The 57,671-nt window shown below is 37.9% G+C and carries 54 protein-coding genes and 1 tRNA gene (2 of these 55 cut by a window edge); 22 read left to right on the forward strand and 33 right to left on the reverse strand.

Going from position 1 to position 57,671, the window contains the following annotated elements:
* Nucleotides 1-776, forward strand: partial view of a hypothetical protein gene (locus tag ACIF8R_RS12805; protein ID WP_396481125.1) — the 3' portion only. 337 nt of this gene lie to the left of the window's left edge; 776 of the gene's 1,113 nt are visible here — the last part of the coding sequence; its start codon lies off the left edge, out of view; it ends in the stop codon at nt 774-776.
* A gap of 117 nt (nt 777-893) precedes the next feature.
* Here ACIF8R_RS12805 and ACIF8R_RS12810 read toward each other — a convergent pair whose 3' ends face one another.
* On the reverse strand, nt 894-1,910 hold the full coding sequence (locus ACIF8R_RS12810; RefSeq protein ID WP_396481127.1) for a molecular chaperone DnaJ: 1,017 nt from the start codon (nt 1,908-1,910) through the stop codon (nt 894-896).
* A gap of 125 nt (nt 1,911-2,035) precedes the next feature.
* Nucleotides 2,036-2,941 carry an AEC family transporter gene (locus ACIF8R_RS12815; protein ID WP_396481128.1) on the reverse strand — a complete coding sequence of 302 codons (906 nt, stop codon included), beginning with the start codon at nt 2,939-2,941 and terminating at the stop codon, nt 2,036-2,038.
* A gap of 116 nt (nt 2,942-3,057) precedes the next feature.
* Here ACIF8R_RS12815 and ACIF8R_RS12820 point away from each other — a divergent pair, with 116 nt between their 5' ends.
* The 3 genes from ACIF8R_RS12820 to ACIF8R_RS12830 all read left to right on the forward strand — a co-directional run bounded on the left by ACIF8R_RS12820 (nt 3,058) and on the right by ACIF8R_RS12830 (nt 6,385).
* Nucleotides 3,058-3,942, forward strand: coding sequence for a LysR family transcriptional regulator (locus tag ACIF8R_RS12820; protein WP_206261485.1), 885 nt, complete (start codon nt 3,058-3,060; stop codon nt 3,940-3,942).
* A gap of 301 nt (nt 3,943-4,243) precedes the next feature.
* The gene (locus tag ACIF8R_RS12825) at nt 4,244-5,431 is read left to right on the forward strand and encodes an ammonium transporter (RefSeq protein WP_396481131.1); all 1,188 of its coding nucleotides are present in this window, start codon (nt 4,244-4,246) and stop codon (nt 5,429-5,431) included.
* A gap of 258 nt (nt 5,432-5,689) precedes the next feature.
* On the forward strand, nt 5,690-6,385 hold the full coding sequence (locus ACIF8R_RS12830) for a phosphatase PAP2 family protein (protein ID WP_263614478.1): 696 nt from the start codon (nt 5,690-5,692) through the stop codon (nt 6,383-6,385).
* Here ACIF8R_RS12830 and ACIF8R_RS12835 read toward each other — a convergent pair.
* The 5 genes from ACIF8R_RS12835 to ACIF8R_RS12855 form a co-directional block, all read right to left on the reverse strand.
* On the reverse strand, nt 6,382-7,716 hold the full coding sequence (locus ACIF8R_RS12835; protein ID WP_396481199.1) for an ATP-binding protein: 1,335 nt from the start codon (nt 7,714-7,716) through the stop codon (nt 6,382-6,384). The genes ACIF8R_RS12830 and ACIF8R_RS12835 overlap by 4 nt on opposite strands.
* Nucleotides 7,717-7,741: 25 nt before the next feature.
* Complete coding sequence (locus tag ACIF8R_RS12840; RefSeq protein ID WP_396481133.1) at nt 7,742-8,416, reverse strand: response regulator transcription factor; 675 nt, start codon at nt 8,414-8,416, stop codon at nt 7,742-7,744.
* Between the two features lie 14 nt (nt 8,417-8,430).
* Entirely contained in the window at nt 8,431-10,080 is a 1,650-nt protein-coding gene (locus ACIF8R_RS12845; RefSeq protein ID WP_396481135.1) for a phosphoethanolamine transferase, read from the reverse strand.
* A gap of 190 nt (nt 10,081-10,270) precedes the next feature.
* On the reverse strand, nt 10,271-11,575 hold the full coding sequence (locus tag ACIF8R_RS12850; protein WP_396481137.1) for a DcaP family trimeric outer membrane transporter: 1,305 nt from the start codon (nt 11,573-11,575) through the stop codon (nt 10,271-10,273).
* A gap of 543 nt (nt 11,576-12,118) precedes the next feature.
* Nucleotides 12,119-13,366: an MFS transporter gene (locus ACIF8R_RS12855; protein ID WP_396481139.1), complete on the reverse strand. Its 1,248-nt coding sequence runs from the start codon at nt 13,364-13,366 to the stop codon at nt 12,119-12,121.
* Nucleotides 13,367-13,493: 127 nt separating this feature from the next.
* On the opposite strand from ACIF8R_RS12855, the gene ACIF8R_RS12860 reads away from it, so the two are divergent.
* From ACIF8R_RS12860 to ACIF8R_RS12875, 4 genes are all read left to right on the forward strand, one after another.
* Nucleotides 13,494-14,120: a lysophospholipid acyltransferase family protein gene (locus ACIF8R_RS12860; RefSeq protein WP_396481141.1), complete on the forward strand. Its 627-nt coding sequence runs from the start codon at nt 13,494-13,496 to the stop codon at nt 14,118-14,120.
* 67 nt (nt 14,121-14,187) lie between these two features.
* Nucleotides 14,188-15,105: a patatin-like phospholipase family protein gene (locus tag ACIF8R_RS12865; protein WP_396481143.1), complete on the forward strand. Its 918-nt coding sequence runs from the start codon at nt 14,188-14,190 to the stop codon at nt 15,103-15,105.
* 105 nt (nt 15,106-15,210) lie between these two features.
* Complete coding sequence (locus ACIF8R_RS12870; protein WP_004705839.1) at nt 15,211-15,672, forward strand: NfeD family protein; 462 nt, start codon at nt 15,211-15,213, stop codon at nt 15,670-15,672.
* A 28-nt stretch (nt 15,673-15,700) separates the two neighbouring features.
* A complete protein-coding gene (locus tag ACIF8R_RS12875) occupies nt 15,701-16,555 on the forward strand; it encodes an SPFH domain-containing protein (protein ID WP_002051299.1) in 855 nt (284 codons plus the stop codon).
* Between the two features lie 68 nt (nt 16,556-16,623).
* Here ACIF8R_RS12875 and ACIF8R_RS12880 read toward each other — a convergent pair whose 3' ends face one another.
* The 3 genes from ACIF8R_RS12880 to prpF form a co-directional block, all read right to left on the reverse strand.
* A complete protein-coding gene (locus tag ACIF8R_RS12880; protein WP_396481146.1) occupies nt 16,624-16,992 on the reverse strand; it encodes an MmcQ/YjbR family DNA-binding protein in 369 nt (122 codons plus the stop codon).
* 59 nt (nt 16,993-17,051) lie between these two features.
* Entirely contained in the window at nt 17,052-17,963 is a 912-nt protein-coding gene (locus ACIF8R_RS12885; RefSeq protein WP_000097114.1) for a polyprenyl synthetase family protein, read from the reverse strand.
* Nucleotides 17,964-18,123: 160 nt separating this feature from the next.
* Complete coding sequence (gene prpF / locus ACIF8R_RS12890) at nt 18,124-19,311, reverse strand: 2-methylaconitate cis-trans isomerase PrpF (protein ID WP_396481148.1); 1,188 nt, start codon at nt 19,309-19,311, stop codon at nt 18,124-18,126.
* Nucleotides 19,312-19,690: 379 nt separating this feature from the next.
* Between prpF and ACIF8R_RS12895 the strand changes: the two genes are divergently transcribed.
* Together ACIF8R_RS12895 and ACIF8R_RS12900 are read left to right on the forward strand one after the other, a co-directional pair.
* Nucleotides 19,691-21,046, forward strand: coding sequence for an amino acid permease (locus ACIF8R_RS12895; RefSeq protein WP_004885437.1), 1,356 nt, complete (start codon nt 19,691-19,693; stop codon nt 21,044-21,046).
* A gap of 75 nt (nt 21,047-21,121) precedes the next feature.
* Nucleotides 21,122-21,194: transfer RNA gene (locus ACIF8R_RS12900), tRNA-Arg, on the forward strand.
* Nucleotides 21,195-21,207: 13 nt separating this feature from the next.
* On the opposite strand, the gene hchA is transcribed toward ACIF8R_RS12900, so the two are convergent.
* The 4 genes from hchA to ACIF8R_RS12920 all read right to left on the reverse strand — a co-directional run bounded on the left by hchA (nt 21,208) and on the right by ACIF8R_RS12920 (nt 25,198).
* Nucleotides 21,208-22,083 carry a glyoxalase III HchA gene (hchA, locus tag ACIF8R_RS12905; RefSeq protein ID WP_396481150.1) on the reverse strand — a complete coding sequence of 292 codons (876 nt, stop codon included), beginning with the start codon at nt 22,081-22,083 and terminating at the stop codon, nt 21,208-21,210.
* Nucleotides 22,084-22,283: 200 nt separating this feature from the next.
* Nucleotides 22,284-23,282, reverse strand: a complete 999-nt coding sequence (locus ACIF8R_RS12910; protein ID WP_396481151.1) for an NAD(P)H-quinone oxidoreductase — start codon at nt 23,280-23,282, stop codon at nt 22,284-22,286.
* A gap of 46 nt (nt 23,283-23,328) precedes the next feature.
* A complete protein-coding gene (locus ACIF8R_RS12915; protein ID WP_396481153.1) occupies nt 23,329-24,222 on the reverse strand; it encodes an AraC family transcriptional regulator N-terminal domain-containing protein in 894 nt (297 codons plus the stop codon).
* A 157-nt stretch (nt 24,223-24,379) separates the two neighbouring features.
* Nucleotides 24,380-25,198, reverse strand: coding sequence for an undecaprenyl-diphosphate phosphatase (locus ACIF8R_RS12920; protein WP_017393864.1), 819 nt, complete (start codon nt 25,196-25,198; stop codon nt 24,380-24,382).
* Nucleotides 25,199-25,542: 344 nt separating this feature from the next.
* Between ACIF8R_RS12920 and ACIF8R_RS12925 the strand changes: the two genes are divergently transcribed.
* Both ACIF8R_RS12925 and ACIF8R_RS12930 read left to right on the forward strand, forming a co-directional pair.
* Nucleotides 25,543-26,343: a PaaX family transcriptional regulator gene (locus ACIF8R_RS12925; protein WP_396481155.1), complete on the forward strand. Its 801-nt coding sequence runs from the start codon at nt 25,543-25,545 to the stop codon at nt 26,341-26,343.
* A 106-nt stretch (nt 26,344-26,449) separates the two neighbouring features.
* On the forward strand, nt 26,450-27,442 hold the full coding sequence (locus tag ACIF8R_RS12930; RefSeq protein ID WP_396481157.1) for a fatty acid desaturase family protein: 993 nt from the start codon (nt 26,450-26,452) through the stop codon (nt 27,440-27,442).
* Nucleotides 27,443-27,485: 43 nt separating this feature from the next.
* Here the strand turns inward: ACIF8R_RS12930 and ACIF8R_RS12935 are convergent, their stop codons facing one another.
* The gene (locus ACIF8R_RS12935; protein ID WP_396481159.1) at nt 27,486-28,520 is read right to left on the reverse strand and encodes an AraC family transcriptional regulator ligand-binding domain-containing protein; all 1,035 of its coding nucleotides are present in this window, start codon (nt 28,518-28,520) and stop codon (nt 27,486-27,488) included.
* Nucleotides 28,521-28,677: 157 nt separating this feature from the next.
* Between ACIF8R_RS12935 and ACIF8R_RS12940 the strand changes: the two genes are divergently transcribed.
* Both ACIF8R_RS12940 and ACIF8R_RS12945 read left to right on the forward strand, forming a co-directional pair.
* Nucleotides 28,678-29,376, forward strand: coding sequence for an NAD(P)H-dependent oxidoreductase (locus tag ACIF8R_RS12940; RefSeq protein WP_396481161.1), 699 nt, complete (start codon nt 28,678-28,680; stop codon nt 29,374-29,376).
* 598 nt (nt 29,377-29,974) lie between these two features.
* On the forward strand, nt 29,975-31,474 hold the full coding sequence (locus ACIF8R_RS12945; protein ID WP_263614489.1) for an outer membrane protein transport protein: 1,500 nt from the start codon (nt 29,975-29,977) through the stop codon (nt 31,472-31,474).
* A gap of 57 nt (nt 31,475-31,531) precedes the next feature.
* Here ACIF8R_RS12945 and thrH read toward each other — a convergent pair whose 3' ends face one another.
* Nucleotides 31,532-32,149: a bifunctional phosphoserine phosphatase/homoserine phosphotransferase ThrH gene (thrH, locus tag ACIF8R_RS12950; RefSeq protein WP_002051289.1), complete on the reverse strand. Its 618-nt coding sequence runs from the start codon at nt 32,147-32,149 to the stop codon at nt 31,532-31,534.
* Nucleotides 32,150-32,333: 184 nt separating this feature from the next.
* On the opposite strand from thrH, the gene ACIF8R_RS12955 reads away from it, so the two are divergent.
* Nucleotides 32,334-33,068, forward strand: coding sequence for a phosphoadenylyl-sulfate reductase (locus ACIF8R_RS12955; RefSeq protein ID WP_213034573.1), 735 nt, complete (start codon nt 32,334-32,336; stop codon nt 33,066-33,068).
* Between the two features lie 172 nt (nt 33,069-33,240).
* The gene (locus ACIF8R_RS12960; RefSeq protein WP_396481164.1) at nt 33,241-34,626 is read left to right on the forward strand and encodes a wax ester/triacylglycerol synthase family O-acyltransferase; all 1,386 of its coding nucleotides are present in this window, start codon (nt 33,241-33,243) and stop codon (nt 34,624-34,626) included.
* A gap of 27 nt (nt 34,627-34,653) precedes the next feature.
* Here ACIF8R_RS12960 and ACIF8R_RS12965 read toward each other — a convergent pair whose 3' ends face one another.
* The 6 genes from ACIF8R_RS12965 to ACIF8R_RS12990 form a co-directional block, all read right to left on the reverse strand.
* Nucleotides 34,654-34,827, reverse strand: a complete 174-nt coding sequence (locus tag ACIF8R_RS12965) for a PA1571 family protein (protein WP_002116397.1) — start codon at nt 34,825-34,827, stop codon at nt 34,654-34,656.
* Between the two features lie 141 nt (nt 34,828-34,968).
* Entirely contained in the window at nt 34,969-36,423 is a 1,455-nt protein-coding gene (gene rng / locus ACIF8R_RS12970; protein ID WP_396481166.1) for a ribonuclease G, read from the reverse strand.
* Nucleotides 36,424-36,536: 113 nt separating this feature from the next.
* Nucleotides 36,537-37,097, reverse strand: a complete 561-nt coding sequence (locus ACIF8R_RS12975; RefSeq protein WP_396481168.1) for a Maf-like protein — start codon at nt 37,095-37,097, stop codon at nt 36,537-36,539.
* A complete protein-coding gene (gene mreD, locus ACIF8R_RS12980; RefSeq protein ID WP_002051447.1) occupies nt 37,085-37,576 on the reverse strand; it encodes a rod shape-determining protein MreD in 492 nt (163 codons plus the stop codon). Before mreD ends, ACIF8R_RS12975 begins: the two co-directional genes overlap by 13 nt.
* Nucleotides 37,563-38,420, reverse strand: a complete 858-nt coding sequence (gene mreC, locus ACIF8R_RS12985; RefSeq protein ID WP_002051136.1) for a rod shape-determining protein MreC — start codon at nt 38,418-38,420, stop codon at nt 37,563-37,565. The genes mreD and mreC overlap by 14 nt, the downstream gene beginning before the upstream one ends.
* 16 nt (nt 38,421-38,436) lie before the next feature.
* Nucleotides 38,437-39,477: a rod shape-determining protein gene (locus ACIF8R_RS12990; RefSeq protein ID WP_000601379.1), complete on the reverse strand. Its 1,041-nt coding sequence runs from the start codon at nt 39,475-39,477 to the stop codon at nt 38,437-38,439.
* Between the two features lie 133 nt (nt 39,478-39,610).
* Here ACIF8R_RS12990 and gatC point away from each other — a divergent pair, with 133 nt between their 5' ends.
* The 3 genes from gatC to gatB are packed head-to-tail and all read left to right on the forward strand — an operon-like array spanning nt 39,611 to nt 42,926.
* Nucleotides 39,611-39,925: an Asp-tRNA(Asn)/Glu-tRNA(Gln) amidotransferase subunit GatC gene (gene gatC / locus ACIF8R_RS12995; protein WP_000107699.1), complete on the forward strand. Its 315-nt coding sequence runs from the start codon at nt 39,611-39,613 to the stop codon at nt 39,923-39,925.
* Between the two features lie 53 nt (nt 39,926-39,978).
* Nucleotides 39,979-41,457 carry an Asp-tRNA(Asn)/Glu-tRNA(Gln) amidotransferase subunit GatA gene (gene gatA / locus ACIF8R_RS13000; RefSeq protein WP_396481171.1) on the forward strand — a complete coding sequence of 493 codons (1,479 nt, stop codon included), beginning with the start codon at nt 39,979-39,981 and terminating at the stop codon, nt 41,455-41,457.
* Entirely contained in the window at nt 41,457-42,926 is a 1,470-nt protein-coding gene (gatB, locus tag ACIF8R_RS13005; protein WP_000796643.1) for an Asp-tRNA(Asn)/Glu-tRNA(Gln) amidotransferase subunit GatB, read from the forward strand. The genes gatA and gatB overlap by 1 nt, the downstream gene beginning before the upstream one ends.
* A gap of 28 nt (nt 42,927-42,954) precedes the next feature.
* Here gatB and ACIF8R_RS13010 read toward each other — a convergent pair whose 3' ends face one another.
* Nucleotides 42,955-43,965, reverse strand: coding sequence for a hypothetical protein (locus ACIF8R_RS13010; RefSeq protein WP_065709411.1), 1,011 nt, complete (start codon nt 43,963-43,965; stop codon nt 42,955-42,957).
* Nucleotides 43,962-45,362, reverse strand: coding sequence for an AAA family ATPase (locus ACIF8R_RS13015; RefSeq protein WP_032059026.1), 1,401 nt, complete (start codon nt 45,360-45,362; stop codon nt 43,962-43,964). The genes ACIF8R_RS13010 and ACIF8R_RS13015 overlap by 4 nt, the downstream gene beginning before the upstream one ends.
* A 586-nt stretch (nt 45,363-45,948) precedes the next feature.
* On the opposite strand from ACIF8R_RS13015, the gene ACIF8R_RS13020 reads away from it, so the two are divergent.
* The gene (locus ACIF8R_RS13020; protein WP_396481174.1) at nt 45,949-46,527 is read left to right on the forward strand and encodes a DJ-1/PfpI family protein; all 579 of its coding nucleotides are present in this window, start codon (nt 45,949-45,951) and stop codon (nt 46,525-46,527) included.
* Between the two features lie 79 nt (nt 46,528-46,606).
* Here ACIF8R_RS13020 and ACIF8R_RS13025 read toward each other — a convergent pair whose 3' ends face one another.
* Both ACIF8R_RS13025 and ACIF8R_RS13030 read right to left on the reverse strand, forming a co-directional pair.
* Entirely contained in the window at nt 46,607-47,125 is a 519-nt protein-coding gene (locus tag ACIF8R_RS13025; protein WP_004705802.1) for a hypothetical protein, read from the reverse strand.
* A gap of 83 nt (nt 47,126-47,208) precedes the next feature.
* Nucleotides 47,209-48,276, reverse strand: coding sequence for a DUF1176 domain-containing protein (locus tag ACIF8R_RS13030; protein WP_263614496.1), 1,068 nt, complete (start codon nt 48,274-48,276; stop codon nt 47,209-47,211).
* A gap of 126 nt (nt 48,277-48,402) precedes the next feature.
* On the opposite strand from ACIF8R_RS13030, the gene ACIF8R_RS13035 reads away from it, so the two are divergent.
* On the forward strand, nt 48,403-49,152 hold the full coding sequence (locus ACIF8R_RS13035; RefSeq protein WP_396481176.1) for a DUF4850 domain-containing protein: 750 nt from the start codon (nt 48,403-48,405) through the stop codon (nt 49,150-49,152).
* Between the two features lie 42 nt (nt 49,153-49,194).
* On the opposite strand, the gene sbmA is transcribed toward ACIF8R_RS13035, so the two are convergent.
* The 6 genes from sbmA to ACIF8R_RS13065 form a co-directional block, all read right to left on the reverse strand.
* Entirely contained in the window at nt 49,195-50,391 is a 1,197-nt protein-coding gene (sbmA, locus tag ACIF8R_RS13040) for a peptide antibiotic transporter SbmA (protein ID WP_191107470.1), read from the reverse strand.
* 235 nt (nt 50,392-50,626) lie between these two features.
* Nucleotides 50,627-51,862 carry a threonine ammonia-lyase gene (locus tag ACIF8R_RS13045; protein ID WP_087606030.1) on the reverse strand — a complete coding sequence of 412 codons (1,236 nt, stop codon included), beginning with the start codon at nt 51,860-51,862 and terminating at the stop codon, nt 50,627-50,629.
* Nucleotides 51,863-52,057: 195 nt separating this feature from the next.
* Entirely contained in the window at nt 52,058-53,029 is a 972-nt protein-coding gene (locus tag ACIF8R_RS13050; RefSeq protein WP_311070031.1) for a patatin-like phospholipase family protein, read from the reverse strand.
* Nucleotides 53,030-53,195: 166 nt separating this feature from the next.
* A complete protein-coding gene (locus tag ACIF8R_RS13055) occupies nt 53,196-54,671 on the reverse strand; it encodes a sodium:alanine symporter family protein (protein WP_263614501.1) in 1,476 nt (491 codons plus the stop codon).
* Between the two features lie 99 nt (nt 54,672-54,770).
* Nucleotides 54,771-54,911 carry a hypothetical protein gene (locus tag ACIF8R_RS13060; protein WP_263614921.1) on the reverse strand — a complete coding sequence of 47 codons (141 nt, stop codon included), beginning with the start codon at nt 54,909-54,911 and terminating at the stop codon, nt 54,771-54,773.
* A gap of 184 nt (nt 54,912-55,095) precedes the next feature.
* Nucleotides 55,096-55,299: a hypothetical protein gene (locus tag ACIF8R_RS13065; RefSeq protein ID WP_263614502.1), complete on the reverse strand. Its 204-nt coding sequence runs from the start codon at nt 55,297-55,299 to the stop codon at nt 55,096-55,098.
* Nucleotides 55,300-55,809: 510 nt separating this feature from the next.
* Here ACIF8R_RS13065 and ACIF8R_RS13070 point away from each other — a divergent pair.
* Nucleotides 55,810-56,514 carry a nitroreductase gene (locus ACIF8R_RS13070; RefSeq protein WP_396481179.1) on the forward strand — a complete coding sequence of 235 codons (705 nt, stop codon included), beginning with the start codon at nt 55,810-55,812 and terminating at the stop codon, nt 56,512-56,514.
* Nucleotides 56,515-56,541: 27 nt separating this feature from the next.
* On the opposite strand, the gene ACIF8R_RS13075 is transcribed toward ACIF8R_RS13070, so the two are convergent.
* On the reverse strand, nt 56,542-57,671 hold the 3' portion of the coding sequence (locus ACIF8R_RS13075) for a multidrug effflux MFS transporter (RefSeq protein ID WP_396481181.1). 85 nt of this gene lie beyond the right edge of the window; only the last 1,130 of its 1,215 coding nucleotides appear in the window; its start codon lies off the right edge, out of view — the gene reads right to left on this strand; its stop codon occupies nt 56,542-56,544.

Genomic DNA, 57,671 nt, shown 5'->3' on the forward strand with positions numbered 1-57,671 from the left:
TTTCCCTCATTATTACAATAGAATATCAGGATATAAATAATAGAACGTTAGAGAAAGATTTTAAAATTAATTATCCTCAAATCAATCTCAGTAAAACCAATCTCGTACCTCATCAATTAATCGGGCAACAAGTTAAACTTTATTTATTACCGCATTCTTATACTTTACTGCTAATTGAAGTAATCAACTCCCAACCGCATAATGTACTGATTGAATTCAAACAAGCAAGAACTAATCCAAAAATCCCTGTTGGTTTATGTAATATGTATGGTTTAACAAACTCAAATTTTCTTTATTTCAATGCAGTTGAAAAAATAAAAATTTTACGTAATTCTGATAATCAGTTTCTCGAAATTCATTTTCAACAATTTGAATTTAATAATTTTATTTTATCTGAATCCATACAAAATTTTTATGTTGCAGAACAGAAATTTTTAGATTTCTTCGCTATTGATCAAAACTATTATCAGGAACTTAAAAATACAACTTTGGCTCATTCACATACAGTTTGGCAATCTCCTAGACCTATTTTAAACCAAGCACAGCGTAAATCTAAAATTAAACAAATAGAGAAAAAATATATTACTTTATTTCTTTATATTTTGATTAGTTTACTTGGGTGTAGTCTTATATTCTTTTTTATTTCAGAGTTTTTAGCTATTGTTATATTCTGCATTATAGTTATTCTGTTTGGTTTTATATTAAGAAAATGTATTAACTTAATACAATCACCTGATGTTGCCCTCTTTATAAAAACTCATGATTTATATGAATAAATATTTTAGTCTTTTTTATAGAATAAATATGTTTATCTAACCTATTGGAAGAGAGTATTTCGAATTTCATTTCTTATTCGATATATTCCCTCTTCCAAAGGAAGAGGCAAAAAAGCTTTAAAGCACTCCATTCTCCAATAATATCTCCACCCCACTCACCTTTTTCATATGTTTTAAACGTTCTTTCTCCCACTTCAACTGCTGCTTTAGCTCAGCACAGTCTGCATCTACAGCTTTATAAACATCGCTGATATGCACATGCTCCGCTTTCACATTCTTAGCTAACTGAAAAGAATCCAAAATCTCAGCAATTTGAATTTCAAGCTGCTGACTTTGTGTATCTAAAGCCAATTTATAAAACCTCAATTGCTCAGCAGATAGTTCTTTAGCACCTAACCCCTTATTCTGTTCAAGCTGTAACTGGAGTTTGAGTAAATAAAACAAATCCTGCTTTTCATAGGCTTGACTTGCCTGTTGAAACAACTCAGTTTTTTCTTCTTTTTTGGTTTCATCTTGCTCACGGTCTGGGTGAATCATCGCGGCAATTTTTAAATAGACTGTTTTGAGTGATTGAGTTGCCATTTGTTCAGCTTGTTCACGTTTTTGTTGCTGCCTTTCCTGTTTGGCTTGTTCACGCGCTTGTTGTTGCTCGGCAGCATACTGTTCAAAGTCTTCTTCAAATTCTGCACTTTGATCAGCACTTTCATCGTATTCAGATTTGATTGGACGAGCTTTTTTATTCTTTTTTACTAACTCTTGCGTATGTTGCTGATAAAAGGTATCGATCTGCCTCACTAACTCCAACTGTTCAGCAGATAGCATTTTGGAGCGCTTCAACATTTGTGCAAGCTGGGCATTTTTTTCATCTAGTTGTTGCATAATCTCTTTCGAAAACTCATGGCTATGCAACATATTCCAGAGTTGATCCAACTGCTGAAATAAGACTTCATGCAAATCGCTATACACAGGCATCAGTTTTTGCCGAATGTGCTGTTGAATCTCGGCTTGTGCATTTTGCCATGTGCTCAGGCTAACTTTTTGCTGTTCTATTTTATCAATCAGGCGAGTCAGTTTTTTCTGCTGTGCAGATGGTTCAGACCTTTGCTGCAAGCTTACTTTGAGATCGAAGGACATACTCATCCACCTGAAAAAGAAAAAAGTGTAGCAATAATCAGATGAGTAAGGTAGCCAAGCATTCTTTAAGTCAGAATCAGCCTATTCATTTTTAGAAAATAGAATGCGATTATCTAAGTTATAACCTAAAAGATCCACCAAATCACTAATGGTAAAGTCACCGCAGCACATAAGGTTTGAAAGCTAATTACAGCTGCCATAAGCTGACTATCGCCACCCAAAACTTTGGTTAAAATGTAGGAAGCGGAAGCAGTCGGTAGCGCAAAAAAAATGACTAAAATTTGTGTTTGTAAGCTTGGTAAACCAAACCACATGCACACAGCGTAAGCCAAGGCAGGTACTGCTAAAAGTCGCGCAAACGTGTCTGCTGCCAATACCACAATGTCCTTTTTAATTTGCATAAACTGCAAAGCTGCCCCCACACATAACAATCCTAGTGGCAAACTCGACACTGAAAAAAGCTTAATAAACTGACTAAAGCCTTCCCAAATTGGGATATGAAGTGCATTGACTGCTGCCCCAACCACACACGATGCAATTAAAGGGTTTTTAAGAAGTGCAATCAAAACAGGTTTAATTGCCATGTGTTCTTTAGAAGTTAAAGCAAGCACCGAAATAACGTTCACAAGTGGAATACAAAGCGCCAATAAAATTGCCAGAATTGCCATTCCTTCAGTTTTAAAAAGTGAAGTCACTAAAGCCAAACCAATATAGGTATTAAAGCGAACCATACTTTGTACATGCACACCAAAACGTGCAGGCGGTATGTGCCAAAACATTCGGAGTATGTATAAAAAGGCGGTTACTGCCAAAACCACAATCAACATCGCAATAATGGCTGTACTCAAACTTTTTAAGTCAATTTTTGCGGTTGATAGCGTACTAAAAAGCAAAGCAGGAAATAAAATATAGTAATTGAGCTTCTCTGCCCCAGCCCAGAACTCATCGCTAAAAAAACGATATTTTTTAAATAAGTATCCCGATGCAATTAATGCAACTAAGGGAAAAAGAGATAAAACAATGCTATTCATTTCTTTGCTCGAGTGTTGTTGAGGCTTGCTGTTTTGGCAATAACCTTGGCTTACTCATATATTAAAGATAATGAAAACTCATGATAAAATGAGTTTTTACTCATAACAAATACAACATGACATTTACCCAACTGGAGATTTTCGCCCTCATTGCTGAACTAAAAAGCTTTACGGCTACAGCAGAAAAGCTGGGAATTTCACAGTCGGCAGTTTCCCATGCACTTAAATCATTAGAACAACAATGGGGCATTAACCTCATTTCAAGAACTCAAAGCGATATTGAGCTCACCACGACAGGTCAGCAGCTACTTACTCATGTAAAAGAGCTATTGAGTATTTCCGATACATTAGAAAAAGAAGTGGCGGCCATCCACGGTTTAAACGAAGGCACATTACGTATTGGCTCTTTTGGGGCTTCATCATCTATTTATCTATTGCCTGAAATTTTAGAAACCTTTCGGCAACGCTACCCTAAAATCGAAATTTATATTGATGAAGGTGAAGATAAAGAAGTTGCTCAGTGGTTATTGGAACGGCGCATAGAGGTTGGTTTTTTGATTATGCCAGATGAGCGATTCGATACATTCCCTTTAATTGAAGATCGTTTTGTTGCCCTAATTCCTAGTCACTACCCGCTCGCACAACAACTCTATATTGATCCAGCACAACTAGAAAATTGCCCTTTTATTATGACAATGGCTGGGAGTCGATATCAGGTCGAATTAATTTTAAAAAATTTTAATGTGAAACCAGACATCAAATTTTATGTGTCACAAATTCTGAGTATCGTTAGCATGGTTCACAACCAATTAGGGGTGTCTATTGTGTCTGATATGGTTATCACCAAAGAGTTACTCTCACTTTATCCAAACGTAGTTAAACGCCCCTTTAAACCGAACCTTAAACGTTCGATTGGTCTCGCAGTCAAAAATAAAAAGCACATGAGTCCCGCTGTGAAAGCATTTATAGAAGTTGCTCAAGAGGTTTGGTCAAATCATTAAATGATTACGGATAATTTTAGGAATTTGATAACGAACTCTTTCAGGTCATTTTATCAGCGTATTAGATGACTTGTAACGTAAAAAGCGCCATAACTGCCCTATCTTAACCAAATCAACGCACCATTTATCGCCAAAAACTACATTTTCAATTCAAATTGGTGCACTTATTGCATATTCACTTTTATGCAATTGAGTTTGTTTCGACAAACTTAGGTTTTTAGATTCCTTAAATCTATTTTGGTGCAATTTACAGACCCAGATTTGTTCCAAAATGGAATTTAGCACTTTTTTCGAGCATGCTATGCAAAATGTAGATCTATTTTTCTTATTACTTGGTGCAGTTTTGGTTCTTGCCATGCACGCAGGTTTTGCATTCTTGGAACTTGGTACCGTTCGCCATAAAAATCAGGTGAACGCGCTTAGTAAAATTCTGACTGACTTTGCCCTTTCTGCAATCGCCTATTTCTTTGTTGGCTACTACATTTCGTATGGCCAGCATTTCTTCCATGATGGTACAGCTCTAGCAAGTGATCATGGCTACAACTTAATGCGTTGCTTCTTTTTACTTACTTTTGCTGCGGCAATTCCTGCGATTATTTCAGGCGGTATTGCTGAACGCGCCAAAATGCGTTCGCAAGCAATTGCAACACTCGCTTTAGTTGGTCTGGTTTATCCATTTTTCGAAGGTATGGTCTGGAATGGTAACTACGGTCTACAAAAGTGGTTAGAAACGACTTTTGGTGCAGCTTTTCACGACTTTGCAGGTTCAGTCGTAGTCCATGCTATGGGCGGTTGGATTGCACTTGCTGCCGTGATTTTATTGGGTGCACGTTCTGGTCGTTATAAGAAAGATGGTCGTGTAAGTGCTCACCCTCCTTCTTCTATTCCATTTTTGGCACTTGGTTCATGGATTTTGATTGTAGGTTGGTTTGGCTTTAACGTAATGAGTGCTCAACGTCTTGATGCCATTTCTGGCCTAGTTGCTATTAATTCACTTATGGCAATGGTTGGCGGAACCATTACAGCAAATGCAATTGGGAGAAATGACCCTGGTTTCTTACATAATGGTCCTCTTGCTGGTTTAGTGGCAATCTGTGCAGGGTCTGACATTGTTCACCCCATTAGTGCACTTGTGATTGGTGGTGCAGCTGGTGCCATGTTTGTGTACTTATTTACCTACACTCAAAATAAACTCAAAGTTGATGATGTACTAGGTGTGTGGCCTTTGCATGGTGTATGCGGTGCATTTGGTGGTATTGCAGTGGGTCTGTTTGGTCAAAAATGGTTGGGTGGTTTAGGCGGTGTATCTTTTGCCTCACAGCTCATCGGGACCGCTCTAGCGATTGCGATTGCACTTGCTGGTGGCTTTATTGTTTACGGCATACTTAAAGCAGCTATTGGTATTCGTTTATCTCAAGAAGATGAGTTTAGAGGTGCAGATTTATCTATTCATAAAATCTCTGCCAACTCTGAAGAAGGTATGTTTTAGTACAGCGATTATGAAGCAGGGTTTAAATATCCTGCTTCTGATTGTCTAATATAAATAAAATTTTTTGAATAAAAATAGTTATTCTTGATTAAAAAGCGTACTTTTAAGTCTTTATACAATCAGATTAAAATATTGAAAAATATATTAATTTAAATATTACTTTAAGATTTATAAACGAAATCTTGTTTAGTTTAAGAACAATTTAAGTTTTATTTTATGTAATGCCTCAATTCACGCTTAAATTGATGTTACAACACAATGAATCAACAAAAACATTTCTTTCAGCTTCAACTCATTTTCCTTGCTGTCAGTTTTTTTATACTTTTATTTGTATTTCCAGTGGGTGGAAAAATTGATATGTATCTCATCCAACCTTGGATTGATTCAACAGGTCAATTTTTTAATCGAGAAAATTGGTATCTCGAAAAGCTTAATCATCAAATCGTAAAAGATATTATTACTGCGGTTTATGTTATGTTTTTTGGTCTCTGGCTTGCTTCATTTAAAGTAGAAAAGCTAAAAATATATCGCTGGCAATACGGCTATATGTTTTTTGTCAGTATGATTGGTAGCGGTATTGTTGGTCTACTCAAGTCACAATCTGCTCATGCCTGCCCTTGGAATATGGTTCATCCTAACAGCTTAGGTGGCTATATTTGGGACTTTACTGCGAAACATGGTCATTGTTTTCCAGGTGGTCATGCCAGTGCTGGTTTTATCATAATGACTGGTTATTTTGTTTATCGTCTTGAACAACCTAAACGTGCTTACTTTTATTTATTCTCAGGCATTTTATTAGGATTTATGATGGGTTGGGCACAAATGATGCGAGGAGCACATTTCCTAAGTCATAATTTATGGACAGGTTGGGTTGTTTGGGCAGTCAATATTTTATTTTACGCGATTTGTATTCATCGCTTTGAATTTGAGAAAGAATTAAAACAAGAGCTTTAAGCTCTTGTTTCATGCAAATGTAAAACTTTAGGTAACTTCACTAAGACTGAAAGACCACCAAGTTCTAAACTCTTGTCGAGAGTTAAAGTTCCACCAAGTCTTTGAGTTGCACGGTCTACAATTGATAAACCTAAACCACTTCCTACTTCTAAATGGTGATGCACTCGATAAAAACGTTTAAGTACCTTATCGTAATTTTCAGGGTCTATACCTGCACCACTATCTTCGATTTGAATACAGGCATAGTTATCTGGGTCGGTATAAACTGAAATATTAATAACGCCCTGATGCGGTGTATATTTAATTGCATTATCAATTAAGTTAAAAATGATCGAATGTACGGTAGGTTCAATACTATGCATCTCGACAGGATCATTTCTAACAAAGCCTAAATCAATTTCTTTTTGCATGGCTAAATTAACCAACTGCTCAACGCAATTTAAAGCCACATCATTAAGCTGAAAATAGCCAGTAGGTTCAACCATACTTAGCGTTACATCTTGCTTTGCTAATGCCAAAAGCTGTGTAACTAGATGCTGAATACGTGCTAAACCCTTGCTTAAATTGTGCAACGACTCATGTTCAGGGAACTGACTTAGCAAAATCTTGGTTTGTAAGTTCAAAGCAGTAACAGGTGTTCGTAGTTCATGAGCAGCATCTGCAATAAATTGCTTCTGCTCATTCTGCGCTTTAGAAATACGGTCAAACAGACGATTCATCTCATCAATGGTAGGCAAAAGCTCCTGAGGATAATCATGCACCTCAATCGGTGTTAACTCTTCGGAATCTCGCTCCATTAACTCATTTTTAAAGTCATCTATTGGTTTTAAACCACGACTAATAATAGCGGCCAAGGCAAATATCGCAAAAGGTAAAATGATTAGATAAGGAATGAACATACTGCCCGCAAGCTCCCATGCGAAAGCTTCACGAACCCGCTCTTGTTGACTGACCTGAATTTGATAGTCTTTTAACGGTAAAACATATGTTCGGACTACACCTTCAGCGGTTTTATGTGAATAAAAACCAGCTTGTTGAACAGGAGGAACCAAGAAGTGAAGATGATGAGATAAATTCGATTGGTCTTTGTAAGCCCAAATATCTAAAAATAAATCTTCTTCGTGGTAAGTTCGATGTAAATCAAACTTACTACTTACTGTTTTTAAAGGATACTCTGCTGTTCTTTCCGCTAAATACTGCATTTGAGTATCTAAAATTTCATCAACTTCCTGAAGTGCAACTTTATAAGCACTAAAAATTAAGATACAACCCAAGACAACACTGAAAATTGAGGTGCCCCAGAGTAATCGCTTTTTTAATGAATAATGCACGTTCATAAAGTCCCGAAATCTCAAATTATGATTGCCCTAGACGGTAACCTAATCCTCGAATAGTTCGAATAAAGTCTTTACCTAGTTTGGCTCTCAAATGGTGAACATATACTTCAATCGTGTTGCTGGTCACATCACTATCAAAGTCATATAACTTATCTTCCAAATTAGCCTTAGAGAAAATTTTATTCGGATGACTCATAAGCGGAATCAAAATTGCCCACTCACGATTCGATAAATCAATACGCTGCCCTTTAAATGTTGCAATATGCTGTTCAACATTTAAAACCAGATCACCATTTTGCAATAGTTGATCTTGGCTCGCAAGTTGAGCCTCTACTCCACTACGGCGTAATAATGCATGAATGCGAGCAAGTAACTCATCAAACTCATATGGCTTAATTAAGTAATCATCTGCACCCAGATTCAAACCGTCAACACGGTTTTGCAATTGGTCACGCGCAGAGATAATTAAGACAGGCGTTGCTGCTCTTTGACGGATTTGCTTTAAAACCTGCATCCCATCCATCATTGGCAATCCCAAATCTAAAAGAATAAGATCAAACTTCTTCTGTGCCAATTGGGCCAAACCATCTAAACCGTTATTGACCCATTCCACCTCAAATTGATGATATTGCAGCAATGTAGTCGTTGACTCTGCAATCATAAAATCATCTTCAATCATCAAGATTTTTGTCATGTTCTAGGCTCGCTTTAGTTTATGTTGGCACAAGAGTGCAACATGTCCAGTTGAGGGTTGATGACCTTGGTTTTTACATTCAACAAACTTAATAAGCTTGGGAATAAATTATCCTGACTTAACTTTTGTTTAGTTTGTTGATTTAAACAATTTACTTGAGCAAGATTATGTTGTTTCCAGCCATCAGAGAACCACATAATCATTGGGATATGTGTTTGTTGGCTTGGAGCGATTGAGTAAGGTGAACCATGCAAATACATACCATGTTCGCCTGTTGACTCACCATGATCAGATAAATACCAGAAACCCGTTTGATAATTTGATACTTCTTTTAAAATATTAATCATTTGGCTTAATACATGGTCTGTGTACACGATTGTATTATCATAACTATTTATCAACTCAGCTGGTGAACAACCCTGTATCGCATTAGTATCACAAGTTGGTTTAAATGGTTGATATTTCTCAGGCGCGCGCTTGTAATATGCTGGTCCATGGCTACCCACCTGATGCAATACAACTAAACGTGGACGTTTATCATTTTTCGGAATAGAAGCCAAATACAGCTTTAAGCTATCAATCAGAATGTCATCAAGACATTCACCATCTTTACACCATTTTTGCTTTAAATCTTCTGGAATTTGATATTGTTCAACGCGATCACATGCGCCTTTACAACCCGAGTTATTATCAATCCAAGTGACTTGATAGCCTGCACGTTTTGCAATATCAAGCAATCCTTCACGATGACTCGCTAATTGCTCATCATAATCAGCACGTGGCATACCAGAGAACATACATGGCACAGAAACCGCTGTTGCAGTACCACATGAACTCACTTGAGAGAAGTTTAAAATATCTTGCTTAGAAAGCTCTCGGTTTGTATTTTTTGCATAGCCATTCAGTGAGAAACTTTCTGCACGTGCAGTTTCGCCCACTACAAGTACCATGAGTTTAGGTAAATCTTTTTGAGTTTGCTGGACTTGATGAGCATCTTCACCATACTTCACAAGAGGAAGATTTTTCTTAGGTGCTTTTTTACGATAATAAGACATGACCGAAGAAATGGTGTTCTGAGGGGAAATCATCCCTTTTAAGTCACGATGCTCCCTAAATATTGCTGCAAAATCAACATAGTAAGCAAACAACAATCCGCCCACAACGGCAAATGCAAGTGCGATTGAAAGGACTTTTTTAAGCAAAAGCGGAAGTATTTTTTCTGATTTGAGTTTTACCTGAGTAATCAAAAATATAGGTAAAACAACAAAGAAAATCGTCCAGAGCACAAAACGTAAAGAGAGTAAATCTGTGGCTTCTGCGACATCTGTTTGAGCAATATTTTGAATCTGGTCAGGTGAAATAATGACACCTAAAGTATTTACAAAATACGAGCTAAACCCACCAATGAATACCAACAAAATGGCAAAAATTTTGGCTGTCCATTTCCAGTTTAAAATTTGTAAAGCTGCATAATAGGTAGCAACAACAATCACTACAGTAGCTGCTAAGAATAAGGTTGCTTTTATACCTAAATATGGTGTTAACAGGTGAACTTTCTTATAAAAACCAATATTTAGAATTGCACCTAACCAAATGGCTATAATGACGTTGAACACAAACAGGGAAATCTGCTTATTTCTTAATTTAGAAAAAAAACTCAGCATCTCTGGTTACTACGACCTTTTTTTATGATCTTCTAATGTAAAAATCGAAACTTAAAAATGACTTAAATAATAGAATGATCGGTATAAACCATTTTGAATGGCTTTATGCTAGTTATCTATTCCAATTAAAAAATAAAAAAGTCGAGATTCACTTGAACCTCGACTTTTTCAGATGGAAAGCTTTGTGAAATTAGAAGCTATATTTAGCCATTAAACCAATACGGTTATCTTTGTAAGAGTTACCAGCAAAAGTATCACGTTTACCGTTTACATACTCAAGACCTAAATCAATTGGTTTAACAGGCGAATAAATAAAGTTAATCCATGCTTGTTGAACTTTTTCATTACCAGCTGTATATGCTTTTGCATAATCAGTGCCATCATCAGCAAATTCTGCACCGTACGCTAAAGTAGTACGTAAGTTAGGTAAGATTTTATAAGTACCACCTACTTGTACAGCGACAAATTTATTTTGCTCGATATTGTTATTTACTAAAGTATAGGCAGCGTTACTACCGTATAAATAGCTGCTATCACCAACTACATATGAAACATCAGCAAAAAGCTTTAAAGGATCAGAAACTTTGAAGTCTGTACCTGCAGCAATACCCCAGCCAGTTTTATTATCATCACCAAGTGACGATTTATAGTTTTCAACTAAAGCACGAGCTGACGCAGAACCTTTACCGTTTGCATAACCTTGAGTAATTTTAGCAGTTAATGCAGGTAAGCTATATTTAATGCTGTCACCTGTTGCCGCAGAAGTGCTATCGCCTTTTTCAGCAGAAACAAACAATTGTGTAGCTGGGCCTAACTTGTAGCCATAACGTACTTGTGGCACACGCTTAGTACCACCACCAACGTTTGTCGAGAAATCGATCATTTCTGGTGCATGGTTAGACAAGAAGTTAGATGTCGTTTGACCGAATAACCAATCATTATACGTCACATAAGCATGACGAATACGTAATGAGCCATTTGAGTCTGTTGTTGAACCAGCAAAATCAACTTCGAGCTTACCGCCTACTTTAGCATCACCAACAGGGGTATTAAAATCTAAACCAAGACGTGTAGTTTTAGCTGTCGCACGTAATTTATCGTGTGTTTTCCCATCAGTCTTACTAACGTCAGCAAAGTCGTTATCCGCACCTTCGATGATATAGTTAGCGTCACCACGAACAAAACCATAAAGGTTCACATCAGCACCAGCTTTAGATTTAAAACCTGCTAATGGAGAAGCTGGCGCAGCAACAGGCTGAGGCTGTGCTTTAACTTCCGCTAATTGTACCTGCTGTTGTTGCTGTACTTGTTGCTGCTGCTGTTGTACTTGGCGCTGTTCTTTAACTAATGCTTTTAATGCTTCAACTTCTTGACGAAGTTTTTGAATTTCCTCTTTTTCAGAGGTTGCCGCATTTGCCCCACTCATCATTAAAGCTGTTACTGTAATAGCTAAACTTTTAACAACAAACGATTTACGATTAAGGAATAGATCCATCAAAAACTCCTAAAAATATATTTTATGTTGCTTATCCATGCCAAGTTGATTCGTGTGACCATTGAGCACAAAAAAACCAACTATCCTCCAAATTTGATTGCATTAATTTTATTACCGCAATCAAAACCAATTTTAACGCTGGGTAAGATAAAAAGTTCCAAATTAAAAGAATCAAAACAGACTTTTGTTTACAGAACCTTTACCTTGACTTCATGTTGTAACGAATCCTACACAACTCTCTTATCTTATAGAATGATTAAATCATTATTTCATTATTCTTTTTTAGACTTTAGGCTAATATACCGTCTAATTGAATATTCTTTTACCCATGTTAATTGATTCACATGATTTTTCTTGTTATTCGCATCCCTTTTTCTCCTTCTAGCTTCCATTTGCTACCCAAACAAGATGGCACAATTAATAGGCCATTTGAATAGCTAAAAATATACATTTTCAAAAGAATGACTAAAGGCACAAGTACAATTTTTCAGCATGGCTTAACCTGATTTAAGTCTCTTTATTTCATCAACTTAATGTCATTTTTTATACAGTCTTTGTACCTTTCCATATGTACATGGGAATTAAAAAGAGTACTCCGACACTGACAATACATATCAAATAATGGTAATAACCAAGCGCATCCCCAATGACACCACTCAAGGTATAAAGACCACCACTTACTGTCGCCATGACCGAAACTTGGAAAGTAAAATCAGTGCCTGCATAGTTCTTTCGGCTGTAATGCATGACTAAGGTTAACATTACAACCAGTAGCATGGCGGCAAAGGCATCTTCTAAAGCATTTATAGTATAGATAAGCCATGCATTTATTTTTATCTTTTGCCCATAAGCATAGGCCAAATAAACATACGCACCTAAACTCATGATTTTTAATATTGAAAAACTAATTAATGTAGTTGGCCTAGAAAAATACTTTAATACCCATCCTGCAATAAATGCTCCCACTAAAGCGGCTACAGCGCCTAGCATAGTGATGTAAACACCAATTTGGGTAAAACTTAATCCCATATCAACCATTAAGGGTTTGAGTAACGGCCCAGCTAAGCCATCTGCCACTTTAAAAGTGATGAGTACCATTAACCAAGAACGAAGTTCTTTATTTTGAGAAAAATAACTCAAATAAGCCTTAATTTTTGTGACTAAATTTGGCTGGCTAGGTTCATTAGTAGAATGAGAACTATGAAGAGGTTCTTTAAATAGTAAAACTGGTAGAGTATTGATAAAGACTAAAGCAGCTAATAATAAAAATGTCGGCTGCCATGATAACCAGTCTAGACACCACAGCACAGCTCCCCCACCCACGATAAAACCAAGCCGAGAACCTACCACTTGAAAAGTATTTCCCCAGTGCTGCTGATCGTGTTGCAATAAATTGACAGCTAAAGCATCGGTAGCAATATCTTGCGTTGCGCCTGTTAAGTTCATAAATAACAGTGCAATAAAAAACGTAAATAGATAAATAGGCTGATCTAAAGCCTGAATCGGGAAAAAAGATAAAATACAAAGTACACCCACCGTGAGAAACTGGGTAGGTAAAATCCAGCTACGATAATGCCCTAAGCGTGAAATCGCATGTCGATCTACCCACGGTGCCCAAAATATTTTGATTGACCAAGGCAACATGAGCAGCCCAAAACCACCAATATGGGCAAGTGATACACCTTGAGCTCTTAATATTACGGGCAAAGCATGGGTCATAAACCCCACAGGTAAGCCTTGTGCCCAATATAAGGAAAATAGCAAAAGATAAAGATTTTGCTGTCGGAACATATATACCTACTTTTATTTCTTTATGCGGTAATAACATGAAATACCATGCGTGGTCTTACATTTTGCCAATGAAGCACAGATTTCAAAAGATTAAGATAAAGCAAAGGATGATTTAAAACTTAAAAATATGGAACAACATTTTCCCAATCTACCGTCTCAGGTTCCTCAACGTGGTAATGCTTTAAGTCGAGCATTATTTAAGAAACTCTTTTTGGCACAAGGCTGGACCATAGAAGGTGACGTTCCCAACTTTCCTAAAGCAGTAGCTATTATTTCTCCCCATACATCTAATATTGATGGTTGGTATGGTTTCTTGGCTATTTTTGGACTCGGTATTCAAATTACGGTGTTGGGTAAAGATAGTTTATTTAAGCCACCGTTTAAACGCGCTCTAGATTGGGCAGGTGTTATTCCTGTAAAACGTGACTCTGCTAATGGTCTGACTGAACAAGTGGTTGCCACTATTCAGCACTATGACAAAATCTGGATTGGCATGGCGCCTGAAGGCACACGTAAGAAAGCAAAAAAAATGAAGAGTGGCTTTTACCATATTGCTGCAAAAGCCAATATTCCGATTGTAATGTTTTCTTTTGATTATGATCGCAAGACTATTCATTGCTTAGGCTATTTAATACCTAGTGGAAACTATGAGGAAGATCTCGCCAAGATTTTTGAGCGCTATAAAGGAAAAATATCACCCAAAAATCGTAATTGGCTTGCGGAACCTTTACAAAATCTTGTGAAAAAAACCTAGCAAAAATTAAACGAATCTGGTCTGATGGGCCATCTTAATTTATCTTGCCATAGATTGTTTTTCAAAGATGAAAATTGCTCAATTTGCCAGTATCGGATTTATCTCTTTAGCCCTATTCGGCTGTGATAAGTTCAGCAAAACACCAACATCGACCACTTCAGTTAAAGCACGCGAACCAGTGATCGCACTTGCCTTAGGAGGCGGTGGAGCAAAAGGATTTTCACATATTGGTGTTATCAAGGTCTTAGAATCACATGGTATTAAACCTAAAATTGTTACAGGTACAAGTGCCGGCAGTTTTGTAGGAAGTATCTATGCCAGCGGACAAACACCTTATCAGCTCCAAAATCTTGCACTTAAATTGCAAGAATCTGATATTCGTGATTTAACGCTTAATCGCCAAGGTATTATTCTTGGGCAAAAGCTACAGGACTACGTGAACCGTAACGTGGGTAACAAACCTATTGAGAAATTCCCAATTCGTTTTGCAGCAGTAGCAACCCGTCTTGATAATGGTCAAAAAGCTGACTTTATTAAAGGTAATGCAGGTCAAGCCGTACGCGCGTCTTGTAGTATTCCAAACGTATTTGTTCCTGCCACTATTGGTAATCAAAAATACGTAGATGGTGGTTTAGTTAGCCCAATTCCTGTAAAAACAGCACGTGATATGGGTGCCGATATTGTGATTGCGGTTGATATTTCAGCGCGTCCAGCAGGTAATCGCCCAGCCAATATGTGGGGTTTACTTGATCAAACCATTAATATTATGGGGCAACAAAGTATTAATGAAGAGTTAAAGCAAGCCAATGTAGTGATCCAGCCTAAAGTTGGGCACTTAGGTACACTCGATTTGAAATCAAGCAATGAAGCTATTTTAGAAGGTGAAAAAGCTGCTCAAGCACAAATACGTCAAGTTGAAACTGCAATTGCGAATTTCAAAAAATCTCCAGCCGCATTTAAGCCAGCACCACGTCCTAAATTTTAATTGAGGTGGTTTTTTTCTATCCACACCTACCATCATCTGCTACAGTGGTAAAAGTGATATGAGATCACTTTTACCCATCATAAAGATATATAAAAGAGCAGATCTATGGAGTTTGTTGTAGAACCTTGGCACTGGTTTGTATTGGGTATCTTACTTATTCTTTCTGAGCTGATTATCCCTGCTTTTGCCGCTCTCTGGTTTGGTATTGCAGCCATTATGGTTTGCTTTCTCTATTGGCTATTTCCAGATATTAGCCTGACAACACAAATTGTATTGTGGATTATTTTATCGGTGCTATGCACTATTCTTTGGTTCAAATTTATTAAACCTTTGTCGATTGATAAAACTAAAGCGGGTTTACCTCGTGAAGCCACCATTGGGCAAATTGGTATGGTGATTCAAACCGAACTCGCTCATGACCAAATTATTGTTCGTTTCCCTATGCCTATTTTAGGGGCCGATGAATGGAACTGTCGAAGCACCACCCCTGTGAAAGTTGGTGATCGGGTTCGAGTCATTGATATTTCGGGTAATGACTTAATTGTTCAGCCCCACAGTACTTCATAAACATTAAAGATAAAGAGAGGTTATTTTCATGCCAGTTGGTACCATTATTGTTTTAGCCTTTTTGGCTTTTGTCGCAGTTACCATTTTTAAAGGGGTGCGTATTGTTCCTCAAGGTTACAAATGGATTGTTCAGCGTTTAGGCAAATATCATTCCACGCTTAATCCGGGGCTTAACTTCGTTATTCCTTATATTGATGACGTAGCTTATAAAGTCACTACTAAAGATATTGTGCTTGATATTCCGTCTCAAGAAGTGATTACCCGTGATAATGCTGTATTACTTATGAATGCTGTAGCCTATATCAACTTGACTACTCCAGAAAAAGCAGTGTATGGCATTGAAAACTATACTTGGGCAATTCAAAACCTTGTACAGACTTCACTTCGTTCAATTGTCGGTGAAATGGATCTAGATGATGCTTTATCATCTCGAGATCACATTAAAGCGAAGCTCAAAGCTGCGATTTCTGATGATATTTCCGATTGGGGTATCACGTTAAAAACTGTAGAAATTCAAGATATTCAGCCATCTTCAACCATGCAAGCTGCTATGGAAGCGCAAGCTGCTGCTGAACGTCAACGTCGTGCCACAGTAACCAGAGCTGATGGTGAAAAACAAGCTGCAATTTTAGAGGCTGATGGTCGTTTAGAAGCATCCCGCCGTGATGCAGAAGCACAAGTTGTCTTAGCAGAAGCATCTCAAAAAGCGATTGAAATGGTAACAAGCGCAGTGGGAGATAAAGAAACACCTGTTGCTTACCTACTAGGTGAACAGTACGTTAAAGCAATGCAAGACATGGCGAAATCAAGCAATGCCAAAACTGTTGTGTTACCTGCCGATGTTTTAAATACAATTCGTGGCATTATGGGAAAGCATAATTAATTTAATTGCTTTAAATAAGTCATTGAAATAAAAACGGCGACAGTAAGTCGCCGTTTTTATATTAAGTATTATTGGTTATTTAATCTTTTCTGATCTTTCAAAGGGAGCTTTTTTACAACCAAGTCATAAGAATCGCGAATCAAGTCTTGAAGTAAATCCCGAGTTAAGTTTTTATGGGGAGTAATGGAAATCCAGTGTTTTTTATTCATGTGGTAACCTGGGATAATAAATGAATAAAGTTCCTGATATTCCTGACTTTTGTAAGGGTCACATTTGACATTAATCATTTTTACGCCAGACACTTCCACTGTCAGCATAAACATTTTTTCTAAAATTTTAAAAACTTCATACTCTGGACCAAATGGATGAGTTTGCTCACTAAAAGGAAGATTACACGCAATCTCTATCGCGACTTGGTGGAGCTGATCACCATTCATTCTTATCTCCTTTATTCATTAAATATGAATATAAGCAGGATTATTAATTTAGTTTTTTATTAGTTAGTCCGGGCTAAAAGGAATTGTGAAATCTCAACTAATTCTTTTGCATTTTCACCAAAATGCGCTAAAGCTTCAAAAGCTTGGTCATGCAACTCTTTTGCATAAACCTGTGCTTGCTCAAGTCCCATTAAAGCAGGATAAGTCGACTTTTGTACTTGTTCATCCTTACCCGCAGTTTTACCTAAAGTTTCAGTGCTTGAGGTAATGTCCAAAATATCATCTTGCACCTGAAAAGCCAGTCCAATTGCTTGTCCATATTGGCGTAATTTCGGAATTGCCTGATCTGTTCCAGAGAAAATTGTCACTGCACCCATCATAATGGCAGCCTGAATAAGCGCTCCCGTTTTATTGCGGTGGATATTTTCTAGTTCATCTTGAGAAATTTGTTTAGCTTCAGCTTGTAGGTCTAAAACCTGCCCACAAACCATTTTAGAGCTGGCTGTTGCTAAAATTTGAATTTGCTTTAATACAATTGCAGCATCAGTTCCCTGCCCTTGTTCATCAAACAAACGGCTACCTAAAACCTCAAAAGCCATCGACTGTAAAATATCGCCTGCAAGTAAAGCGGTATCTTCACCAAATGCTACATGGCAAGTTGGCTGACCACGACGAAGTAAATCATTGTCCATACAAGGCAAATCATCATGCGCTAGCGAATAACAATGAATAAGTTCAACCGCAACCGCCGCACGGCGAGCAGCCGCAAAATTTGGATTGTCTTGTAAAGAAGCTGTGGCGTAACACAAAGCTGGGCGCACACGTTTTCCACCAAGCATAACTGCATGGTGTACTGCGCTTTTTAAAGGTTCAGGAATTGAAAATGCAGCGAGTGTCGTCAATAAATCTTGTTGAATACGTTGTTGAGCTTGTTTTAAAACATCCGCATTAACTTGAGAGAGTGATGACACAGTCGCCTCGTAAAATCAGTAGAGAAATTTTATTAAATGTTATGAAACATTCATGTACTACATCATACACGATTCGTTGTGAAAAGTGCGTGATGAGTTATGGATGTCACATGCAAAAGAGCCTCTCTATAGTAGAGAGGCTCTTTCATTTAAATAACTTTTAGAAACTGTCGCCCGGAACGCGTACCCAACCTTCCATTAAGACACGTGCACTACGGCTCATAATGGCTTTTTTCACAACCCATTGGCCATTCGTAAGTTCGGCTTGAGCACCAACACGTAATGTTCCAGAAGGATGTCCAAAACGCACTGCTTCACGCTCTCCACCACCAGCTGCTAAATTTACCAATGTGCCCGGAATAGCAGCTGCCGTACCAATTGCTACAGCTGCTGTACCCATCATGGCATGGTGTAATTTACCCATCGACAAAGCACGAACCAGTAAGTCGACATCATTTTCTGAAACATTCTTACCACTAGATGCCGTATAGTTTTTCGGTTTAGAGACAAAAGCAATTTTTGGTGTGTGCTGACGCGCAGCTGCTTCTGAAATATCTTTAATTAAACCCATCTGAACTGCACCATACGCACGAATTTTTTCAAAACGTGCCAGCGCAGTTGCATCACTATTGATATGATCTTGCAACTCTGTACCTTGGTATCCTAAATCTTCTGCATTTAAGAAAATGGTTGGAATACCTGCATTAATAAATGTCGCTTGGAAACGACCAATATCAGGAACATCTAGTTGGTCAACAACATTCCCTGTTGGGAACATATCGCCGCCTTCTTCACCATCATCGGCAGGATCTAAGAACTCAATTTGAACTTCAGCGGCAGGGAAAGTCACCCCATCCAGTTCAAACTCACCAGTTTCTTGAACTTGACCATTGGTAATAGGCACATGTGCAATAATGGTTTTCTGAATATTTTTTTGCCAGATTCGAACCGTGCATAGGCCATTTTCTGGAATACGATCTGCATCAACCAAACCATTTGAAATCGCAAATGAGCCAACCGCAGCAGTTAAATTACCGCAGTTACCGCTCCAGTCCACAAAAGGCTGATCAATTGAAACCTGCCCAAACAAATAGTCGACATCATGATCTGGCTGTGTGCTTTTAGCCAGAATAACGGTTTTGCTTGTACTCGAGGTCGCTCCACCCATTCCATCAATTTGTTTTCCATAAGGATCTGGGCTACCGATGACACGTAGTAAGAGGTGATCTCTTGCTTGACCTGCCACCTGAGCTCTTTCCGGCAAATCATCAAGTTTAAAAAAGACACCTTTACTAGTTCCACCACGCATATAGGTTGCTGGAATTTTAATTTGCGGTACTGAGCTCATATCAACTGTTATCCTTACTATTGTGTTTTTATATCTCGAAACAAACAGACTTGTTTAGTCATCCGCTTCATCTTAAATCGTTTTGTGATCTAGAGATAGCGTTATGCTTTTATACATCAATCGTATTGACGCAAACTTATTTTGAGAATTTAGATTCATGCTCACAATGACCGAATTAAGCAAAATCATGAAAAAAAGAGTCTATCAAAAAATATATTTTTAGAATATTTTTCAATCATTTTTGAATTATTAAAAGCAAGTTAATGATTTTAAATATTTTTTAGTGTTACTTTTCAGTCACCGCTTGTTAATTTGTAGTCTAGGCTAAAATAAATCCATCTATTAGAATAATTTACTTATTCATAGTGAGTGAAGACCTTTGACCAACGAATCTTCTACACTGCAACGAGGACTAAAAAATCGACATATCCAATTAATTGCTATGGGTGGAGCAATTGGTACCGGATTATTTTTAGGCTCGGCGCAAGTGATTCAATCTGCGGGACCATCCATTATTTTAGGATATGCCATTGGTGGCTTAATTGCTTTTTTAATTATGCGCCACCTGGGAGAAATGATTGTTGAAGAACCTGTTGCAGGATCGTTCAGCCATTTTGCTTATAAATATTGGGGTAAATTTCCCGGATTTTTAGCTGGATGGAATTATTGGATACTCTACGTTCTGGTCGCAATGAGCGAACTTACTGCGGTAGCCAAATATATTAATTATTGGTGGCCTCATATTCCAGCGTGGACGTCTGTCTTATTTTTCTTTGTCGTGATTACGGCAATTAACCTAACAAACGTCAAATTTTATGGTGAGTCCGAATTCTGGCTCGCTATTATTAAAGTTGTTGCGGTTATCTCAATGATTGTTTTTGGACTGTATTTGCTATTTACAGCGGATGTAGGTTCAAGCATTTCATTTAGCAACCTTTGGACACATGGCGGATTTTTTCCAAATGGCTTTAGTGGCCTGTTCTACATGTTGGCTTTCTTGATGTTCGCCTTTGGTGGTATTGAACTGATTGGTATGGCTGCGGCAGAAGCAAAAGATCCGAAAAAAACCATTCCAAAAGCAATTAACCAAGTTGTTTTCCGTATCTTGATTTTCTATATCGGTTCATTGGCAATTTTACTTTCTTTAGTGCCATGGAACCAATTAGACCTTGGCGGTCTCGATAAAAGTCCATTTGTTATGATTTTTAGTCAAATGGGTATTGGTTGGGCTGCACACTTACTTAACTTTATTATTTTAACCGCTGCCCTTTCTGTTTATAACAGTGGGATGTTTGCCAATAGCCGTATGCTTTACGGTTTAGCTCAACAAGGTAATGCGCCAAAAATTTTCAAGAAAGTAAATAAACAAGGTGTACCTGTACCAGCAGTTTTATTATCTGCATTACTCATTTTTGGCTGTGTTCTTTTAAATTACTTTGTACCTGAAAACGCCCTAAGCCACTTAATGTACATTGTAGTTGGAGCATTGGTATTAAACTGGGCGATGATCAGTATGACTCACCTTAAGTTTAAATCAGCAATGAAAAAACTCGGTCAAAAAACTCACTTTCCTGCACTTTGGGCACCATTTAGTAACTATTTGGTTTTAGGTTTCATTGCTGTTGTACTCTACATCATGTGGAGCCAAGGCTTTAAAGAATCAGTGATGATGATTCCGATCTGGATTGTTCTTATGTTTATTTTGTTTAAAGTACTGAATGCTAAAGAACAATAATCTGAACGCTTGTACTTAAAACATAAAAAGCCATTGTCTAGACAATGGCTTTTTTGTTTATAATCAGAAAATTATGCGCCCTTAGCTTAACTGGATAGAGCAGTTGCCTCCTAAGCGACCGACGTGGGTTCGAGTCCCGCAGGGCGCACACATTTAATCACTTAATCCTTCACTTCAGCCAACAATGTTTCGGCTGCAAGTTTGCCTAAATTATTAGAAGCAAGCGGACTATCTCCTGTGAGTAATTTACGATCTCTATAGCATTGCCCTGTAATACCAGTGTTCAAAATCTTCACACCAAGTTTTTCAAGGTTCTCACCGACTAACCACGGTAAGGCCCCGGGCATATAACCAATATCAATATTTGCACCCTTATCTAGTGAGTCAGGGAATACACAAATTTGATAATCTTTAAAAATATAATTCTCAGGCTGTTCATCTACCGCCGCAGCAAGTAACGAAGCTGGTCCATGACATAAAGTAATAATAAATTTGTTTTGTTCAACTGCCCATTTAAGAACTTTTTTTACATCTAAGCTATATGGAATCTTAGCTAAAACACCATGCCCACCCGGAATAAATACAGCTGCGTATGGTGAGTTTTCCCCCACTGCATTTTCTAAAATATCGGCAAGTTTTAGTGGATTTTTTAATTTATCTGCATATTTCTGGAAAGTATCTAATACCACTTGTTCTTGCTTTGGCATTGCCCACATTTCAAGTTTGGCTGGATTACCGGAAAGTGTCGCAACGTCAATTTCAAAACCAGCATTATCTAAATGGAACATTGGCAAAAGCATTTCTACTGGATGATTTCCTGTAGAAAAAAACTTACCGTTTTGCATCTGGATATAACGCTCATCAGTTGCAATCATTAAGACCTTTTTATTGCCCGTATACGGCGTTGGGTAGGTGGTACCATCGTAATCTGTTTTAGGTGAAGTATATTGGCTCAGTGAGTATGGTGATGGGAAGAATGCATTATCTTCTGCCAAATCTGGAGTTGGATTTTTATCATTTGATGCTGGGGTATTCATTGTTACCATCCTTTAGAATTGAAGAACGAAATAACAGCTTTAAGCCACTTATTATTTCTTAGTACATGTATATTCAGATCAAGAAACTGGTGCAACGCGCCAATAGAATTTGGCAATTTTTATATAGAAATAGGCACAACAAACAATTAGAACTTAAGTTTAGGCAAACCTGTTGTTCACCTAAACTGCCACAGATTAAATTAGGTATTGATTTCTAAAACGATCTTTCCAATATGGTCGCCTTGCTCCATACATGCATGGGCACTTTGTACATCTGAAAAATCATAGGTTTTATAGATTTGTGGTAAACACTTGCCTTGCGCCAATAATGGCCACACATGTTCATGTAAGGACTGAGCAATCTGGGCTTTTTCTTGGCTATTACGTGCTCGCATGGTTGAGCCAGTAATGGTTGCACGTTTTAAAATCAGTTTTTGTAAATCAAATTCTTTTGCAATTCGACCGCCCATAAAACCAATAATGACCAGTCGACCATCACGTTTTAATAGATTTAAGTTTTTCGAGAAATACGAACCACCCACAATATCCAAAATCACATCAACACCTTGGTCTTGGGTGTGTTTCAAAATTTCTTGCTCAAAATCTTGGGTTTTATAGTTAATTGCAGTCGTTAAGTTAGAGAGTGCTGCAACTTTATCTTCACTTCCAACTGTAGCAAAAGTTTTAATCCCTAAAGCATTGCAAATCGCTAAAGCTGTGGTCCCAATACCACTTGCACCACCATGAATCAGTGCTGTTTGGTTTTCTTTTAAACGGCCAATATCAAACAGATTTGCCCAAACTGTAAAGAATGTTTCCGGAATCGCAGCAGCTTGAGTAAATGTTAGATTCTCAGGTATTGGCAATACTTGAGTTGCAGTTACCGCACAGTATTCTGCATACCCGCCACCATTGGTTAAAGCGCAAACCTTGTCTCCAACTTTGAACTGTTGCACCTGTTCACCTACAGCAACTACCACCCCAGCGACTTCCAGTCCCGGAATTTGCGTAACACCTTTTGGCATTGGGTATAAACCCATACGCTGCAATACGTCTGGACGATTAATTCCAGCAGCTTTTACCTCAATTAACACTTCATCTACTTGAGGAACTGGAACATCTGAATCTTGAAGTTTTAAGACCTCAGGTCCGCCGGGAACCGTAATTTCAACAATTTTCATAGTTGTTGGAAGACTCATTGATATGCTCCATGTTTGGTTTATATTTTAAATGTATTGATTTACTTTAATTCATTGAAGATTTAGGTGGAACTCCAAACAGCCGTTTGAACTCTCGACTAAACTGTGAGGCACTTACATACCCTACCTGATAGGCAGCTTCCGCAACACCCATTTGATTATTTAGGATTAAATCACGTGCCTTATGTAATCGAGTAATTTTGATGTACTGTAATGGAGAATAGTTCGTGACTTTCTTAAACGCTTGATGAAAAAGAGAGACACTCATTCCTGCTTGTTTAGCAAGTTCCTGAACTGTTAAATTGTAATAATAATCTCTTTGAATAATTTCACAAATTGTATAAATCACACTATTTCGACTTATCATAGCCGAAAGATTTTCGATTAAATCACGACTACCTGCCTGCAAAACCCGATAAATAAGCTCTCGTTTTATCTGCTCTCCCAATATCGCAGTATCTTGTTTAGAACGAAGTAAATTCAATAAGCGTAAAGCAACCTCAGATATTACCGTGTTCATGTCTATAATATTTAAACCACAACTGAGCTTTACATCTCTGTTTTCAAGCTCATCTATAGATGACTGCTGCTCTTTATTCATTTTAGTGGCTAAATCAGCCATCATTTGCGCTTCAAACTTAATCGCAATTGCCAGCATCGGTTCATTTTCAACCCATGTATCGCAGTCAAAAGGTATAGCAATCGAGATGAGTAAACACTGGCCTTGTTGAAACTGAAAAGTTTCTTTTCCGATATATCCACGCTTTACGCCCTGTATGACTAAAACAATTGAAGGCTCTTGTAATACAGCGACAGGCTGTGTGGAATGATCAACCCTCATAAGGGTGATATTTGAAATATAAGTGGGGTATAGCCCTTCTTGAGGAGCTAAATATAAAAAAGCCTCTACCAAACTTTTCATCAAATCATTCTGTTGCATCGCTTTATTTTTACGGGCTATTTAAGATTTACTATATCAATCAAACTAAAAGGGAAAAGTATTTCTTGGTAGTACTTTGTATAAATAAGCATATTAAAGCTATTTTTAGGCATAAAAAAACCTAGAAGACTCTAGGTTTTTATATTCAATCTAATGATTAAGCAGATAAGTTAAAGAACATTGCTGCAATCAAAATAATGACACCGAGCACAATACGGTACCAAGCAAATACACGTAGAGTGTGACGTTCAACAAAAAGTACCAGTGCCTTGACTACAAATAAAGCTGCAATAAATGCTGCAACGAAACCAACACCAATATTAATCATATTGTCTGAGGTCAACACATCAGCATTTTTAATTAAGTCAAATGTAGCAGCACCTAACATGGTCGGCATTGCAAGGAAGAACGAAAACTCTGTTGCAGCTTTACGTGATAAACCTGCAAACATCCCGCCTACAATTGTCGCACCTGAACGAGAAGTTCCTGGAATCATCGCAACACATTGAGCAAGGCCGACTAAAAGTGCCTGCTTAAACGTGATTTTTGTCGCATCTAATGTTTTATGCTCAAACTGTTTAGATTCAACCCAGAAAATAATGAGTGCACCGACAATGAGGGCAATCGCAACCACAATTGGGCTAAACAAAACGCTTTTAATAAAATCGACGGCTAAAACACCAATAATCACTGCTGGGAAAAAAGCAATTAATACACTAAAAGCGAAATGACGCGACTCTACATCGCCACTAAAGAAGCCTTTAATCAAGTTAATAATTTTTTGTCGATATAACCAGCACACTGCCAAAATAGCACCTAACTGGATCACTACTTCGAATACACGACCACCATCTGAATGGAAATCGATAATATGACCAAATAAAATCAAATGGCCAGTACTGGAAATTGGTAAAAATTCAGTTAAACCTTCAACAAACCCTAGAAATAGTGCTTTTATAACTTCAAAATTTTCCATCACTTGCTCAAAAAGTTAATCACTAGAAAGGTCTAAAAATTTGTTTTATATCATGGATAAGCCAACCCTTTGGCCTAACTCATGTTCAATATCAGATCATTTCTAGCATTTTGGTTATTGCCTTTAATTAAAGGCCGATTATTTAAAGTGCAATAATGTATCACATCATTATGACAAACTTAGGTTAACTATCGTAAAAAGATAAAATCTAATCAATAACAAATCGTCTTCTAGTTATAAATAAAAGCTCTCACGCTCAAGCAATCCAACAAACCATCTAAAAACATCAAATAAACATGATATTATTTCAAGCATATGTCATTTATATTTAAAATTTAAACAGAATGAAAAATACTAAAATCAACGCACGTCATTTGATTATCGATCTCTTTCTTTCCTCTGCGTACCCTCAGCTTACGATTAAACAAATTTTGGTGGCTGCCAAACTGTTTAACTTAAGTGAAAACGGTATTCGAGTTGCGACAACCCGTTTATTAAATGAAGGTATGATCGAAAGCGTAGAACGGGGAATCTATCAACTTTCACCTTCTACGAAAGATTGGGCAAAAGTAATTCTCAATCGTAAAACTGGTATTAAACAAACTAAAGAATGGCAGCAACATTATCTTACTGTGTTTACAGGCACACTGGGTCGTATAGACCGAACTGCTCTTAAAAAACGTGAACGTGTACTGCGTCAATTTGGTTTTAAAGAATTAGAAACAGGTATTTACATCCGCCCAGACAATTTAGCTTATAGTTTTGAAAAAACCTGTGAGGAGCTTGTTTTAGCTGGACTAGAGAAAGAAGCAAAAATTTGTATTATTCAGCATTTCGAGCCATCAACGCTTAAGCAAATTTTTTCTTTATGGGATACCAAACAACTCGAAAAAAATTATGAAATGTATAGTCGAGATATCACACACTGGCTTGAAAACTATACTCATCTCTCCTTAAATGATGCTGCAGTTAAAGCCCTTCTTTTAGGTAGGGAAACGATTGCTTTACTCATGAATGATCCCCTATTACCAGCACCATTTGTAAATGAGTCTGCGCGTAATCAATTTGCTCGAGATGTACAACAGTTAGACGCGATCGGTCAAAAACTTTGGAAAAAAATATATGAACAAGAATTAAATCTATAGTCATCTGATTTATTTTTTTACAAACAAATATTTCATTTTTTAAATTTTTATGACTATAGTTGTAATATAAAATATAGATACCGAACTCTAATTTGGGAGAATAAAAATGAATACACAGGTGAGTGTTACGGACCTATTTAGTAGAGAAGAAATACAAGAGCTTACAGAACCTTCAGATATCTATGGTGCTTGGGCTGTTGCTAGCACATGGGCTGTTATTGGCGGAACATTCGCTAGCTTAATCATGATGTGGGATTACTTACCGAGTTGGGGTAAATTATTAGCATGTATGCTTGCCTTAGCAATCTTGGCAGGCCGTCAGTTATGTCTCGCAATTTTAATGCACGACGCGTCTCACAAAAGTCTATTCAAAAATAAGAAAATAAATGATTTCGTAGGTGAATGGCTATGCGCCCGCCCCATCTGGAATGATCTTCAAAAATATCGTGTACACCATGTTCGTCACCATGCAAAAACATCTACTCCAGATGACCCAGATCTTTCTTTAGTTGCTGGCTTTCCTGTTAGTAAAAAGTCTCTGACTCGTAAATTCTTACGCGACTTAACAGGTATGACTGGCTTAAAGTTTAGCTTAGGTCGAGTTTTAATGGATCTGGATGTCATGAAATGGACTGTTGCTAATGATCAAATCTGGTTAGACCGCAGTCATAAAAATTTTGCTGACTATGCAAAGAGTATTGCAAAAAACAGTACAGGCGCTATTGCAACCAATCTGGCACTTTATGGTGTTCTAAAAGTATTTGGTCAGCAACGTTTTTATTGGTTATGGCCTCTGGCTTATTTAACCCCATTCCCACTTTTTTTACGTATTCGCTCTATGGCAGAACATGCTGGAATGCAAACCAGCAATACTGCTTTAACCAATACTCGAACAACACGAGCTGGGTGGATCGCGAGAAGTTTTGTTGCACCAATCCACGTAAACTACCATATGGAACATCATTTAATGGCTTCTGTGCCATATTTTAAATTACCGCGTATGCACAAAGTACTAAGAGAACGTGGTCATGTTCCAGTCCCGCCTAGCTATTTTGAAGTGATTCATTCACTTTCATCAAAACAAGAATCATCAACTTAATGCATATTTTAGAAGACCACTTTCAAATTTGTGGTCTTCTAGATTATTCAAGTATCTCTAAATTTTTTAGTTTTAACTGAGTTTGATAATACTTCGGTGTCACTCCCATCCAGCGTTTAAAAGCGCGGGTGAAATGAGATGTATCTGCATAACCTAAACTTAAGGCCACAGTTTCAATTGATGTTGAACTATTTTCTAAAAGATTATGCGCATGTTCTTTTCGAGTTAAATCAACTAATGCTGAAAAACTTGTATTCTCAGTTGCCAAATAACGCTGTAGGCTCCGTTCTGACATATTCATCATATGAGCGACTTGCTTAACTTTTAACATTTCCCCCTGACTATTCATCAATAATTTTTTAATTACGTGGCTAATTTCTGCTTTCCATCCGCTGCGTAACTTCAATTTATCTATATCTTTTTTACACTGTGCTTTCAGTAAAGGTGCAAGCATCGGGTCGGCCGTTAGGATAGGCTGCGATAAATATTCTTTTGGAAAAATCCAGGCATTATGTTTTTCATTAAATGAACAATTTACACCCAATTCGTCTTTTAGTTTTGTAAAACTGACGGGTTCAGACATATTTAACTTAACGGTACCTAAAGAAGATAATCCTGTTAGATGCTTCGCGATTTGAACAAAACCTAATAACAAAAAAATAGTAGCATCTGGACTCAACTGAAAAGCTTTCAATGGCTGGCGTATAGACCAGTAAATATAATCTTGTTCTTGTTTTAACTCTGGCTTAAATGCATCACAACGTGATCCAATAAATTGTTCAAGTGTTTTTAGGGCTTCTTCTAAATTGGCACAGACCATGGCCGCCATACCCACCGAACCATAACAAGATGCTTTCATTTCCAAAGCCAAATAACCCGCTAATGCTGGCTCATGAGTGAGTTCAATAGCGCGTTCAAGAAGTTTGTTTAAAGCATTAAATTCAACATACCAATAGGGTTTGGTTAATTGTTCTAATGTTATACTACTTCCATTTAGAAGCTGATCACCAGAGATATTCCAGCGCTTAACCATATCGACTAATAAATTAATATAAGTTCCAGGTAATTCTGGATTCATGCGTGGTCCATTAGCAATCATAATTGTGGCGTCAAATGGTAAAAACTGTCAGTTCATGAACTATGCCACGTTTTTAAATTGATGCATAGTTGTTCAAAATAGAATCCAGTGAATCGCACTAGACAACACAATTTCTGAAAAGAATACAGGTCACCTTATGAATATCCTGATTGTTCATGCTCATCCAGAGTCACAGTCTTTTACAGCTTCATTAAAAACAACAGCTCAGCAAACCTTTAAAAAGTTGGGTCATCATGTAGAAGTTTCTGACTTGTATGCAATGCAGTTCAACCCTGTAGCTTCTAAAGAGGATTTTTTAGAACTCAATCAGCCCGACTATTTCAACTACGCATTAGAACAACGTAATGCCATCAAGCAAAACCTTTTAGCATCTGATATTCAAGCGGAAATTGAAAAGGTAAAACGAGCAGATTTGATCATTTTAAACTTTCCTCTTTACTGGACCTCTGTCCCAGCCATTTTAAAAGGATGGATTGATCGCGTATTCGTTTCAGGACTTTTTTATGGCGGAAAGCGCTTTTATAACCATGGCGGTATGGCGGGTAAAAAAGCGATGCTCTGTTTAACACTGGGCGGTAGAATGCATATGTTTGGCGAGAACTCTATTCACGGACCAATAGAACATTATCTATCACCTATTCAACGCGGTACCTTAGCTTATACTGGCTTTGAAGTTCTTCCACCATTCATTGCCTATCATGTACCTTATATTAGCCAAGAAGCACGAGAAACCATTCTTGAGGACTATATAACGTACCTTACTCACCTCGACCAGCTCGAACCTTTAAAGTTTCCCAAACTTGAAGAATTTGATGAAAAGTTATATCCCCTTTAATGCTATGTTTTAGCTCTAAAAGTAGAATAACCAGACCTATTTTTCATTTTTGGTTATTCTTTTAAGTTATAGAGAATTAGAAGTAGTCATTAAACCGCCCTAAAAATTGATCAAATGGTCAAAAAATTTGCTCAATTTTCACTTGTTATTTAGGAATATAAAACTTAATCAATAATATACACATGTAAAAAAACTAGACTTATCCAGTAAAGATGATAACTAATACTCAATTCATAACCAATCAATTCATATTTTTACAAAAAAATCTTTGACCATTTTTTTCGAATTTATGACAAAAATGTCATAAAAACAAAGCTTATTACTAATAGATAAAAAATATAAATATCAGTTATTTAAATTGGTTTATTAATGTAAATATTCCTTCATAATTCATCCTTTATTGACTTTTTTTGTATAAAAAGTGAGTACTCTTCAGTTCATATAACAGATTTACTCTTAGTGTAATTATGCTATTTTTGTTACATGGAGTTATCAAAGCTTTGAAACTTGTAATTAAAAGCTTTGAAGGCAACACAGTTTAAACGGTTTAACTCTGTTACTTTTAAAAAAATGTCTTGAAGTTCAAGGAAAGATTAAAATGAAATTAAAACATCTGAGCACTGCAATGATTTTAGCAACGCTGCCTGCAACTGGGGTTTTTGCGGCAGCTTTGGATCGCTCTGGACAATCGATGTCCGCATTTTTACAACCGAATAACTACTTCGAAGCAGGTATCACTATTTTAGATCCAACTGTAGAGGGTAAAGAAGCTGGGGTAAGTGCAACACGTCGTAATATTGACGATATGGGTAATGATTATTATTTCCCAAATGCCGCACTAAAATTACAACTCAACGATAAGTTTTCTTTTGGTTTACTTTACGACCAACCATTTGGAGCGGATGCTGAGTACAGTGGTCAGAATGTCTTTGTTTCTGACCCGTCTAATACTATTTTAGCTCCAGCAGCATTAGATACTATCCGTACAAATACTATTAATACAACTTTTAATAATTTAACAGCAAATCAACGTGTTGGCGCAGCTCTTCAAGCACAAGGGGTTAATTTATCTACTCCAGCAGGTCAAGCACAATTTGCAGCAACGCTAAATGCCTACAATAACGACCCAACGACTAAAGCAGTTATTGATGCTGGTGTAAAACAAGGCGTTGCAGCACAAGTAGATGCAGGTTTAAAGCGAGTCAACGGTTTGCTTGGAACTGGTAATACAAAAGTTAAAGTTGATACTCAAAACTTATCTTTTGTGTTTGGTTTCCAACCAACTCAAAACTGGAATATCTACGCGGGTGGTGTTTATCAAACGATCAAAGGAAATGTAAGTTTACGCGGGCAAGCTTATAGTATTTATAACGGTTATGATGCCGACATTAAAGAAACAGGTGGAGCGGGTTGGTTAGCTGGTGTTGCATATCAAATTCCTGAAATTGCACTTAAAGCTTCTTTAACTTATCGTTCTGAAATTGATCATGACGTAAATATTCGCGAAAAAATCCCTACTCTTCCAGCTTTATCACTTTTAGGACAAGATGCAGCTGCTGCTGCAATTGCGAATAGTTCAGCTGATACAACAATCACGACACCTCAATCAGTAAACTTTGATTTCCAAACAGGTATCATGGCAAATACTGTTGCATTTGCTAACGTACGTTGGGTGAACTGGAAAGATTTCGCGATTCAACCATACAAATTTGGCCAACTTTCACAAGTTGTTGGTCCTCTCGTTGGTCGTCCAAATGGTTTTAACTTAGTTGAATATTCAGACGATCAATGGACAGTGAATGCTGGTGTAGGCCGTAAACTTAACGATAAATGGGCAGGTAATGTCTCTGTAGGTTGGGATTCTGGCGCAGGTAACCCTGTAACTACATTAGGCCCAACAGAAGGTTACTGGAACGTAGGTGTAGGTGTTCAATATAGCCCTACTCCACAAACATTTATTGCTGGTGGTGTGAAATACTTCTGGTTAGGTGATGCTAAAGCACAAACTGGTGCCCAAGCTGGTAGCGATCAATATGTTGCAGAGTTCTCTGACAACAACGCGATCGCGTATGGTTTAAAACTTGGCTATAAATTCTAAGTTTCAAACTCATTCATATAAAAAAGGCGCTTAAAGCGCCTTTTTTATTGTCTATTCTTAAGCGGGAATATTACGCTGCGAAACTGAACGGATTGCTTCTTTCAACGCATCATAGCCATTAATTGCTGGGAACTGTGGAAACTCAGCTATGACATTTGCAGGTGCATCAAACAAGAAGCCATGGTCGGCTTCACCAAGCATCGTTGTATCGTTATAAGAGTCACCAGCAGCAATTACACGGAAATTTAAGCCATGAAGCGCTTTAACTGACTCACGCTTTTGATCTGGTTGGCGTAGTTTATAGGCCGTAATCATGCCATTTTCGTCAGTCTCTAATTTATGACAGAAAATTGTTGGCCAACCTAATTGCTTCATCAAAGGATGAGCAAACTCATAGAAAGTATCGGACAAAATCACCAGTTGGAAATGATTGCTCACCCATTCAACAAACTCTTTGGCGCCTGGTAGCGGTCCCATCTCGGCAATGACTTCTTGAATGTCGTTTAGGCCTAAACCGTGTTGTTTTAAAATATTCAGACGCTGAGTCATTAAAACATCATAATCTGGAATATCACGAGTTGTTGCTTCTAGTTCTTTAATCCCTGTTTTTTTTGCGAAATTGATCCAGATTTCAGGAACTAAAACCCCTTCAAGATCTAGGCATACGATTTCCATGAATGCTTCCAACGTTGGTTAAAAATTGCTGTATCATACCATTAAGATTTTCAGATTTGCGCTGTTATTGATCAAATCAATTTTATTCATAAGGATCGAAATTAAAGTGCTAAGCAATTTATTCGCTATCCTTTAGAATATTTTTCATAACTCAATGCGCCCAAGCCTTTTGCCAGGAACACCCATGACCGTTATTCCGACTATTGATATCGTTGATGCTCTCGCAGCTGAATATGCAGCTAAAAGCCCACGTGAGATTTTAGAACTTGCATTAAGCCAACAAGGTGAAATCGCAATTTCTTTCTCTGGAGCAGAAGATGTAGTCTTAATTGATATGGCTTCACGTTTGGGTAAGCCGTTCCGTGTCTTTAGTCTCGACACTGGTCGACTACATGCCGAAACTTATCAATTTATTGAAACTGTGCGTAAGCATTACAATATTAATATCGAGATTTGCTTTCCTGAATCTGAAGCTGTGCAAAGCATGGTGAATGAAAAAGGCTTATTTAGTTTCTTTAAAGATGGTCATCAAGAATGTTGTGGTATTCGAAAAGTTCAACCTTTACGTAAGAAACTTGCAACTTTAGATGGCTGGATTACAGGTCAACGTAAAGACCAAAGTCCTGGTACCCGTACGGAAATTCCTGTAGTACAAGCTGATGCTGGTTTCTCAGGCCCAGGCAAGCAACTCATTAAATATAACCCACTTGCGAACTGGTCTAGCGCCGATGTGTGGAGTTACATCCGTATGATGGAAATTCCATACAACCCTCTACACGAGCGTGGTTTTGTTTCTATTGGCTGTGAACCATGTACACGTCCAGTACTTCCGAACCAACATGAACGTGAAGGACGCTGGTGGTGGGAAGAAGCAACGCAAAAAGAATGTGGCTTACATGCAGGCAACTTAAAAAAATAGTCTGGTATAAAAAAACCACTGATGAATCAGTGGTTTTTTTTACAGTTATATCTCGTACACAAAGTCATATTTAATCTGTAATAAACGCTATATACTAAATTTTACGGTTCTATAATTCTAATAAGAGCTCAGTTAAGGGCTTCTTAGAAAAAAGCATGAGGCACAACGAGTTATGCGTCCATTACACCCTATTGATTTTATTTTTCTATCACTAGAAAAACGACAACAACCGATGCATGTTGGCGGATTGTTTTTATTTGAAATTCCTGAAAATGCCCCTGAAACTTTTGTTCGTGATTTAGTAGAAGAAATTCGCCAATCAAAAAGTATTCCTGTCCCGCCCTTTAATAACCGCTTGAATGGCTTATTTTGGGATGAAGATGAAGAGTTCGATATCGATCACCATTTCCGTCATATTGCCCTGCCTCACCCTGGTCGCATCCGTGAATTACTGGTGTATATTTCGCAGCAACACAGCTCTTTAATTGACCGAGCAAAACCGCTTTGGACGTGCGACATTATTGAAGGAATCGAAGGTAATCGTTTCGCGATGTACTTTAAGATTCATCATGCCATGGTAGATGGCGTTGCGGGTATGCGTTTAATTGAAAAGTCTCTATCTAAGACCCCACAAGAAAAACATGTAGTTCCCCTTTGGTGTGTAGAAAGTAAAAGAACAAAACGCTTAAAAGTACCAAAGCCGAGTACCAGTAAAATCAAAAGTATTTTAGGAGGCATCAAGTCACAGCTTGAAGTTACTCCGAAAGTCATGCATGAGTTAGCACAAACCATTTTTAAAGAAATGGGGAAAAATCCTGACTACGTTTCGACTTTTCAAGCTCCAGTTTCAATTTTAAATCAGCGTGTAAGCGCTTCACGTCGTTTTGCAGCCCAATCTTTCGAGTTAAGTCGCCTTAGAAAGATTTCTAAAGCGCTTGGTGTGACTATCAATGACGTCGTACTTGCTGTGTGTTCAGGTGCCCTACGTGAATACCTGATTAGCCATAACAGCTTGCCTAAAAAGCCTCTTATTGCGATGGTGCCCGCTTCACTACGCACAGATGATTCTGACATGAGTAACCGCATTACGATGATTCTAGCGAATTTGGGGACCCATAAAGACCAACCTCTAGAACGACTCGAAATTATTCGTCGTAGTATGCAAAATTCAAAGCAACGCTTTAGCCGCATGACTGCAAACGAGATTTTAAACTATAGCGCTGTGGTTTACGGTCCAGCAGGTCTAAACATCATGTCTGGGATGCTTCCTAAGCGTCAGGCATTCAATTTGGTCATTTCCAATGTACCAGGCCCACGTGAGCCACTTTATTGGAATGGTGCGAAATTAGATGCGCTCTACCCTGCTTCTATTGTCATGGATGGACAAGCACTCAATATTACGATGACGAGCTATTTAGATAAGCTTGAGGTAGGTTTAACAGCATGTCGAAATGCTTTACCTAAAATGCAAAACCTTTTAACTCATCTTGAAGATGAGATTCAACGTTTTGAAGAAATTATTGAAGAGAAACATCTGAAACATCATTCAGCGAGTTAAAAAATTAAGGGGCTTTGAATTGGCCCCTTATTTTTTGATTGTGCGGCACTGGTTAAGCAACTGATGACATACTGAGCGAATCATTGCAGTTGTGATCGGTACTTCTTTACCTTGGTCATTCAACATATAGCAGCTATTTACTGGCGTGCTTTCTAAAACATGTTTAAGACCGTTGCTAATTAAGTTTTCACTTACATTCATGGGTTATACCTCTTATTGTTTGCTAAGACGTTTTAAATGGGGAGAACGTCTAGGGCTACTGTACGTAAGTAGTATTTAAAATTCATGAATGAAAGTAAAATTTCAGTTGTAACAAGGATTAAGCGATATCTTGTTACAACTTTAACTTAAAATGATATCGTATTGCTCTTGCGTATATAAATTTTCGACCTGAAATTTAATAACTCTGTTGATAAAGTGCTCTAAATCAGCCACTGCAGGGGCTTCTGCAGTTAATAATCGGTCAATCACAGAAGGATGTGCAACAACAGTAAAGCCACTCGTTGACTCAAATGCACGCGTATATCGTAATATCTCTCGAAATATTTCGTAACACACTGTCTCCGCTGTTTTGACAAAACCACGCCCCTGACACGTTGGGCACGACTCACATAACAAGTGTTCTAACGATTCACGTGTACGTTTACGTGTCATTTCGACTAAGCCAAGTTCAGACACTTGTGTGATTTTGGTTTTGGCATGATCACGTTCAAGCATTTTTTCAAATTGGCGCATCACCTCTTCACGGTGAATCACTTCTTGCATGTCAATAAAATCAATAATGATAATACCACCTAGATTTCGCAATCTAAGCTGACGTGCAATGACTTGAGTCGCTTCCATATTGGTCTTAAAAACAGTGTCTTCAAGACTACGACCACCGACATAAGAGCCTGTATTGACATCAATCGTAGTCATAGCCTCAGTCTGGTCAATCATTAAATAACCACCAGACTTTAAAGCAACACGTGTTTGTAGCGCTTTTTGAATATCTTCTTCGACGTTGTAGAGATCAAATAACGGGCGCTCACCTGGGTAATGAATCAGGCGACTTTGCATATTCGGAACAAATTCATCTACAAACTCACGTAGTTTGCCGTGAATCTCTCTCGAATCGACATAAATCTTTGCAGTTTCTTCACTGGCCAAATCACGAATAATTCGTTGTGGGAGTGGTAATTCTTCAAAAATTAAAGAAGGAACTGCGACATCAACTTGTTTACGCTGAATATATTCCCATAGCTTACTGAGATAACACATATCTTGAGCAATCTCAGCATCATCTACACCTTCTGCAGCAGTACGAACAATCACACTACCAGGTAGATTATGCTCTGCCTGAATACCTTCTATGATATTACGTAAGCGCTCACGCTCTTCTTCAGATTCGATACGCTGTGAAACACCAATATGGTTACCATATGGCATAAGAACTAAATAGCGAGAAGGAATTGAAAGATCTGTACTCAGGCGAGCGCCTTTCGTACCAAGCATATCTTTCATAACCTGAACGGTTAAAATTTGCCCCGGATGAAGTAATTCAAAAACATTAGGTGTTGGCTGTGAACGAGGCCAAACCATATCATTAATATGCAAAAAGGCTGTTCTAGATAAGCCGATATCAACAAAAGCTGCTTGCATGCCTGGAAGCACACGGACAACTTTACCTTTGTAGATATTGCCGACAAGTCCTCGTTTCACTGTACGTTCAACATACAGCTCATTAACAGTTCCATTTTCGATTAATGCCACCCGACACTCCATAGGTGTGACATTAATAAGTAGTTCTTCTGACATACATAAACTCAAAGCATTATAAAATTTTTATTAAAGAGTCAGAGGGACTGTTAATGTAGCTTTGTCCACTATTCATCGACAATGCAATTCAATCAAGAATTATCAACAACCCCTTATGTCTTCACTCTTTTGAATAACTGTGAAAATTCGTACAAAGGAAGCCCTACCACATTACTATAACTTCCTTGAATTTTGGGAATATATTGCGAAGCAATTCCTTGAATTGCATATGCACCGGCCTTCCCTACAGGTTCTCCTGTGGCCCAATAGTCTTCCATATCTTGCGTAGTCATTGATGCAAACTCAACTTGTGTTTGCACCACTTCACTCAAGATTTGCTGCTGTGTCGCAATACAAATTCCGGAAAACACATCATGCCAACGGCCAGATAATAGTTTCCAAATTTCAAAAGCATGCTGTTTTGAGTCAGGTTTACCAATAATCTGACCATCAAGCCCAAGACTTGTATCGGCAGCAATAACAATTGAATCTGGAAAAATATTTAATACGGCTTGAGCTTTTTCTTTTGCCAAACGCTCAACATATTGATGAACCAGCTCACCGTCATGAACAGATTCATCAATATCAGGGCTATAAACTTCAAAATTTAAGCCCAGCTGTTGTAAAAGCTCTCTGCGACGCGGAGAACTGGAAGCTAAAATTAAATGCGCCATTTTGCTAAACAATAGTAAACAACAGGCCAAGTTAAGATGCTTGTTATTAACGGTTGCCAATGACGAGCAATCGAGAAATGAATGCCCCCCATCGTTTGGGTTACCCACATAAATGCCAAGTGCGCAATAATCACTAAAATGGCAATCGTCCATAAATTAACGAAAGTTAAAATCCGACGTTCACGTATTAAAAAGCGGGTAACAAAGGTAACAATAACAAAACTTAAGGCATTTAAGCCCAAAGGTGCATCGAGCAAAAGGTCTGTAAAAATTCCCATGCCAAATGCAAACCACACCCCACACCATGTTGGTTGGCAAACGACCCAAAACAACATGATCATAAGCATGAACAATGGACGCCAGCCAGAAATATCGTAGGAAAGCGGGTAAACCATGAGCACAGAACCCACGATAACGGAAAGAATAATTCCCCATAGTGGATCTTTACGCTTCTCACGTTTCAATTTAGCGATCGGCATAGGGTTGCTCCTTCGCTAATGAGTCAGAGAAAAGCACAACCACGTGATGTCCTGTTGCAAGTTGAGCAGCTGGAGTAATATCAATTTCAGCAAATTCACCTGAATTATGGCGACGGATTTTAGCAACCGTACCCACTGCATAGCCTGCTGGGAAATGCTCACCTAAGCCTGAACTTAATACTTTATCACCGACCTGAATATTTGCACTGGTTGGAACATATTCCATTTTCAAACGACCTAAATCGCCAGTTCCCGAAACAATCGCACGCATACCTGTACGCTCTAAACGAACAGAGAGTGAATGCTCTTTGTCAGAAAGTAACATCACACGTGAACTATGAGGATATACATTAATGATTTGCCCCATAATCCCTTTATCATCCAGAACCGTTTGACCAACCTTAAGGTGATCCATTGAACCACGGTTAATAATGATAATGTGACGTAGCGGATCGGCATCTGTTCCAATTACTTCAGCAATTTCCATACGACCATCAATAATTAATGGTGTATCAAGTAAGCCGCGTAATCGGGTATTTTCAGCAGACAGTTCTGACAGCTTCTGCAAACGAACCTGAGCCTGCAACAGCTCGGCCTGCATTGCAGTGTTTTCACGGCGCAGTTGTGTTTCAGATTTAGTTTGTTGATTCAGCCATTCTCTCGACAGTACCGGATAGCTTGCAAGCGCATAAATTGGATTATATGCAGCGTACAAGACATCCCTTGCTGGCTGAATTACATAAGGCATGCGCCAATCAAAGAACAGCACAACCAAGCATGTAATGACCGCAATAATGAACGAGCGGAAAGATGGCGGCTGTCTTGAAAAAATATTCGGTTGCACCGCCTAATCCTTAAACTTAACCGACGAAAAGCATGTCATGGTTCGGGTTGTCGAAGAATTCTAATACTTTACCACCACCACGGGTCACACAAGTAAGAGGATCTTCAGCAACAACAACTGGTAAACCAGTTTCTTGCGCTAATAATTTGTCGAGGTTACGAAGTAACGCACCACCACCTGTCAACACAATACCACGCTCAGCAATATCAGAAGAAAGTTCAGGAGGAGTTTGTTCAAGAGCAGATTTCACCGCGCTTACAATGCTTTGTAACGGATCAGAAATCGCTTGAGTAATTTCATCAGAAGTGACAGTAATTGCACGAGGTACACCTTCTGCAAGGTTACGACCACGTACTTCAATTTCTAATGTCGTACCATCAGAAACAGCCATACCTACTTCTTTTTTAATGATTTCTGCTGTGGTTTCACCAATTACGCAACCGTGAGCTTTACGAACATAGTTAATGATTTGCTCATCAAATACATCGCCACCAATACGTAAAGAGTCGGCATAGACACAACCTTGCAATGAAATAATTGCAATTTCAGTTGTACCACCACCAACATCCACAACCATAGAACCACATGCTTGTTCAACTGGCATACCAGCACCAATTGCAGCAGCCATTGGCTCTTCAATTAAGCGCACATCACGGGCACCCGCATTAAATACGGCTTCACGAATTGCACGGCGCTCGACCAAAGTTGATTTACATGGTACACATACAACTACACGAGGTGCTGGTGGGAACAAACGTTTTTCGTGAACTTTACCAATGAACTGATTCAGCATGGTTTCAGTCACTTCAAAGTCTGCAATTACACCGTCTTTCATTGGACGAATTGCAGAAATATTTGCAGGCGTACGGCCTAACATTTGTTTCGCATCCAGCCCTACAGCAGCAACAATTTTTTGTGAACCACTGTGACGAATTGCCACAACTGTTGGTTCATTTAATATAATGCCGCGGCCTGGTGCATAAATAAGTGTATTTGCTGTACCTAAATCAATGGCTAGATCCGGCGAAAACAAGCCAATTAGTCGTTTTAGAATCACGGTTCGTTCTCAGTTAAACTTTCATGTGGATGCAAGGTGGCAACTTTAAACTAAATGTGATGATTTGAACAAGTCAATCGCTTATTATAACGCACGATATTTTGAAAATTTTTAATACTGATTAGGTGATGTTATGTCTACATCGGATGCACAGCATTCAGCAGATTTAAATGCACAAACAGTTTCAGCAATCGCCAATCTTGCTCGATTGTCGCTCAATGATACGCAATCTGCTGAATATGCTCAAAGTCTAAATAAAATTTTAGGCATGATGGAAACCTTAAAAGGCATTGATACGGAAGGCGTAGAACCTTTGAAGAGTCCTTTTGACAATCCTCAACCTTTACGTGCTGATGTGGTAACGGAAAGCAATCATCGAGATGAATACCAAGCTGTTGCACCTGCAACTCAAGATGGTTTGTATCTTGTTCCTCGCGTGATTGAATAACTTTTAGTCAATTAATCCATCTTCCCAATTTTGAATGTAAAGAAATTTTACTCATGACTGATTTACATCGCTTATCAATTCGTGAACTTGCTGAAGGCTTAAGCCAAGCGAAGTTTTCATCTCGCGAATTGACTGAACACTATTTAAAACGTATTGCTAAAATTGACCCACTGGTAAAAAGCTACGTGACGGTTACTCCTGAGCAAGCGCTTGCTGAAGCCGACGCAGCCGATGCAGCTTTAAAAGCGGGTAATGCAACCGCTTTAACGGGTATTCCACTTGCTCATAAAGATATCTTTTGTACCAAAGGCATTAAAACCACTGCGGGTTCAAAAATATTAGACAACTTCATTTCTCCTTACGATGCAACTGTTGTTGAAAAAACTAAAGCAGCTGGTCTTGTCACTTTAGGTAAAGTGAACATGGATGAGTTTGCGATGGGTTCAACTTCTGAAAGCTCGTATGTTGGCGCAACAAGTAACCCATGGGCGCTTGACCACGTTCCTGGTGGTTCATCAGGTGGTTCTGCTGCGGCTGTAGCAGCTGATTTAGCACCATTCGCTACAGGTACTGACACAGGTGGGTCAATTCGCCAACCTGCTTCTTTCTGTGGCTTAACAGGCTTAAAACCAACCTATGGTCGTGTATCTCGCTTCGGGATCATTGCTTATGCATCATCTTTAGATCAAGCAGGTCCAATGGCACGCTCTGCTGAAGACTGTGCTTACCTGATGAATGTAATCGCAGGTCACGATGCAAAAGACTCAACTTCGGTTAAAAAAGAAGTTGATGACTACGTTGTAAACTTGAATAACACATCTGTAAAAGGTTTACGTATTGGTATTCCTAAACAGTACTTTAACGTTGCAGGCTTAGATGCTGACGTAAAAGCACGTGTTGAAGAGTCTTTGAAAAAGCTTGAAGAAATGGGTGCAACACTTGTTGAGATTGACCTCAACATGACTGAAGCTTACGTACCAACGTATTACCTCATCGCGCCAGCAGAAGCTTCTTCTAACTTGTCTCGTTACGATGGCGTTCGTTACGGCTACCGCTGTGAAAACCCAGCAGACTTGATGGATCTTTACAAACGCTCTCGTTCAGAAGGTTTCGGTCCAGAAGTGCAACGTCGTATTTTGATTGGTACATACGCGCTTTCTGCGGGTTATTACGATGCTTACTATGTAAAAGCACAAAAAGTACGTCGTTTAATTCAACAAGACTTCTTAAAAGCATTTGAAAATGTAGATGTGATTGCTGCTCCTGCTGCGCCAACAACTGCATATAAAATTGGTGCGAACTTAAGCCCAACAGAAATGTATTTAGGCGATATTTATACACTTGCAGTGAACTTGGCAGGCTTACCAGCGATTAATGCTCCTGTTGGTTTTGATAAAGACAGCTTACCTGTAGGCTTACAATTAATTGGTAACTACTGGTCAGAATCACAATTGTTGTCGATTGTTCATCAATACCAACAAAACACCGATTTCCATACTCAACGTGCGGCAATTGCTGAGGAGAATGCATAATGGCTGAAGCTCAAAAGTTGAAATTGATTGACGGTTGGGAAGTCGTTATTGGTATCGAGATTCACACTCAGCTTGCAACCAATTCTAAAATTTTCTCAGGTTCATCGACTGAATTTGGTCAAGACCCAAATACACAAGCGAGCCTTGTAGACTTGGCGATGCCAGGTGTACTCCCTGTTTTGAATGAAAAAGTAGTTGATCTTGCAATTCGCTTTGGTTTGGGTATCGATGCCTACATCGACCAAGCTTCTGTATTTGCACGTAAAAACTACTTCTACCCTGACTCACCAAAAGGCTATCAAATTAGCCAAATGGATAACCCGATTGTGGGCTTGGGTCACATCGACATTCAACTTGAAGATGGTACGACTAAACGTATTGGTGTAACTCGTGCTCACCTTGAAGAAGATGCGGGTAAATCTGTACATGACCAATTTGAAGGCATGTCTGGCATTGACTTAAACCGTGCCGGTACTCCTTTGCTTGAAATCGTTTCTGAACCGGACATGCGCTCGGTTGAAGAAGCTGTTGCTTATATTAAAGCGATTCACACACTAGTACGTTGGTTAGGTATTTCTGACGGTAACATGGCAGAAGGTTCATTCCGTGCCGACTGTAACGTGTCTTTACGTCGCCCTGGTCAACCGTTTGGTACACGCTGTGAGCTTAAAAACCTCAACTCATTCCGTTTCATTGAGCAAGCGATCAATGTTGAAATTGAACGCCAAATGGAAATTTTAGAATACGGCGGAAGTATCGACCAAGAAACACGTTTGTTCGATCCAAACAAAATGGAAACGCGCTCTATGCGTTCTAAAGAAGAAGCGAACGATTACCGCTACTTCCCAGATCCAGATTTGTTACCAGTGATTATTGCAGATGAGCAAATCGAAGCGGCTCGTGCTGCACTCCCAGAGCTTCCTGCTGCTCGCCGTGCACGCTTTATTGCAGACTTTGGTGTAACTGAGTACGATGCTCACGTACTTACGCTCTCACGCGAAATGGCAGACTTCTATGAGGCTGTTGTAGCTGCTGCTGGCGGTGCGAAGCAAGGTAAAGTATCGGCAAACTGGGTAATGGGCGAATTCTCAGGTGCTTTAAACAAAGCGGGCTTAGACTTAGCAGACTCTCCTGTTTCTGCTGAACAACTTGGCGGCATGATTGCACGTATTGTTGACAACACCATTAGCGGTAAAATTGCTAAACAAGTCTTTGGCTTTATGTGGGAATCGGAAGGTAAATCTGCCGACGACATTATTGCGGAAAAAGGCTTAAAGCAAGAAACCGACACAGGTGCAATTGAAGCGATCATTAAAGAAGTGCTTGCAGCCAATGAAAAAATGGTTGAAGAGTACAAGTCTGGTAAAGAGAAAGCCTTTAACGGTCTTGTTGGTCAAGTCATGAAAGCTTCTAAGGGTAAAGCTAACCCTGCTCAAGTAAATGAATTAATGAAAAAATTGATTGGTTAAACTAATCTATTTTTTAGAAAAACCCGCTTTAGAGCGGGTTTTCTTTTGAAATAACAAGTGAACATTCATTTCTTTGTATCTGATTTAAAGAAATATCATGGAAATATTTTTGATAATCCACTTGAGTTCTACTTTTGCAGTTGAAAGTCATAAATCTTTCTACATTAGATGGACCTAATGCATCTACCATCCCAGCCCCAAATTCCAGATAATGATAACTTGTTCTGACTATTCGATCATGAAAAATATTAGAAAACTGTCTATCATCTCTCATAATAATTTTCAGCTCTGAAAAGCACTCATAATATTTTGAATTAGCCGATAAGATATCTTTTAAAAGTTGTTTAACATTTTCTTGAGTTAAGTCCTTATTACTAGACACAATTAGAAAATTATTAATATACAAGTCATTATCAGACAAATATTTAAATACCTTTTTTAAGGCAGTTGTGCCTATTGTAGGATCATATGCAGAACTGAAATCATTTTTAAATAGATATCTATCAACAATTGTTAATTCTTTCGTATATTTAAAAATATTTTTCAATCTATTAAAGATTTGCTGATTATTTTCCCTATAATCAATTTGTTTAATAGAGTAAATTCTTGACCATTCAAAATTTTTTGAGCGCTTAATATACTGATAATCCAATATTTCACTATCGTTATTCAATGTGGAAATATCAATATTCTCATTGATTAATTGATAATTTTCCGAGCTTAACAATAATGTTTCAGCATAATTAAAAACCTCTAACAACTTTTCCAAATCATTATTACTTAAAGAAAAGTCAGAAACAATATCTTTATCAATAATATATTTTGGAAAATATGTGAGTGCTGTTGTCCACCGCTTTTGATATTTTACTGGAAAATCTTGTTTTATCTTTTTTGTCAATTCTAATATTTGAGTTTTATCAGAAAACAATAAAATACCAAAACGCTCCCAATCTTCAATTAAAGCATCACTAATTAAAAGATTATTCTTAAAATTTGGACAATTAAAAATTTCCTTATCAAAAATAAATGGTGTAATCACAGATGATTATCCTCTAAAGGATTTCCACCAAACATTTCATCAAGTCTTTCTTCAAAGAATCCATTCGGCCAACTAACCTTAAAATCACCATCTTCATCTAAAGGAATAGTAATTGTTCTTACCCCATATTCAGTAGGATCAACATAAATAATAGATATATCTTGAGGATTAATAATTTTATGGCGAACAAGCCTTTGAAATCTAAGCAACAATGCCTCACTATGAGTCTCAATAATCCACTGATTAGCTTGTGAAGACTTAATATCTTTAGCAAAAAAATTAGCTAAATTAGCTTGTAATTTCGGATGAAGGTGAATTTCGGGTTGTTCGATACAAATAGAAGCTTTTTCTTTTACTAAACCTTCAATAATAATTGGTAAAACTTGTCCAATTCCAAAACCGACATCAACTAATGTAGTAGTAACATCATTATTAGTATTCCTTAATACAATTGATGCAGTGTCACCAATAATTGCATTTTGTAATTTTGGTACATTTATTTCATAATTAATACCAAAGCTATGAAGAACCTCATTTACTCCTTTTACATATTTATCATCAAGTGTTAAAAAGGATAAAAAATTCTCCCCATTTTGCCCCACACTACTATTAACTAAACCATCTAACTGATAAACCCTTTTCGGATGTGGCCTTAATGGACCAATATATGAGATATTATTTAATAAAGTAAAAAGTTTTCGATCACCCATATTCAAATAACGACTAATTCCATCAACTACACCATTTTGATAATAGTGTACAAATCTCTTGATTTCATCATCTTGCAACAAATTACTTGCATCAGCTTCCGATCTACTAATTCGTAAAGGTAGTAAGTTATTTTTTCTTGAAAAACTTATTTTTTTTACATGCTTTTCAATATCTTCATCTGTTGTAGGTCTTTTATTTTCCAACAATTCATTAATGTCTTGCAAAAACTTACTTGACTTTATAATTTTTTTTATTATTTTTTTATCAAAATTAATACCATATATACTTACTCCTTCTTTCGTAATTTTTTTAGGTTTAAAAGATATATTATAATAAAGATCATTCAATGATTTTAAATGTGTTTCATCTAAGTAAGAAATATTATAATCTTTATTGTATGAGTACTTAAATGAATACTCAAAATTATCCACATCAATTTTAAATTTAATATTTTTCTCACCGTCATGTTTATTTACAACTGAAAGATAACTACCCAATTCAAAATACTTATTATTACTTTTTAAAGAGTTTGAACTTAATAAACTTTCCTTAAGGACTAGTAAGGACTGAATAATCGATGATTTACCAGATGAGTTTGGCCCATAAATTAATGTAATTGGTGCAAATTCTAAATCTGTTTTTTCTGAAAAAACTTTAAAATTTTCTATTGAATAATTTGTAATCATTATAAATCCACCTCATTTATATTGTATAAAATTATAACTGAAAATCAAATTATTAGAAACATTAACAAATTTAATTTTTTTAAATTTTTCATAAAAAACAAAAAACAAATCTACTTTTAACTTTTAAAATACTCTCTTGTGTATGCTCAATATTTAAACAGACTTCAAAATACCAATTTAAAATAAATCATAAGTTTTAATTAAATAAAAGTGAAGACTATTGCTCTATCAGCACTCCCAACTGATTCTAAAACTCTGATGTTAAAAATGTAATCACTAATTTCTTTCAGTTAATATAACGTAATACGCTCTTATAACTGCTGGATCTTTAGCAATCTTTTCACCAACACTTTGGTCTAACTGTTAGAAAGTGCCCAACTGTCCTCATGCCGTCACACCCAAATAAAAATTAATCATTTGATTTTATTACTTAAATGATAATTTTCCGATCAATCGAGGCTTTTTTATATCTCTTACGAAGCACCCTTCGACGAAAGAATGCACTTTTTGCTAAAAAACATACTTTCATTGTGCTAATTTAAATTAAGAATTTAGATAACTTATATTTAAAGAAGAGGGATAAATCATGTCTAAAAAGATTTTAATGTTGGTCGGTGACTATGCCGAAGATTATGAAACTATGGTTCCTTTTCAGTTCTTAACTGGTTTAGGTTATACCGTGCATGCTGTTTGCCCAAATAAAAAGAATGGCGATCATATTGCAACTGCGATTCATGATTTTGAAGGCGAGCAAACTTATAGCGAAAAACGTGGCCACAACTTCGCGATTAACTATGATTTTAATGCCGTTAATACCGAAGACTATGTAGGTCTAGTTATTCCGGGTGGTCGTGCACCAGAGTATTTACGCATGAATGAACGTGTTGTCGAAATTGTACGTGAATTCGATAGAGTTAAAAAACCAATTGCAGCTGTATGTCACGGTGCTCAGTTACTCGCTGCAGCAGACATTTTAAAAGGCCGCCTCTGCTCAGCTTATCCAGCATGTGCTGTCGAAGTAAAACTCGCAGGTGGTCAATACGCAGACCTAGCTGTAACTGATGCTGTTACAGATGGACATTTAGTAACTGCACCAGCTTGGCCTGCACATCCAGCTTGGTTAGCACAGTTTGTGAAAGTTTTAGGTGCTAAAATTACTATCTAAATAGATCTATTCATCCCAATTAAAATAAAACCTGCTATTTAATAGCAGGTTTTATTACTAAGGTAGAAAACTAGATTTTTTATCTTGTAATTCCCAGCTTATTCCAAATTTCTGGTGTTAAAAACGTTGTCACCAATTTGTTTAGGTCAATATAGCGCAGTGTGCCCTGCAACTGCTGTTTAACGGCTGGGTCTTTAACAATATCTTCACCAGCACTTTGACCTAACTGTTGGAAAGCTTCACCAACTGCCTTCACGCCTTCTGCCTTAATCACAGCTTTAGTTTGGGTAGAACATTGCTCCACAATCACCCGTTGTAAAACCTGAGCCAGTTTTTGATCTAACTGATCTTTTTGCTCAGGCGTTACATTACTAAATGCTTTTAGATCGGGATGAGCTGCTAAAGCCGTAAATGTCCACTGAAGCACTGTAGTTTTATCTGAAGCTGTTGTCGCTTTAACAAGACAATCACTGAGCTGATCGACCGTTGGACCCGCCATTGCAATTTGTGTTGTGCCTAGTACAGCCGCCGCCACACATATTGAACGACTCAGATGTGAAAACTTATGGCGAGCAATAGCGTAAAGATGACGTGACATAGGTCTAGCTCCAATAAACAATCTGTTCTTTTTATCACAGAGTCACCAAAGTTACCTGTTATGACTCTGTAACTGTAAAATACTTACTTTACGACTGATTCAATACGATCAAGCTCCCACACCCCACCTGCGGCCAAGCCTTTGCACATACCCGTCCACATATCCTTAGTATGCACAAAACTCTTGCCATCCCAGACCCATTCTTCACTTGCCCAACAATCTCCAATACCTCGTCCCTTTTGAGAACTGCTGATCATACCGCTATCGAAATCTGAAGCGGACTCGGTCACAAACGTTGCCTTACCATTTAAAGACTCATCGAGTACCCAAGCTCCATACCCTTCGTTATAAGCCCCTCTCCAACACAATGTAGTCGCCAGAACTTTTTGATTGGTTAATTTATATAGGTCAATTTCTTGTGGTTCAGCTCCATCACTATTACCGCCATAAACGCCTTCACAAAAGCCGTCTTCTTTCGGATTCGGTTTAGCTGCCATCAGGCTACGGTATATTGTTTGGTACTGTTTATTTTTTGGCTGTAAAGTTAAGTAAGGTTTAGTTGCCGTTTTAATACGTTTTACAACTAGTTTTGGTTCAGGCATCAGCACTTGATTTTCATTGGCACTGCCCTTTTTGACTAAAGCACCAACGGTCCCAATACGCTTCTGAAAATCATCCATTTTTAATAACACAGCAGTCATACCAGCATCAGAAATTTTCCATTCATGTTGCGCATTTTTAAATACAATTTCAGTTTTCTGTTTAGACTGCTGCAGTACAGCATTGGCTTGTGAACTAGTTAATTTACCCATAATTGGCAGCTCAGTACCATCTACAGCCACAAGCCCTAAGTCTTTGCCATTGATATAAAAATGGATATTTTTAAGCTGATTTGCAGGCATGCTTTGTTCATAGTCAGACAAAGCAAACTCAACTTGCACAGGTTGTTTTGGCCCTGCTTTACGCGTTATTAAAATTGAAGCTGGATTATCACCATTGTCTTCATTTTGATAGCCAGCAGCCTTACAAGTACCCGTATTACTACAATAGATTTCCCACTCTTGATGAGAAAATGAAATGCCTTTAATATCTTGAGCAAAACTATAAGAACTTATTGCTGCTAAACAGCAAATTGAAAGTATATTTTTCATTTTTCCATATCTCTATAAATCTGTTTTTATTATGAAATTAAAAACAGTTTTCAATTTTGAACTACCTTATAGTTTAAAAGAATATGTTAGATTTATATAAGATTTTAAATTGATTACTTTCTAAAAATGAAAAAATTAAATTTTTTATTATGCACGGCATTGGTAAGTCTCACTTCAACTGCTTATGCAGAAGTAAAAAGCTTTACTCCTCTTTTTCCAAAGTTTGATAGCTCTGATGCAACCCGCAAAGCAGATAATCAGTTCTACAAGCTTGGAGAAGCAAATTTTTTAAACGGCGTTACAGTCCCTTTTTATGGCGTTACTGCACAAAACCCAATGGAGGATGGTTTACTTAAAGATTTTGAAAAATGCACACCTAAAAGCTGCAATTTTAATTTTAAACTCGATACTCAACATGCTAAGCAACTCAAGCTTCTCGCATTACCTGAAATAGGATTAGTACTGGTTCCACGTAACTGGCAAGATGTAGAAGCAAATGCAGGTGCGAATGGAACTGGTTTTGCTTTAGCAATGAGTCCAGATCAAAAACAAGCGATAGAGCTTTATGACTCTTCTTTTTGCGTTGGGTGTGGATTACCAAATGCAACGCTTTATTTTCCTGAACTGTTAAAAGAAAGTGTTGAAGATGATTTTGGCGGATTCAAAGACCCAAAAAAACTCATTAACATCGTTCATCCCTCAAAAAAAGTGGCTTTTTTTAGTTATCAAATTCCACAAGTGAACAATAAAACGCATGGTATTGCCAAATATTATGATGAGGACACGTTCAACTACAAAGAGATTCAAGTCACCTTAGATAAATCTCAGCAATCATTAGTTGGTCCTATTCTTAATTTTTATAATGCAACTCATTAAATATTTGTACCTATAAAAAAACCCGCTTTCGCGGGTTTTCATTTATTTATGCAATATCGATTCAAAAGCTTTTAAACGCTTGTAAATCGAAAGTAACTCAATAATGGTTTTCCATGAACTAATTAAATATTGGAATGATTCACGAACCTTATCAAATACACCACCAATTTGGTTAATTAAGCCTAACGTCATCTTCCCGCTCGCAATTGCAGGGAATAAGACCACTAGACTATATAAAATGTCTAATTGCTTATACCAAGTTGCTACCAAGTTAAAGTAAGCATAATGAAAATAGAGACGGAAATAGTTTGTACGGACTCGACTGAAAAGCTCTTTTAAAGTAGCTGGTTTTGCACGGTCGATATGATCTTCACCATAAACCAATTCTTTACGATAAGCTGCTTCTACTTTTTGATTGTTAAATTGTAGACCAGGTAATTTAATACCAACCACCATTAATAAAATGGTACCGAAAGCAGCCCATACAATTGCAGCCCATACTAGAGAATGTTCTAATTCACCAACAATTGGTAAAACAGGAACGTGTTTAGAGAGCTGAAATAAAATAGGTAAAAATGCAATTAAAATCATCACAGCTTTTACCAGTTCAACACCTAAGTCTTCCATAATAGTCGCGAAACGCATGGTGTCTTCTTGTACACGCTGCGAAGCACCTTCAATATGGCGAAGCTTTTCCCAATGTTCCGTATAGTATTCATTCATTGCCGTACGCCAACGAAATACATAGTGACTTGTAAAAAAAGCATTAATAACAGCTAAGGTTACAGCGACCATTGCAATATAAAGAAAAACTAGAGTTTCACTGTATAGTGCAGAGAGATCTCCACCTCCATCAGAAAGCATTTTTTGAATTAAGTCCCAAAACGGTACATACCATGCATTAATGGCAACACTGACCTGAACACCAAACCAGATGTTAAATAGAATAAAAGCAGAACCCCAAATGGACCATCTTTGCCAAGGATTATTGGAAACAATTTTCCAAAAACCAGCAAACAATGCTGTAGAGACTAAAAACCAGACATAAAACCATAAGAAAGTTGGAGACCAAAAACGGCTAACACCAACAGGTAATTGAGCTTGATGATAGCCTTGAGCAAAGCCGATAAAAGTTCCCCAAGTGTTTCCACCTGTGTACCAGAGCACCATATTTAGTGCGATCCAAATAACCGCCGATATAAAAAAATATCGTGGTGACGGAAAAAACGATTTGAACATTGAGTGTTGTTATCCCTATATTTCTTCAAATTTGCAATGAAGAGAATACTAAAACCTAAACCTTAAAATTGTGAAGGGCAAAGTTTAGAGAATTGTCAGTTTTTCCCATTTCATTGAAGGATTTGATCGTTTTTTTGTAAATTCATCCTTTTTGCAATTTAATCCATTTAAATTGCTTTGTATATGACTCCCTTAAGAGCCATATACGGCTTTTATATCATAGCGATATCTGTGTTTAAATCTCTTCTTTACGAACAATATAGCCTTCGAGCTGCATAGCCTGAATTAAAGGTTCAAGATCTGGAGCACTTTTTAACTCGACATCAACACTGACCGCACTTTCTTTAGCACGGCTTGTTGCTGCAAAGCGTTCATGGCGCAGTTCATAAATATTACCGCCTTGCTCTGCAATAATCGCGGTTAAACGCGCTAAGGCACCTGGATTATCTGGTAATTCAACACGAATACGAACCATACGTCCTGTACGCGTTAAATGACGCTGCAATACGGAAACCATCACTCGTGTATCAATATTACCCCCAGATAAAACAACCCCGACTTTATGACCTAAAAATAGATCTGGTCGAGACATAATTGCAGCGATACCTGTCGCCCCTGCTCCTTCGCACACTGTTTTCTCAATGTTAAGTAACAGCGCAATCGCTTCTTCAATCATGTCTTCAGTGACAACAACAATGTCATCAACATATTCTTTAGCGACTTGAGTCGTCAGCTCACCCGGAGTTTTAACCGCAATACCTTCAGCTACTGTTGAGCCCAATGAAACCGCAATTTGATAGTTACAAAGCAATTTCGCCATGCTTGGGTAAACCACCGATTGAACCCCGATGACCTTAATTTTAGGATTTATCGATTTTGCTGCAATCGCAATACCGGAAATGAGACCACCACCACCAATAGGTACTACCAATATGTCCAAGTCAGGTACGGCACCTAGCATTTCAAGCGCGATAGTACCTTGACCAGCAATAATTTCAGCATCGTCAAAAGGATGAATAATGGTTAATGATTCTTCTTGAGCAACACGGTGCATTTCAGCAGCAGCTTCAGAAAAGTCTTGTCCATGCAAAATAACGCGTGCGCCGTATTCACGTACTCGTTGTACCTTCACATTAGGAGTCGATTTAGGCATGACAATAGTGGCTGTTACGCCTGTGCGCTGAGCATGATAAGCAACCCCTTGTGCATGGTTACCCGCTGAAGCAGCGATTACACCATGTTGCTTTTCTTGTTCAGATAAACTCAAAAGTTTATTCAATGCGCCTCTTTCTTTAAAAGAAGCCGTAAATTGTAGATTTTCAAATTTCAGCCACATTTCTGCCCCTAGGGTTTTAGAAATGGTTTCTGAAAAAACAAAAGGTGTTTTAACCACTAAACCATCTAAACGCTCTGCAGCGGCATGTATATCTTCTAATGTTGGAAACTCATGTTTTACCTGTTGCTGAATCATCTAATTAATCGGCCTCAATATGTTACAAATCAATTATTTTTTTGAAAATAGCATGAATTTCTCATATCTGTCATGAGTAGTTTTCAGCATAGCTCCACTATACAAAAATTTTTGTCAGTACATACAAATCTTTTATTTTTCAACAGAAAAGCCCTTCTCGGGCTTTTATTTAATTTTCATATACTTGCTTATAATTTATTTTGACTGGGCACTTAAACCATCGGTAGAAAGATTCTGTTCAGCTATTTTTTCATCAATCGCAAACTGAATATCAGACAGTTTTGCATTTGCTGCATCTATACCGGCTCTCATCGTTGCTTCACGGCCTTTCACATCAAAAATATGGGCTTTTTCTCTTAAATCTGGTTGAATCACGACATCTGCATATTGAAGTTCTTCAGCAGCTAAACGCCCTTGCATAATATTAATATTCTGGTTAAAGAGCCCCCATACATTCGAGGTTTCCGTATAAATCGGTTGAGCCAAAATATCCACTGCAATAATAACATCAGCACCTAAGTCACGAGCTACTTCAACAGGTACCGGACTCACTAAACCGCCATCTACATATTCAGATTTACCAATTTTAGTGGGTATAAACATACTTGGAATTGAAGCAGATGCTCTAACAGCTTGCCCAGTATTGCCATAGTTAAATACAGTTTTTGTGCCATGCTTGAGCTCTGTTGCAACCACATACATCGGTATTTTCATTTTTTCGAGCGGCAAGTTATTTACTTGTTGGTTTACATAGTCTTCAACTTTTTTGCCATCAAAAAAACCTTTTAAACCGATACTAATGTCACGAACATCGGCCGCTTTCATTTTCAAGGCGGTATCGCGCAGTTCATCAGGTGTTTTTCCACTCGCATAAATTGCCCCAACAATACTGCCTGCACTAGTTCCAACAATAAAATCCGGACGAATACCATGCTGCTCTAAAACTTCAATCACGCCGATATGTGCATAACCTCGGGCGCCACCACTACCTAACACCAACGCAACAACTGGTTTTTTATGTTGTTTCTTGAGCTGGGCAAAAGGCTGATCAACAAAACGTGAGTATGCCTCTGCCGTTTGCGGTTTTAAGGCAGACAAGTGTGAGGTGGTCTGGCATCCTGCCAACACCATAGAAAGTCCGAGAACCCACAATTTAAGCTGTTTCATGGCCCATCTTTGCACTATGACGTTAATTTTCGAATTGCAATTTTAGTTGCTCGTTTTGTGAAAAGCTGTAGTGAATTTATTTAATTTGTCATGTTTAAATTTTATACTCAAGTGTTTTTATGCATCATAAAAAAAGCCCCTTATTGCTAAGGGGCTTTTTTGAAAATTACCAAATATCTGAATCGACTTTTTTCTTCAACTCTGGATATTTATTAATTTTAAATTCTGGTTCTTTAATACCTTGTTTTAATTGCTCACGGTAGTCTTTCAACAAAGTACGAGCTACAGGCGTTAAAAGTAAAATTGCGATTAAGTTAATAGTCGCCATGATACCCATAAACAAGTCAGCCATTGACCAAACGAGTGGCACACTACCAATTGCACCGAAGTACACCATCACCAATACAAAAATACGGAAGATGAACATAACTTTCGGGTTGTTATTAATGAACTGTACGTTACTTTCTGCATAAGCATAGTTACCTAATACAGCAGAATAACAGAACAAGAATAATAGAACTGCTAGGAAGTCAGATCCCCAGTGTCCAACTTGAGTCTCTAATGCACGTTGAGTTAATTCAACACCAACAAAGCCTGCGTCTTGGTATACACCAGAAACTAAAATAATGATTGCCGTACTTGTACATACAATAAATGTATCTACGAATACACCAAGCATTTGTACTAAACCTTGGTTTACAGGATGTTTTACATCAGACGCAGCAGCTGCGTTTGGTGCAGACCCCATACCTGCTTCGTTTGAGAACAAACCACGTTTAATACCTTGCATCATTGCCATTGATACGGCAGCACCAAAGAAACCACCTGCTGCAGCATTGAAATGGAAAGCTTCAGTTACAATAAGTTTTAACACATCAGGTAAAATCGCATAGTTGCTTAATGCAATATATAACGCAACAGATAGGTAAAGACCTGCTTTTAAAGGTACGAACATTTCTGCAAATTTAGCGATACGTTTAATACCACCAAAAATTGCCAACGCAACCATAACGACAAGCGCAAGACCAACCCAAGAGATTTCTAAATCAACGCCACCTAAATGAGCAATAAGATTGGCTTTGTCCCAACCCCATGCATGCGAAGATGCATTAGCAATCGCATTGATTTGTACTGAGTTAAATACAAAACCGTAAGTAAAGATTAATGCTAGTGCGAAAACCACACCAAAGGTTTTACTACGTAAACCTTGAGTAATATAGTAAGCCGGTCCACCACGGAATTGTTTGCTCTTGCTGTCTCGAACTTTAAATAGCTGAGCAAGTGTAGACTCAATAAAAGCCGAGCTCATACCAAGAACAGCTGTTACCCACATCCAGAACACTGCACCAGGACCACCAATTGCGATAGCGATTGCTACACCAGCAATGTTACCTACCCCAACACGGCTCGCAAGACCTGTTACAAATGCTTGGAAAGGTGTAAGGCCATGCTCATCTTCGCCTTCTGTACGACTGCTTTTCATGACACGAATACTTTGCAAGAACATGCGAATTTGCACTGCACCTGTTAAGACCGTATAAAAAATACCGACAGCCAGCAAGAAAATAACTAGGAAATCCCATAAAGGGTCATTAAAAAATTTTACCCACGACATCAATGTCGCATTGAGTTGTTCATTCATACTCGGTCCGCTTACGTTCTTGCTAATGTGCTATTAGCACAAGCCAAAATACTGCAATAAACAAAAAAGCCCCTAGCAATAGGGACTTTTTCAGTACATTTAAGAAAAAACTTTTAATGTCAATTGATTAGCAATTATCGTCACAAGTTTAAGCAACATGGTGCCCAGCACTAATCCTTTGAAGGTCGCATGAGAGAAAGCATCCTTCAAATAAAATGAATTCATCGCATCACTGAACATAACCCCATTTGGGTGAACAGTATGCATCGACTCGGCTACAAACTTGGAAACTAACAAATGACCACCGCTAAATCAGCTCGCTTAATGATTCCCATCAATTAATCGAGTTACAAAAAATCTGGATTTAAGCCAATAAGCATATTTACATATACTTTTGAGCGAATGTCTAAACTGCATATAAATTTCAAAGACTGTAACAAGCGATCGCTATGACGCGACTATCTGAGCCCCTTTCTTTGCAATGAAAGAAGAGTGCATTGAGATGTGTACCAAGCTGTTGTATTTTTTGTGGCTTAGTCGTTGCGTGAGTTAAGTTCATTTTCATGGTTGCAATGGTAATCGCCAATCCTTGTTTCATGAACTGCTTGTTGATGAGCGGTAAACTCATGTAAAGCTCCTTATACCTCGTGTATTTCTCCACTTCTGCATAAAATCCTTTTTGTAAAAGTATTTTATTATGCAGCTACTACTTTTTCCTAACGTGAGTATGGAGAAATCATACTTGCGTAAAAAATCGGTATTATGCAGAAATTTAAACTTTTGTGTATGTTTTTCATTAAAATTTTATATAAAAATTGGTCGAATTTTATACAAAATCATCCGTTTTGTACTGTTTTTAAACATATTATACCTTTTTTCTAGTTGAATATTTTTCGCTCATCCACTGTTATACTTTTATTTTTATAACTGACGAAGTCACACTATTTTGTCTATTAGAATAGAAAGTGGCATATTCGAATTATCATTGATTAGACATTATGTCTAAACGAATCGACTCATCATACATGTAAGGATATCTCTTTTCTAATATTTTTTGCTTATAAATGCATCAGTTTCAACATATGAAATTAGACTTCTATAAAGCAGTCAATATTAAAAGAAAAGATCAGGAGTACTTATGAATCTGGAACAAGTCCGCCTTGTTGACGAAGCCATTACCTCTCGACACTCTGTTCGTGCTTTTTTAAATACTCCAATTGAGTCCAAAGTCATTAAAGACATCTTAAAAGTCGCAAGTCGAGCACCTTCTGGAACCAATACTCAACCATGGAAAGTCTATGTAGTGACAGGGCAAAAACGTGATGAAATGGTAGAGCGCGTTTGTGCAGCACAAGTTGAGATTTCTAAAAATCCAGAACTTGCGGAACAATATAAAGAAACCTTTGCCTATTACCCTGAAAAATGGGTTTCACCCTTTATTGACCGTCGCCGCGAAAATGGTTGGGGACTTTATGGTCTACTAGAGATTAAAAAGGGTGAAAAAGAAAAAATGGCTGCACAGCAGTTACGTAATTTCAAACTGTTTGATGCACCAGTCGGGATTTTCTTTACAGTCAATAAAGCAATGGGAATTGGTTCAAAAATGGATATCGCCATGATGATTCAAAATGTCATGGTCGCTGCTAAAGCACGTGGTTTAGATACATGTCCACAGGCAGCTTGGAATCATTTCCACCCAATAGTTCTAGATATTTTGGGCGCAGCAGATGATGAAGAGCTGGTATGTGCAGTTGCATTAGGCCATGCCGATCCTGCACACATTGTAAATACATTTATTACACCTAGAGAACCTGTAGAGAATTTCGCTGTCTTTCTAAATTAAGAATTTCTGAAAACCCCTCTCTTAAAATTATGAGAGAGGTTTACTTTTTGCCTGTTGTGCTGCTTTTAAAACAAGGATGAAACCACTTAAAGTAAATAGTACCATCATCACTCCCATATTGAGTGATGCAGACCAAACTAGAAAGTTAAGCAGCACTCCCCCCAGCAAACCACAAGCAAATTGCATGCTTCCCATGATTGCACTGGCTGTTCCTGCTCGTGCGCCTTGCTTTGACATGGCAAGGGCCATGGCATTTGGTCCTGTTAAACCAATCCCTGAAATCGCTAAAAATAACCCGATCATTACAAACCATAAAGGTGCCGCAGGAATTAAACCAGCAATTAATACAATGCTTGCCCCCGTCACTTGTACCATTGAACCAGCTCTTAAACGTTTAGTGATTTCAACACGTGTTGTTAAGTGCTTGTTTAAAGATGACATCAACATAATGCCAAAAGCATTCAGTCCAAATACGTAAGCAAACTCTTGCTGATTTAGGCCATACTGGTCCATAAAAACAGCTGGAGCTGAACTGATATAGCAGAATAATGCAGCACCAGTTAAACACCCTGCGAACATAGGTAACCGGAAGCTCGCATCTTTGAAAATAGCACCATATAAGGTAACCACTTGATATAAAGATAACTTGAGCCTTTTATCAATTGCCAAAGTTTCTTTAAAAAAGAAATGTACGCATAACCAGCAGATTGCTCCAACAATTGAAAGTGCAATAAAAATCGCTTGCCACGGAAACCAGATTAAAATCCAAGCCCCAATCATTGGTGCCAAAATAGGTGCTAAACCCATCACGATCATCATGCTAGAAAAAGCTTGTGCCGAACCTTGAACATCTAACCGATCACGTATAGCAGCACGAGCCATAACGACACCCACACACCCACCTAAAGCCTGCAGAATACGGGCTGCTATCAGGCTCCATTCATTTGTAGCGAGCACGCAAAACAAGCTTGCAACTGCATACAACGCAAGCCCAAAATAAAGTGGTTTCTTTCTTCCAATACGGTCGCTTAAAGGCCCATATACCAATTGACCAATGGCTAAACCAAAAAAATAAGCAGGTAATGTGTTTGCCACCATTTGCGTACTCACCCCAAAATCATGGGCCATTTGAGGCAACGCTGGTAAGTACATATCAA

The sequence above is a fragment of the Acinetobacter sp. ABJ_C4_1 genome, from assembly GCF_044538495.1.
Lineage (GTDB): Bacteria > Pseudomonadota > Gammaproteobacteria > Pseudomonadales > Moraxellaceae > Acinetobacter > Acinetobacter nosocomialis_A.

Bases quoted from the DNA above. Each gene is read 5' to 3' on its own strand.
- ACIF8R_RS12830 (WP_263614478.1), top strand. From the start codon at position 5,690: ATGAATCAACAAAAACATTTCTTTCAGCTTCAACTCATTTTCCTTGCT.
- ACIF8R_RS12910 (WP_396481151.1), bottom strand. From the start codon at position 23,282: ATGAGTCTTCCAACAACTATGAAAATTGTTGAAATTACGGTTCCCGGC.
- ACIF8R_RS12865 (WP_396481143.1), top strand. From the start codon at position 14,188: ATGAAAATTGCTCAATTTGCCAGTATCGGATTTATCTCTTTAGCCCTA.
- mreD (WP_002051447.1), bottom strand. From the start codon at position 37,576: ATGCCGATCGCTAAATTGAAACGTGAGAAGCGTAAAGATCCACTATGG.
- ACIF8R_RS12960 (WP_396481164.1), top strand. From the start codon at position 33,241: ATGCGTCCATTACACCCTATTGATTTTATTTTTCTATCACTAGAAAAA.
- sbmA (WP_191107470.1), bottom strand. From the start codon at position 50,391: ATGTTCAAATCGTTTTTTCCGTCACCACGATATTTTTTTATATCGGCG.
- ACIF8R_RS13045 (WP_087606030.1), bottom strand. From the start codon at position 51,862: ATGATTCAGCAACAGGTAAAACATGAGTTTCCAACATTAGAAGATATA.
- ACIF8R_RS13050 (WP_311070031.1), bottom strand. From the start codon at position 53,029: ATGAAACAGCTTAAATTGTGGGTTCTCGGACTTTCTATGGTGTTGGCA.
- ACIF8R_RS12945 (WP_263614489.1), top strand. From the start codon at position 29,975: ATGAAATTAAAACATCTGAGCACTGCAATGATTTTAGCAACGCTGCCT.
- ACIF8R_RS12845 (WP_396481135.1), bottom strand. From the start codon at position 10,080: ATGCTGAGTTTTTTTTCTAAATTAAGAAATAAGCAGATTTCCCTGTTT.
- gatA (WP_396481171.1), top strand. From the start codon at position 39,979: ATGACTGATTTACATCGCTTATCAATTCGTGAACTTGCTGAAGGCTTA.
- ACIF8R_RS12810 (WP_396481127.1), bottom strand. From the start codon at position 1,910: ATGTCCTTCGATCTCAAAGTAAGCTTGCAGCAAAGGTCTGAACCATCT.
- ACIF8R_RS13035 (WP_396481176.1), top strand. From the start codon at position 48,403: ATGAAAAAATTAAATTTTTTATTATGCACGGCATTGGTAAGTCTCACT.
- ACIF8R_RS12940 (WP_396481161.1), top strand. From the start codon at position 28,678: ATGAATATCCTGATTGTTCATGCTCATCCAGAGTCACAGTCTTTTACA.
- ACIF8R_RS12860 (WP_396481141.1), top strand. From the start codon at position 13,494: ATGGAACAACATTTTCCCAATCTACCGTCTCAGGTTCCTCAACGTGGT.
- ACIF8R_RS13015 (WP_032059026.1), bottom strand. From the start codon at position 45,362: ATGATTACAAATTATTCAATAGAAAATTTTAAAGTTTTTTCAGAAAAA.
- ACIF8R_RS12955 (WP_213034573.1), top strand. From the start codon at position 32,334: ATGACCGTTATTCCGACTATTGATATCGTTGATGCTCTCGCAGCTGAA.
- ACIF8R_RS12930 (WP_396481157.1), top strand. From the start codon at position 26,450: ATGAATACACAGGTGAGTGTTACGGACCTATTTAGTAGAGAAGAAATA.
- rng (WP_396481166.1), bottom strand. From the start codon at position 36,423: ATGTCAGAAGAACTACTTATTAATGTCACACCTATGGAGTGTCGGGTG.
- ACIF8R_RS12840 (WP_396481133.1), bottom strand. From the start codon at position 8,416: ATGACAAAAATCTTGATGATTGAAGATGATTTTATGATTGCAGAGTCA.
- ACIF8R_RS13020 (WP_396481174.1), top strand. From the start codon at position 45,949: ATGTCTAAAAAGATTTTAATGTTGGTCGGTGACTATGCCGAAGATTAT.
- prpF (WP_396481148.1), bottom strand. From the start codon at position 19,311: ATGAGCTCAGTACCGCAAATTAAAATTCCAGCAACCTATATGCGTGGT.
- ACIF8R_RS12920 (WP_017393864.1), bottom strand. From the start codon at position 25,198: ATGGAAAATTTTGAAGTTATAAAAGCACTATTTCTAGGGTTTGTTGAA.
- ACIF8R_RS13030 (WP_263614496.1), bottom strand. From the start codon at position 48,276: ATGAAAAATATACTTTCAATTTGCTGTTTAGCAGCAATAAGTTCTTAT.
- ACIF8R_RS12870 (WP_004705839.1), top strand. From the start codon at position 15,211: ATGGAGTTTGTTGTAGAACCTTGGCACTGGTTTGTATTGGGTATCTTA.
- ACIF8R_RS12815 (WP_396481128.1), bottom strand. From the start codon at position 2,941: ATGAATAGCATTGTTTTATCTCTTTTTCCCTTAGTTGCATTAATTGCA.
- ACIF8R_RS13070 (WP_396481179.1), top strand. From the start codon at position 55,810: ATGAATCTGGAACAAGTCCGCCTTGTTGACGAAGCCATTACCTCTCGA.
- ACIF8R_RS12820 (WP_206261485.1), top strand. From the start codon at position 3,058: ATGACATTTACCCAACTGGAGATTTTCGCCCTCATTGCTGAACTAAAA.
- ACIF8R_RS12965 (WP_002116397.1), bottom strand. From the start codon at position 34,827: ATGAATGTAAGTGAAAACTTAATTAGCAACGGTCTTAAACATGTTTTA.
- ACIF8R_RS12935 (WP_396481159.1), bottom strand. From the start codon at position 28,520: ATGAATCCAGAATTACCTGGAACTTATATTAATTTATTAGTCGATATG.
- ACIF8R_RS12850 (WP_396481137.1), bottom strand. From the start codon at position 11,575: ATGGATCTATTCCTTAATCGTAAATCGTTTGTTGTTAAAAGTTTAGCT.
- ACIF8R_RS12855 (WP_396481139.1), bottom strand. From the start codon at position 13,366: ATGTTCCGACAGCAAAATCTTTATCTTTTGCTATTTTCCTTATATTGG.
- hchA (WP_396481150.1), bottom strand. From the start codon at position 22,083: ATGAATACCCCAGCATCAAATGATAAAAATCCAACTCCAGATTTGGCA.
- ACIF8R_RS12825 (WP_396481131.1), top strand. From the start codon at position 4,244: ATGCAAAATGTAGATCTATTTTTCTTATTACTTGGTGCAGTTTTGGTT.
- thrH (WP_002051289.1), bottom strand. From the start codon at position 32,149: ATGGAAATCGTATGCCTAGATCTTGAAGGGGTTTTAGTTCCTGAAATC.
- gatC (WP_000107699.1), top strand. From the start codon at position 39,611: ATGTCTACATCGGATGCACAGCATTCAGCAGATTTAAATGCACAAACA.
- ACIF8R_RS13060 (WP_263614921.1), bottom strand. From the start codon at position 54,911: ATGTTCAGTGATGCGATGAATTCATTTTATTTGAAGGATGCTTTCTCT.
- ACIF8R_RS12915 (WP_396481153.1), bottom strand. From the start codon at position 24,222: ATGCAACAGAATGATTTGATGAAAAGTTTGGTAGAGGCTTTTTTATAT.
- ACIF8R_RS13025 (WP_004705802.1), bottom strand. From the start codon at position 47,125: ATGTCACGTCATCTTTACGCTATTGCTCGCCATAAGTTTTCACATCTG.
- ACIF8R_RS12925 (WP_396481155.1), top strand. From the start codon at position 25,543: ATGAAAAATACTAAAATCAACGCACGTCATTTGATTATCGATCTCTTT.
- gatB (WP_000796643.1), top strand. From the start codon at position 41,457: ATGGCTGAAGCTCAAAAGTTGAAATTGATTGACGGTTGGGAAGTCGTT.
- ACIF8R_RS13065 (WP_263614502.1), bottom strand. From the start codon at position 55,299: ATGAGTTTACCGCTCATCAACAAGCAGTTCATGAAACAAGGATTGGCG.
- ACIF8R_RS13055 (WP_263614501.1), bottom strand. From the start codon at position 54,671: ATGAATGAACAACTCAATGCGACATTGATGTCGTGGGTAAAATTTTTT.
- ACIF8R_RS12975 (WP_396481168.1), bottom strand. From the start codon at position 37,097: ATGGCGCATTTAATTTTAGCTTCCAGTTCTCCGCGTCGCAGAGAGCTT.
- ACIF8R_RS12880 (WP_396481146.1), bottom strand. From the start codon at position 16,992: ATGAATGGTGATCAGCTCCACCAAGTCGCGATAGAGATTGCGTGTAAT.
- ACIF8R_RS12875 (WP_002051299.1), top strand. From the start codon at position 15,701: ATGCCAGTTGGTACCATTATTGTTTTAGCCTTTTTGGCTTTTGTCGCA.